Origin of the sequence: Paenibacillus sp. Soil724D2 (assembly GCF_001427935.1) — a bacterium.
GTDB lineage: Bacteria > Bacillota > Bacilli > Paenibacillales > NBRC-103111 > Paenibacillus_E.
On the sequence record NZ_LMRY01000058.1, the window covers coordinates 166,016 to 207,721 of the forward strand.

62 protein-coding genes, 1 tRNA gene and 1 pseudogene (1 of these 64 running past the window's edge) are annotated in these 41,706 nt (G+C 45.6%); 58 read left to right on the forward strand and 6 right to left on the reverse strand.

The features are described 5' to 3' along the window. The 35 genes from ASG85_RS33305 to ASG85_RS33460 all read left to right on the forward strand — a co-directional run. On the forward strand, positions 1-245 hold the 3' portion of the coding sequence (locus tag ASG85_RS33305) for a hypothetical protein (RefSeq protein ID WP_060649066.1). 28 nt of this gene lie to the left of the window's left edge; only the last 245 of its 273 coding nucleotides appear in the window; its start codon lies off the left edge, out of view; it ends in the stop codon at positions 243-245. Next, positions 242-553: a hypothetical protein gene (locus tag ASG85_RS33310; RefSeq protein WP_060649067.1), complete on the forward strand. Its 312-nt coding sequence runs from the start codon at positions 242-244 to the stop codon at positions 551-553. Before ASG85_RS33305 ends, ASG85_RS33310 begins: the two co-directional genes overlap by 4 nt. Then, positions 550-717, forward strand: coding sequence for a hypothetical protein (locus ASG85_RS38440; protein ID WP_156396998.1), 168 nt, complete (start codon positions 550-552; stop codon positions 715-717). Before ASG85_RS33310 ends, ASG85_RS38440 begins: the two co-directional genes overlap by 4 nt. A gap of 1,404 nt (positions 718-2,121) precedes the next feature. Further along, entirely contained in the window at positions 2,122-2,541 is a 420-nt protein-coding gene (locus ASG85_RS33315; RefSeq protein ID WP_162257305.1) for a hypothetical protein, read from the forward strand. Continuing rightward, on the forward strand, positions 2,538-3,284 hold the full coding sequence (locus ASG85_RS33320) for a GP88 family protein (RefSeq protein ID WP_060649069.1): 747 nt from the start codon (positions 2,538-2,540) through the stop codon (positions 3,282-3,284). Before ASG85_RS33315 ends, ASG85_RS33320 begins: the two co-directional genes overlap by 4 nt. Before the next feature lie 85 nt (positions 3,285-3,369). After that, complete coding sequence (locus tag ASG85_RS33325) at positions 3,370-3,552, forward strand: hypothetical protein (RefSeq protein ID WP_060649070.1); 183 nt, start codon at positions 3,370-3,372, stop codon at positions 3,550-3,552. Beyond that, a complete protein-coding gene (locus tag ASG85_RS38445) occupies positions 3,549-3,713 on the forward strand; it encodes a hypothetical protein (RefSeq protein WP_156397002.1) in 165 nt (54 codons plus the stop codon). The genes ASG85_RS33325 and ASG85_RS38445 overlap by 4 nt, the downstream gene beginning before the upstream one ends. A gap of 1,041 nt (positions 3,714-4,754) precedes the next feature. Continuing rightward, entirely contained in the window at positions 4,755-5,417 is a 663-nt protein-coding gene (locus ASG85_RS33330) for a sigma-70 family RNA polymerase sigma factor (RefSeq protein WP_156397004.1), read from the forward strand. A 187-nt stretch (positions 5,418-5,604) separates the two neighbouring features. Continuing rightward, positions 5,605-5,677 (forward strand) — tRNA-Met (locus ASG85_RS33335). A 106-nt stretch (positions 5,678-5,783) separates the two neighbouring features. Further along, positions 5,784-6,242, forward strand: a complete 459-nt coding sequence (locus ASG85_RS33340) for a phage terminase small subunit P27 family (RefSeq protein WP_060649072.1) — start codon at positions 5,784-5,786, stop codon at positions 6,240-6,242. Continuing rightward, positions 6,239-7,924 (forward strand): terminase large subunit, encoded by a 1,686-nt coding sequence (locus tag ASG85_RS33345; RefSeq protein WP_200961729.1) that lies wholly within the window; start codon positions 6,239-6,241, stop codon positions 7,922-7,924. Before ASG85_RS33340 ends, ASG85_RS33345 begins: the two co-directional genes overlap by 4 nt. Before the next feature lie 17 nt (positions 7,925-7,941). Next, positions 7,942-9,246, forward strand: coding sequence for a phage portal protein (locus tag ASG85_RS33350; protein WP_063860458.1), 1,305 nt, complete (start codon positions 7,942-7,944; stop codon positions 9,244-9,246). Then, positions 9,224-9,829, forward strand: a complete 606-nt coding sequence (locus ASG85_RS33355) for an HK97 family phage prohead protease (protein WP_060649073.1) — start codon at positions 9,224-9,226, stop codon at positions 9,827-9,829. Before ASG85_RS33350 ends, ASG85_RS33355 begins: the two co-directional genes overlap by 23 nt. A 4-nt stretch (positions 9,830-9,833) precedes the next feature. Continuing rightward, positions 9,834-10,982, forward strand: a complete 1,149-nt coding sequence (locus tag ASG85_RS33360; protein WP_060649074.1) for a phage major capsid protein — start codon at positions 9,834-9,836, stop codon at positions 10,980-10,982. Positions 10,983-11,050: 68 nt separating this feature from the next. Then, positions 11,051-11,209, forward strand: a complete 159-nt coding sequence (locus tag ASG85_RS38450; protein WP_156397006.1) for a hypothetical protein — start codon at positions 11,051-11,053, stop codon at positions 11,207-11,209. Then, positions 11,199-11,483, forward strand: a complete 285-nt coding sequence (locus tag ASG85_RS33365; RefSeq protein WP_060649075.1) for a head-tail connector protein — start codon at positions 11,199-11,201, stop codon at positions 11,481-11,483. The genes ASG85_RS38450 and ASG85_RS33365 overlap by 11 nt, the downstream gene beginning before the upstream one ends. A 7-nt stretch (positions 11,484-11,490) precedes the next feature. Further along, complete coding sequence (locus ASG85_RS33370; RefSeq protein WP_060649076.1) at positions 11,491-11,820, forward strand: phage head closure protein; 330 nt, start codon at positions 11,491-11,493, stop codon at positions 11,818-11,820. Continuing rightward, positions 11,820-12,317 carry an HK97 gp10 family phage protein gene (locus tag ASG85_RS33375; protein ID WP_060649077.1) on the forward strand — a complete coding sequence of 166 codons (498 nt, stop codon included), beginning with the start codon at positions 11,820-11,822 and terminating at the stop codon, positions 12,315-12,317. The genes ASG85_RS33370 and ASG85_RS33375 overlap by 1 nt, the downstream gene beginning before the upstream one ends. Positions 12,318-12,319: 2 nt before the next feature. Further along, positions 12,320-12,688, forward strand: coding sequence for a DUF3168 domain-containing protein (locus ASG85_RS33380; protein WP_060649078.1), 369 nt, complete (start codon positions 12,320-12,322; stop codon positions 12,686-12,688). A gap of 13 nt (positions 12,689-12,701) precedes the next feature. Continuing rightward, on the forward strand, positions 12,702-13,130 hold the full coding sequence (locus ASG85_RS33385; protein WP_060649079.1) for a phage tail tube protein: 429 nt from the start codon (positions 12,702-12,704) through the stop codon (positions 13,128-13,130). An 80-nt stretch (positions 13,131-13,210) separates the two neighbouring features. Next, a complete protein-coding gene (locus ASG85_RS33390) occupies positions 13,211-13,558 on the forward strand; it encodes a hypothetical protein (RefSeq protein WP_060649080.1) in 348 nt (115 codons plus the stop codon). Positions 13,559-13,599: 41 nt separating this feature from the next. Continuing rightward, a complete protein-coding gene (locus ASG85_RS33395; RefSeq protein ID WP_156397008.1) occupies positions 13,600-13,869 on the forward strand; it encodes a hypothetical protein in 270 nt (89 codons plus the stop codon). A gap of 3 nt (positions 13,870-13,872) precedes the next feature. Further along, positions 13,873-16,275 (forward strand): hypothetical protein, encoded by a 2,403-nt coding sequence (locus ASG85_RS33400; protein ID WP_060649082.1) that lies wholly within the window; start codon positions 13,873-13,875, stop codon positions 16,273-16,275. A 12-nt stretch (positions 16,276-16,287) separates the two neighbouring features. Beyond that, positions 16,288-16,641, forward strand: coding sequence for a DUF6711 family protein (locus ASG85_RS33405; RefSeq protein ID WP_060649083.1), 354 nt, complete (start codon positions 16,288-16,290; stop codon positions 16,639-16,641). 5 nt (positions 16,642-16,646) lie between these two features. Further along, the gene (locus tag ASG85_RS33410; protein ID WP_060649084.1) at positions 16,647-18,638 is read left to right on the forward strand and encodes a hypothetical protein; all 1,992 of its coding nucleotides are present in this window, start codon (positions 16,647-16,649) and stop codon (positions 18,636-18,638) included. Beyond that, a complete protein-coding gene (locus ASG85_RS33415) occupies positions 18,638-19,042 on the forward strand; it encodes a hypothetical protein (RefSeq protein WP_060649085.1) in 405 nt (134 codons plus the stop codon). The genes ASG85_RS33410 and ASG85_RS33415 overlap by 1 nt, the downstream gene beginning before the upstream one ends. After that, positions 19,043-19,525 (forward strand): hypothetical protein, encoded by a 483-nt coding sequence (locus tag ASG85_RS33420; protein WP_060649086.1) that lies wholly within the window; start codon positions 19,043-19,045, stop codon positions 19,523-19,525. 11 nt (positions 19,526-19,536) lie between these two features. Further along, positions 19,537-20,376, forward strand: a complete 840-nt coding sequence (locus ASG85_RS39670; protein WP_060649087.1) for a hypothetical protein — start codon at positions 19,537-19,539, stop codon at positions 20,374-20,376. 16 nt (positions 20,377-20,392) lie between these two features. After that, on the forward strand, positions 20,393-20,596 hold the full coding sequence (locus ASG85_RS33430) for a hypothetical protein (RefSeq protein ID WP_060649088.1): 204 nt from the start codon (positions 20,393-20,395) through the stop codon (positions 20,594-20,596). A gap of 26 nt (positions 20,597-20,622) precedes the next feature. Beyond that, positions 20,623-20,868 (forward strand): hypothetical protein, encoded by a 246-nt coding sequence (locus tag ASG85_RS33435; RefSeq protein ID WP_060649089.1) that lies wholly within the window; start codon positions 20,623-20,625, stop codon positions 20,866-20,868. Positions 20,869-20,896: 28 nt separating this feature from the next. Next, positions 20,897-21,166, forward strand: coding sequence for a hypothetical protein (locus ASG85_RS33440; protein WP_060649090.1), 270 nt, complete (start codon positions 20,897-20,899; stop codon positions 21,164-21,166). Next, entirely contained in the window at positions 21,132-21,329 is a 198-nt protein-coding gene (locus ASG85_RS33445) for a phage holin (protein ID WP_060649091.1), read from the forward strand. The genes ASG85_RS33440 and ASG85_RS33445 overlap by 35 nt, the downstream gene beginning before the upstream one ends. Before the next feature lie 70 nt (positions 21,330-21,399). Next, on the forward strand, positions 21,400-21,690 hold the full coding sequence (locus tag ASG85_RS33450) for a hypothetical protein (RefSeq protein WP_060649092.1): 291 nt from the start codon (positions 21,400-21,402) through the stop codon (positions 21,688-21,690). Then, a complete protein-coding gene (locus tag ASG85_RS33455) occupies positions 21,687-22,166 on the forward strand; it encodes a collagen-like protein (RefSeq protein WP_060649093.1) in 480 nt (159 codons plus the stop codon). Before ASG85_RS33450 ends, ASG85_RS33455 begins: the two co-directional genes overlap by 4 nt. Continuing rightward, positions 22,166-22,942 carry a LamG-like jellyroll fold domain-containing protein gene (locus ASG85_RS33460; protein WP_060649094.1) on the forward strand — a complete coding sequence of 259 codons (777 nt, stop codon included), beginning with the start codon at positions 22,166-22,168 and terminating at the stop codon, positions 22,940-22,942. The genes ASG85_RS33455 and ASG85_RS33460 overlap by 1 nt, the downstream gene beginning before the upstream one ends. Positions 22,943-23,072: 130 nt before the next feature. On the opposite strand, the gene ASG85_RS33465 is transcribed toward ASG85_RS33460, so the two are convergent. From ASG85_RS33465 to ASG85_RS33475, 6 genes are all read right to left on the reverse strand, one after another. After that, on the reverse strand, positions 23,073-23,732 hold the full coding sequence (locus tag ASG85_RS33465) for an N-acetylmuramoyl-L-alanine amidase family protein (RefSeq protein ID WP_060649095.1): 660 nt from the start codon (positions 23,730-23,732) through the stop codon (positions 23,073-23,075). Beyond that, a complete protein-coding gene (locus ASG85_RS33470) occupies positions 23,719-23,967 on the reverse strand; it encodes a hypothetical protein (protein WP_060649096.1) in 249 nt (82 codons plus the stop codon). The genes ASG85_RS33465 and ASG85_RS33470 overlap by 14 nt, the downstream gene beginning before the upstream one ends. Then, positions 23,964-24,119, reverse strand: coding sequence for a hypothetical protein (locus tag ASG85_RS38455; RefSeq protein ID WP_156397011.1), 156 nt, complete (start codon positions 24,117-24,119; stop codon positions 23,964-23,966). The genes ASG85_RS33470 and ASG85_RS38455 overlap by 4 nt, the downstream gene beginning before the upstream one ends. Before the next feature lie 11 nt (positions 24,120-24,130). Continuing rightward, positions 24,131-24,292 (reverse strand): hypothetical protein, encoded by a 162-nt coding sequence (locus ASG85_RS38460; RefSeq protein ID WP_156397013.1) that lies wholly within the window; start codon positions 24,290-24,292, stop codon positions 24,131-24,133. Positions 24,293-24,394: 102 nt separating this feature from the next. Further along, positions 24,395-24,550 carry a hypothetical protein gene (locus tag ASG85_RS38465; RefSeq protein ID WP_156397015.1) on the reverse strand — a complete coding sequence of 52 codons (156 nt, stop codon included), beginning with the start codon at positions 24,548-24,550 and terminating at the stop codon, positions 24,395-24,397. Positions 24,551-24,624: 74 nt separating this feature from the next. After that, the gene (locus ASG85_RS33475; protein ID WP_060649097.1) at positions 24,625-25,281 is read right to left on the reverse strand and encodes a LuxR C-terminal-related transcriptional regulator; all 657 of its coding nucleotides are present in this window, start codon (positions 25,279-25,281) and stop codon (positions 24,625-24,627) included. Between the two features lie 636 nt (positions 25,282-25,917). On the opposite strand from ASG85_RS33475, the gene ASG85_RS33480 reads away from it, so the two are divergent. The 23 genes and pseudogenes from ASG85_RS33480 to ASG85_RS33570 all read left to right on the forward strand — a co-directional run. After that, positions 25,918-26,544: an MBL fold metallo-hydrolase gene (locus tag ASG85_RS33480; protein ID WP_235550272.1), complete on the forward strand. Its 627-nt coding sequence runs from the start codon at positions 25,918-25,920 to the stop codon at positions 26,542-26,544. Between the two features lie 84 nt (positions 26,545-26,628). Continuing rightward, positions 26,629-27,339 carry a DUF1351 domain-containing protein gene (locus ASG85_RS33485; protein WP_060649099.1) on the forward strand — a complete coding sequence of 237 codons (711 nt, stop codon included), beginning with the start codon at positions 26,629-26,631 and terminating at the stop codon, positions 27,337-27,339. Between the two features lie 30 nt (positions 27,340-27,369). After that, positions 27,370-27,585, forward strand: coding sequence for a hypothetical protein (locus ASG85_RS33490; RefSeq protein WP_060649100.1), 216 nt, complete (start codon positions 27,370-27,372; stop codon positions 27,583-27,585). Between the two features lie 44 nt (positions 27,586-27,629). Further along, entirely contained in the window at positions 27,630-28,262 is a 633-nt protein-coding gene (locus tag ASG85_RS33495; protein ID WP_060649101.1) for a hypothetical protein, read from the forward strand. Between the two features lie 126 nt (positions 28,263-28,388). After that, entirely contained in the window at positions 28,389-28,670 is a 282-nt protein-coding gene (locus ASG85_RS33500; protein ID WP_060649102.1) for a hypothetical protein, read from the forward strand. Then, complete coding sequence (locus tag ASG85_RS33505) at positions 28,651-28,920, forward strand: hypothetical protein (protein ID WP_060649103.1); 270 nt, start codon at positions 28,651-28,653, stop codon at positions 28,918-28,920. Before ASG85_RS33500 ends, ASG85_RS33505 begins: the two co-directional genes overlap by 20 nt. 85 nt (positions 28,921-29,005) lie before the next feature. After that, positions 29,006-31,219: an adenosylcobalamin-dependent ribonucleoside-diphosphate reductase gene (locus tag ASG85_RS33510; protein ID WP_060649104.1), complete on the forward strand. Its 2,214-nt coding sequence runs from the start codon at positions 29,006-29,008 to the stop codon at positions 31,217-31,219. A 39-nt stretch (positions 31,220-31,258) separates the two neighbouring features. Further along, entirely contained in the window at positions 31,259-31,420 is a 162-nt protein-coding gene (locus tag ASG85_RS38470; protein ID WP_156397017.1) for a hypothetical protein, read from the forward strand. Positions 31,421-31,428: 8 nt separating this feature from the next. Further along, the gene (gene thyX / locus ASG85_RS33515) at positions 31,429-32,055 is read left to right on the forward strand and encodes an FAD-dependent thymidylate synthase (protein ID WP_060649105.1); all 627 of its coding nucleotides are present in this window, start codon (positions 31,429-31,431) and stop codon (positions 32,053-32,055) included. Between the two features lie 88 nt (positions 32,056-32,143). After that, positions 32,144-33,826 carry a DNA polymerase domain-containing protein gene (locus tag ASG85_RS33520; RefSeq protein ID WP_060649106.1) on the forward strand — a complete coding sequence of 561 codons (1,683 nt, stop codon included), beginning with the start codon at positions 32,144-32,146 and terminating at the stop codon, positions 33,824-33,826. Continuing rightward, the gene (locus ASG85_RS33525) at positions 33,817-34,140 is read left to right on the forward strand and encodes a DNA ligase LigA-related protein (protein ID WP_060649107.1); all 324 of its coding nucleotides are present in this window, start codon (positions 33,817-33,819) and stop codon (positions 34,138-34,140) included. The genes ASG85_RS33520 and ASG85_RS33525 overlap by 10 nt, the downstream gene beginning before the upstream one ends. Positions 34,141-34,234: 94 nt before the next feature. Then, positions 34,235-34,387, forward strand: coding sequence for a hypothetical protein (locus ASG85_RS38475; protein ID WP_156397020.1), 153 nt, complete (start codon positions 34,235-34,237; stop codon positions 34,385-34,387). Next, positions 34,384-34,554, forward strand: a complete 171-nt coding sequence (locus ASG85_RS38480; RefSeq protein WP_156397022.1) for a hypothetical protein — start codon at positions 34,384-34,386, stop codon at positions 34,552-34,554. The genes ASG85_RS38475 and ASG85_RS38480 overlap by 4 nt, the downstream gene beginning before the upstream one ends. After that, positions 34,547-34,753 carry a hypothetical protein gene (locus ASG85_RS33530; RefSeq protein ID WP_060649108.1) on the forward strand — a complete coding sequence of 69 codons (207 nt, stop codon included), beginning with the start codon at positions 34,547-34,549 and terminating at the stop codon, positions 34,751-34,753. Before ASG85_RS38480 ends, ASG85_RS33530 begins: the two co-directional genes overlap by 8 nt. Positions 34,754-34,900: 147 nt before the next feature. Beyond that, positions 34,901-36,706: a DUF5906 domain-containing protein gene (locus tag ASG85_RS33535; RefSeq protein ID WP_060649109.1), complete on the forward strand. Its 1,806-nt coding sequence runs from the start codon at positions 34,901-34,903 to the stop codon at positions 36,704-36,706. A 135-nt stretch (positions 36,707-36,841) separates the two neighbouring features. Beyond that, the gene (locus tag ASG85_RS33540) at positions 36,842-37,294 is read left to right on the forward strand and encodes a C40 family peptidase (protein ID WP_060649110.1); all 453 of its coding nucleotides are present in this window, start codon (positions 36,842-36,844) and stop codon (positions 37,292-37,294) included. Between the two features lie 129 nt (positions 37,295-37,423). Continuing rightward, positions 37,424-37,957: an AAA family ATPase gene (locus ASG85_RS33545; RefSeq protein ID WP_060649111.1), complete on the forward strand. Its 534-nt coding sequence runs from the start codon at positions 37,424-37,426 to the stop codon at positions 37,955-37,957. Beyond that, positions 37,954-38,541, forward strand: coding sequence for a thymidine kinase (locus ASG85_RS33550; RefSeq protein ID WP_060649112.1), 588 nt, complete (start codon positions 37,954-37,956; stop codon positions 38,539-38,541). The genes ASG85_RS33545 and ASG85_RS33550 overlap by 4 nt, the downstream gene beginning before the upstream one ends. A gap of 190 nt (positions 38,542-38,731) precedes the next feature. Continuing rightward, a complete protein-coding gene (locus ASG85_RS33555) occupies positions 38,732-39,043 on the forward strand; it encodes a 3D domain-containing protein (protein ID WP_060649113.1) in 312 nt (103 codons plus the stop codon). Further along, on the forward strand, positions 39,040-39,228 hold the full coding sequence (locus tag ASG85_RS33560) for a hypothetical protein (RefSeq protein ID WP_060649114.1): 189 nt from the start codon (positions 39,040-39,042) through the stop codon (positions 39,226-39,228). Before ASG85_RS33555 ends, ASG85_RS33560 begins: the two co-directional genes overlap by 4 nt. Then, positions 39,225-39,359, forward strand: a complete 135-nt coding sequence (locus ASG85_RS39675; protein WP_268796148.1) for a hypothetical protein — start codon at positions 39,225-39,227, stop codon at positions 39,357-39,359. Before ASG85_RS33560 ends, ASG85_RS39675 begins: the two co-directional genes overlap by 4 nt. A 116-nt stretch (positions 39,360-39,475) precedes the next feature. After that, positions 39,476-40,984, forward strand: a complete 1,509-nt coding sequence (locus ASG85_RS33565; RefSeq protein WP_060649115.1) for a recombinase family protein — start codon at positions 39,476-39,478, stop codon at positions 40,982-40,984. 35 nt (positions 40,985-41,019) lie between these two features. Next, positions 41,020-41,421 (forward strand): annotated as a pseudogene (locus ASG85_RS33570) (spore germination protein GerW family protein); the annotation flags it as partial. Positions 41,422-41,706: the final 285 nt, after the last annotated feature.

Here is a 41,706-nt window from a genome sequence, read left to right on the forward strand (position 1 = left end):
ATAAGGTCAAGATGGACAAGGAGTCTTATGACTGGGATCAGAAGAAGTGGGACGCACTACCACCCGAGCAGAAGACCAAGATCAAGCTGTACGATGATGACAATAACCTGTACTACGATGGTGTCACCTCTGACATTGATGAGGATGAGGACAAAGCCTTTGCCCCACTCAACTGGGCTGAACGGAACGCGGGTTGTACTTACATGAAATACAAAAACGAAAAGGGAGAGTGGGTCGTACTATGAAAATAACAGTGCAAAGCAAGAACACAGGATTGGTCAAGGAATTGAAGGTAGGTTTCTCATGGACGTTCTTATTCTTCGGATCATTCGTATACATCTTTCGCGGTAACTGGTCTGAGTTCTGGAAATGCTTCTTCCTGAGTGGTATCACGTTGGGTATCTACGCTCTGATCCAGTGTTGGACAGCTAACAAGAAAGAGATTGTCAGGTATATGGAGAAGGGGTACACGGCTGCGGATCCAGTAAGTGAAGATAAACTAGTGAGAATAGGTCTGATAGGTAGAGTAATCAATGGAGGTGTATCAGTATGAGTGAGTACTTGAAGATGGTATTGATCCAGACTAACGAAGCACTTGAGACTATTGCACATACGCTTGACACATTCGGTCATGACCCTGAGTTGGTAAAGCAGATGAAGAAGCTAGTCCAAGAACGGGACGAGTTGGTAGTCCTGATCAACAAGAACCCACAGTGATACCCCCCCTATCATCATTTCGATTAAAGGCACTCCCCCTCGATTTGAAAAATCAAATTGATAGAAATCCCAAAATCAAATTGAAGTCCTTGCCAAGTGCAGGGGCTTTTTTCTATAGGAAATGTGTGGTAGAATGTGTGGATGATGTTGACAAGGCACGGGGAAAATGTGTGCCAAAAGTCTGCCAAATATGCACAGAAATCGACCATGGATTACGTCACCAGACGCTCCAGAATCGATTCTAAGAGGTTGCTAGAATTAGTGGGGCAATGTCACGGAAAAGTCTGTGGAAAAGCTGTGGGAAAGTCCTGTGCGATGTGATGGTACATACGCGTGGAAACTAGATAGAGTTTGGTTCGAATTTGGTCGAGGATTTGCTAGATAACTGCTAGAATTTTTCGAAAAAAAAATAGCTAGGTGATTTTTGCTAGATGGGAAAATAGATAGGGTCGATTTGTACCTCAACTTTCCACCCCGTTGCACCAAAGCTGTAATGCTGTGATGCTGTAGCGAGGTAAAGCAATTGCAATCTTCTGAATTGTCTGACAATTTTCTAGATTAACACTGCAGTGCATTAAAGGAGTCGGATCATTGTGAATATTCTGACAATTTGGGTGACTTATCTGACGATTCAGAAAACTGTGAATTGTCGGAATTGTTTCAAGACTGCAAACTATTCACTTGTCAAGAGAACACTCGAAATTGTTGGATCTCTCCCACTAACAAAAGTATACCACGCTGAAAATCGCTTGACGTATGACTTGCTTTAACGCGTTGACGCGGTATCTTCAGATGAATTATTGACAAAAATAATGCTTGACATATTGACGTTCCCGTATGTTATAATCGCGCGCAGGTGACTCGCTTACTTTTGTATAGTTACTGTAGCCGGTTGGAAGTAACTCACTAAAAGTAAGTGAAAGACTATGCCAGGGATTCGTGCATTACCGCGCTAAAGTGCTGATGAGATCAAATGGATCCTCAGTTGTCAATAGACTTCACAATATTGTCACGCGATTTTTAATGATTTGCCATATACTGACAGCAAAAATCCAATGCATAGTTGGGTTTGTTTGTCAACCATATCTGAGACGCTCCAGAATCGATTCTGAGGGCTTTTTTTGCGTTGTGGGGTCTTAGTATGTCCAACTTTTTCTGATCGAAAGCATACGATCTGGGGGTGTGTCAAGGGGCTTGACAAAATAAATATGTGTGGTATATACGCGGGCGGGCATGCACACGGGCACATTTTAAATAGAAGCGATCCAGTATTTGAGGGCCGAATTGTCAGACTATTACAACTTTTAACTATATCGGCAAAGGGTATTGCGCAAAGTCTTTTGCCATGGTAAGATGGTTCTTGTCAGGACGCGGCGACGCGGTGACGGTGAAAGGATTGGTATTGTGTTCGAATCATACAAGGGGCGCGAGTTGCAAAACGGCAAAGTTGCGCGAGTATATTGGAATTTGCACCGCGATGTTTTCAGTATTCAGCAAAAAGTTGGCAAGTCATGGTTAGTCGTTGGACATGCATCGTCGATGATTTTGCTTGACGCGGTATTCACGGTGAATGAGAAAAAACGATTACAAGTTATTACCGAACAAAAGAAGAACGTGCATGCAATGGTAGTTGGTCGCGTTCCGCGGTTAATGTCTTGGATAATCGAAGTCGATTCTTATAAACAAGCTTATTACAACCCTTACAAGGTCTCACAATTCGTTGATAGTGAAACTAGGGAATCATTGCAATATAGTTGCGTAGACATTGTAAAGTTATTCAATAAATCAATCTACTATAAAAACATTCGGGGGCTAACATCATGAGATACAATACAAAAGTTAAAGCGATTCAAGCAGGGGTAGCAAAGTCAAAAGTTAAAATGGGTGATATTAACATAGGGGTTTCCATCAACAATGCAAAACTAGTTGAAACTGAATTTACTCGCTTTCTAATTTGGTCGATTACTTCCGTTAAAACTTGTCCACTAGCGACTCCAATGTGCATTAAGTCCTGCTATGCAACGAAGGCGGAACGGATTTATCCAAGCGTTCGAACACGTCGTGAAACGAATTATGAAGCGTCTCAGCAGGAATCATTCATACCTGACATGATCGAATTGATCCAGTATGAACTAGACCAAACTGACAAAAACATCAATTTTCGGATCCATGAAAGCGGCGACTTCTATACATACGAATACGCTAAAAAATGGAATTTCATAGCACTTCACTTTATCGGTAATAGTCGTATAACTTTTATGGCATATACAAAAAGCTTGCCATTCGTACAACGCTTATATGCTGAATTCGGGAAACATTGGGTTAACATTAAATTCATGGCAAGCGTATGGGAAGACACAACTCCAGCTATGATTAAACTGGGCAATAAACTGGGGTTAAACACTTTCACAGCGTTAACCACAGATCAATTCCAATTGAAAGATTACTCCAGTTACTTTAAATGCCCGTCAACCGCGTCAATCGATGCATACGGTTGTGGAACATGTTCTGAAAAGCATGGTAGTTGCTACCGCGGCAAAGTTAACATTGCAATCGAGATCCATTAACATGTATATCCTTTCCAGTATGTTTTTACTGTCGCTTATCATCCTACCGTTAACAATAGTCTACAAATCGAGAGGGGTTTATTAAATGGAAAAAGAATATTATATTATTGAATGTTTAGTGCATGGGGGAACGTGGATCTATACAATGGATGCACACGGCAAAAAAACGATGATGGATTTTATCACTGAGTACGTTACTGGTGACGCTGAGTTTTCAATCAAATGTGAAACCGCGACAATGTGCAGGGAAAGAGGGTTTAACGTATGAAGAAGGTAAAAACGTATAAGGGGTATATTATCGCGGAATGTAAGAACGGGAATTACAAGTACCATATTTTCACCAAGGAAGAGTATTCAATGGGTGAGGGGTTCCGCTATTCGGAATGGTCATGTGATTCACTGGGGGAGTGTGTGGAATGGATTGGATAAAACAGGCAATATTTTGCACACGAATGTTATTAAAGAACCTTCTATAACTAGGGGGTTCTTTTTTTTGCGTTCTGGGGGTTCTGGCAGGGATCTTATAGGCATCTATTCCAGTACCGGATAGGGGGCTTTATTTGGCGTTCTCAGGCACGTTTATAGATTGGGTAATACCTAGGTATGGGGTATATAGTAGAGGGGCTGAGAGGGGTTATTATGGGGCTTATATGGCATGTGTTATAAGGGGTCTGGCAGGGGCATAGAGAGACGTTCTTTATTCAAGGCATAAGGGTATGGGGGTATGTGCTAGGGTGGCATAGGGGGCATACTGAGGGGCTACTATATAGGGGTATTATATATAGGGTATATAGGGTAGGGGTATGTGCTAGGGTATGCATGCTATGGGGTAGAGTGCTGCTCATATAGTGTTCGTATATTTATAGTGCATGGGGGTGGGCATGCTAGACTCTATTTACTTACGTTTAGTACGTACTAATATATGTCAACTATTGTTTAGATATTTACTTACTTTTTGTGCATAACTATATATGTCTTGTTTACTCACTTTATGTGCGTGACTATTTATTTGTACCTTACTTACTATAAGTACCCCCCGGCATCCTTACTTTAAGTAAGTGACTTTTGCCCGCCACCGCACTCTGTGAATCATTCAAAAAGAACTCCCTAAATTGTACTTGGCTGAGACCCATTCTCAATAGAAAGGGGTCAAAAAGGGGCATTACCATTTTCAAAAGGTAATAATTTCGCTTCGGTAATGGCTGTATCCCGCACTGGGCAAGGGTTTGACCGATTCTACCAAAATTACCTGTTCATGACCCAAAGCTTTTGCTATAGGGACTCTCCCGTTTCAGCGTTCTCTTAATATATATACTTTATAAAAAAAGAGTAAGAAAGGTAATAAAGTAATATCCCTTGCCCTGTCTGGGTTTGCGGGCTTACCTTTGCATTACCTTTTGAAAATAAAGGTAAGGATTGTGAAAATGGGTCGTTCTCTGGGATTAGATCAGTGTAAGCCAAATCGAGAGGATGATCCCAATGAACGTATCCATTAAACAACTAACCACTGAAATCAAAAATGCCAAAGCACAAGCCCTTCGTGACCCGTACCAGTTCGAGCGTAGTGACATGGTCATTGGTCTTGGTGAGGAAGCAAATACATTGACTGACACTGTCCTGACAAAGAATAGAATGAACATCTCTGGTACACGTAACTTCCCTGCTGAAGTCCGAGAGAAGGTTGACGCAATCTTTGAAAAGTTCCCTGACCAATTGAAGATCCTTGGACTGTACTATGATGCAGGGTTCACTGCTGAAGAGATCGCTGATACGCAGGGCAGCCAAGAGGATAGTGTCACACGTTCCTTGAGACGAGCCAAAGCCCGCTTGAAGAAGTACCTGACTGCCGTGGAATACGATTCCATTCGTTGGGCAATCGGTGATGCCAAATCCCTTGATGCCACGCAGCCAAGATTTGTCAATCCCTTCCATAGCGAGTTCGTTGCACCGCAGCCTGTACGTACTGGAAAGCTAACTGCCCACGGTATGGTCATAGAGTGGGAAGATGGGTTCAAATCATTCCTGACATTGGTCACCCCTGTGAGAAGAAAGATCAAAGGACTACACCCTGAACCAAAGGATTTACCACTGCCACGGTGGATGCAACAAGAACTTCCAGACGCTGTCTCCTAACGGGGGCAGTTTTTTTTATTTTCCATAAAATAACCCTTGACTTTTGCCAAAAGTGGTAGTGCTAGAGCCATAAGTATGAGGGGGTCAAGCCTTTATCTCACCCTTGAATGGTTTAGCTGACCTAGGAAGACTTCCTCACACAAATACGTTGGACACAGTCGGACAGGGCACAAAGACGTATTGTCACAGCGATGTAACTCAGTAGGTAGAGTGTGTGGCTCATAACCACAAAGTCAGGGGTTCAAGTCCCTTCGTCGCTATTTAACATGGGTGGTTCTAGTACACGAAAGTGAGACTCGTAGGGGTGTTCAAAGCACAACCGCCCGCCAAATCCCAACTCGATTAAATAATAAGGTGGTGTAAACATTGGGTAGACCCAACATGGCATTGTCAGTGACTTCCAAGCATTTGACCAAAGCCGAAATAGCAGAACGAACTGAACAAGAAACTCTATTGAAAGGTGATGCCAATGACATTAGACCCTCTCATTATTTAACCGAGAGACAGGTCGATATGTTCGACAATCTCGTAAGCGAACTGGAAGCATCGGGTATCCTTAGTAATCTTGATTCCGATAACCTTTCTCAGTACGTATTCGCACTGGATCAGTTGCAGACATTGAACGACATGATCAACAGGAACCCTGAGAACATGTTTGACAAGGGTATGCTCACTGCTCGTAGTCAATTGGTCAAGGAATGCCAAGCTTATTCTACTGCATTCAACCTGACCCCACAAGCACGGGCTAAGATGGGCAGCAACACGATCAAAGCGAAGGAGAAGAAGGAAGATCCGCTATTGGCAGCATTGAAGGTGGTTAAGTGAGTATCCTGCTTGATAATGCACTCCGATATGCAAAAAACGTCATTTCTGGGGTCGAAATCGCTCCACCAGAGGTCAAAACGCAGTGTATTTGGTTCTTAAATGACTATTACATTCGTGAATTTGACGATGAATTTAAGTACGAATTTCGCCAAGACAAGATCGACATCATTGAAAATATCCTTGAGGTAATTACATTTGCCACTGGGTTCTCGGCAGGACAATCCCTTTTATCGGGACTTGCTGACTTCCAGTGTTTTTTTGTTGCCAACGTGTTCGGGTGGAGATTCAAGGATGACACAGATCGGTTCAGATACCGTGACAATACCCTTTGGATACCCCGCAAGAATGGTAAAACTTTTCTCTGCGCTGTGATCATACTTTTGCTGATGTTGACAGAACCCAAATTTTCTGAGTTCTATTCCATCTCAAAGGATCGGGAACTAGCGGGAGAAACAAAGAAAGCCTTAACACAGCTTATCACGGGATCGGAAGTCCTGTCCAAGCATTTCACCACACCCACTACGCTACACGGGAAGATGAAGTCGCTTATTACTGAGTCCTTCTATCAAGCCAGAACAGCGGAAGCCAATTCCAACAATGGCATACGTCCTAGCTGCATCGTGTGTGATGAAATGGGTGCTTTTACCAGTTATGACAATTATGCGGCAATGATCTCAGGTCAATTGTCCGTGCGTAACCCTTTGAGATTCCGACTCACAACGGCATACGCGGTTGATGGATCGATCTTCTTGGAGGAGATTGCCTACATCAGAAAGGTGTACGCGGGCTTCATCGAGGACGAGAGAATGTTCGCCTTGCTCTATTACGCTGACGAAGAGAACCTCTGGACAGATCACGGTCTGTACATGTCCAATCCGTTACGCATCGAACAGAACTATGAAGAGATCAGAGACTCCAGAGCCAAGGCGATAGAATTGCCGTTACAGCGGGTGGAGTTTTTGACCAAGCACGTTAACCATTTCATGTCTGAGCAATCTGGTGAAGCTTACGTGGATATCAACGATGTCCGTAAGGGCAAGATCGAGGAATTCGACTGGACAGGTAGACAGGTTTGGCTAGGGATCGACTTAGCCTTGACCACAGATAACTGTGCCGTTGCCATGGTGACAGAGGAGGACATGCACATCTATGCAGATGTCTTTGCCTTTGTGCCAACACAACGAATCCCTGAGAAGAACAGGATGGAGAAAATCAACTACAACGATTTCATTAAAGAGGGCAAGGTGTTCTCTTGCGGAGAGGTAACGGTGGACTATGGCTTTATTGAGGATATGGTTTTGGGGCTTGAGAATAAGTACGGCGTTTCAGTTGTGGGCATTGCATATGACCGTTATAACGCATTGTCTTCTTGCCAACGGTTCGAGCGTTCTGGATACACATGTGTCGAGACGAAGCAGCACTCCTCGGTACTGCATCCACCCACCAAGCTTCTTCAAGAAAAAATCGTGAGTCATGAGTTCCATTACACGCACAACACGCTCTTGGAGATCAACTTCCAGAACTGTCGTGTGGTGTATGACAACAACTTGAACATGTATGTAAACAAGAAGAAAAGTAATGGTCGCGTAGATATGGCGGTGGCATTGATTAACGGTGTGTACCTACTCCAACAGGACGTTGTCTTCAACTCCGAAAGTGGTTGGGGAGCAGACGTTTTCTAAGGAGGGAGGTGAAATAAATGGCATGGTACAACTTTAGAAAAGAAGCACAAGTCGAAGTTCGTCAGTCCCTTGAAGACATCCTCTTGGCTGCGGGAATTGGTACGAACACGATCACATATGAACAGGCAATGACGATCCCTGCATTCTCTGCTTCTGTACATCTAATCTCCAATACTGTCGCATCTCTTCCTATTAAATTGTACAAGACGGAAGGTGATCGCATCGAGGAGGTCTACGATGATCTGCGGGTTGCCCTGCTTAACAAAGAGACAGGTGACACACTGGACGGTTTCCAGTTTAAGAAGAGTATGGTTGCTGACTTCTTGGTCTACGGCGGTGGCTATACTTACATTTCCAAATCTCGTAACAAGGTCAAATCCTTGCACTACGTTAGTAGAGGATCGGTATCGGTAGTATCATCCCCAGATCCAATTGTGAAGCGTAATGACATTCTGGTCAACGGTGTGTCTTACCGCGACTACGAGTTCATCAAGTTGCTTCGTAACACGGCAAACGGTGGTACAGGTTTCGGGCTATTGGTTGAGAACAACAAGATGCTTTCACTGGCATACAACACATTGGTCTTCCAAGAGATGTTGGTAAAAACTGGGGGAAACAAGAAGGGATTTTTGAAAGCCCAGAGTCGTTTGAGCAAGGAAGCGATGACCGAACTGAAGACAGCGTGGGCTAATCTCCACCAGAACAACAGTGAGAACATTATCGTTTTGAACAACGGATTGGAGTTCCAAGAGAGCAATAACTCAGCCGTGGAAATGCAGATCAACCAGAACAAAATCTCGAACAACCAAGACGTTTACAACATGTTTGGGATCCCTGTCGAACTGATGAATGGTAAGGCTACGGGTGGCAACGAGGAGATGTACAGTTCATTCGTGAAGTTGGCGATCCTTCCGCTACTAGAAGCATTTGAAGCTGCGGTAAACGCAACGATGCTCCTGACCGCTGAGAAAGAGAAACTTGTCTTCAAGTTTGACACTACTGCGATCCTGATGGCTGACATCGAGAAGCGATACAAGGCTTATGAGATTGCGATCAAGAACGGGCTGCTGCAGATCGATGAGATTCGCAAGATCGAGAAATATGAACCGATCGGTTTGGACTTCATCAAATTGTCCCTTGCAGACGCACTGTACAATCCGAAGACCAAGGACTTGTTCGTACTTAACACTAACTCGGCTGTCAAGTTGGGTGAAGGTGGTATTGAGCAGACTAACGATCCTTCTGCCAAAGGTGATAGTCCCAAGGCAGACACTTCCGACCCGAAGGAGGTGAAGAAAGATGAAAGTGGAGATCCGAAATAACAGCGTTCTACTTGACGGTTATGTCAATGTGCATACGCGAGATTCGAAAGAGTTACCATCCCCGCGTGGAAAATTCGTGGAACAGATCATGCCAAAGGCATTTGCTGATTCCCTACACAAACGTGCTGAAGTCGATCTTCTGTTTAATCACAGATCAGATCGCAAGCTTGGCAGCACTGGCGATAACCTTCAACTGTTCGAGGACACGATTGGTCTTCGGGCTATTTGTACTGTCACGGACGAAGAAGTTGTCAACAAAGCTAGAGCAGGGGAATTACGAGGTTGGTCGTTTGGCTTCATTGCTACCGAACAACGATGGGCAGAAGCTGACAATGGGCTACAACGTAGATTCGTAGACGGTCTCGATCTATTGGAAGTTTCGATCCTAGATTGTTCTCCCGCATATGTGTCCACAACGATTGAAGCCCGCGGTGAAGTAGCGGAACAACGGTTTGAAGAGGTTGCCCTAGAGGTGACAGTTATTGAGGAACGCATGGACGAAGTGGTTAATGAGACCCCTGTTCCAGATTACACAGTAGTAGAAACACAAATTCTGATTGACAAATTAAAAGGAGGATTTTAAACGAATGAAACATCTTATCGAAAAACGCAACGACCTCATCACTGAGATGGAAGGTCTAGTTTCCGTTGCAAAAACAGAGACTCGCTCTCTAGCAACTGAAGAAGTAACTCGCGTAGAAGAGATTCGCGCAGAAATCAAAAACATCGATGTGACACTTAAATTAGAGGAGGAAACACGCGCAATGGAAAAGCCAGTAGTAGTAGCACCGACAGAAGTTGAGGTTCGTCAAGCAGAGTTGGATAAAGAGTCCCGCGCATTTGTTGCGTACATTCGTGGAGATCAATCCGCTGAAACTCGCGCAGCTTTGTCCGTAGGTGGTCAAGGTGTAGTAATCCCGAAAGCAATCGCTGCTCAAATCGTTGACAAAGTAGTTAACTTGTCCCCGATCTTGTCCAAGGTAACAATGTATAACTTCAAAGGTGACCTTGTAATCCCGACTTACGATTACACTGCACACATCCCTGCGGGTTACTACACGGAACTTGCTACAATCACTGGTACGAACGCGGACTTCGGTTCTGTGACACTGACTAACAACATCGTTGTGGCAATGTCTTTGATCTCAAAGTCTTTAATCAACCGTTCTGATGTAGACGTAGTTCCTTTCATTGTGAATGCTATCGCAAAAGCTTTAGCCCACTTCATGGAAAAAGAGTTAGTCGCAACTGGTGTAGGCGCGGGTCGTGTGAACGGTCTTGCTACTTTGGCAGCGGGTCAACAAACTCTTGGTGCTACTACTTTGGTAATCACTCCACAAGAGTTGATCAACCTTCAATTGAAAGTGCCACAAGCGTTCCAAGGTGGTTGCTCTTGGTTGATGCATCCAACGACTTACGGCTACCTTGCAGGACTAACTGCGGGTGCGGGTAACAACACGTTGCTGCTTGGTAACACATTGGCTGACGGCTCTGGTTTCAGCTTGCTTGGTAAGCCAGTAATGCTTTCCGACAACATGCCTGTAATCGCTGTGAATGCTTTGGAAATCTTCTACGGTGACTTCTCCGCTGTTGCTATGAAGATTGTTAAAGACGTTGAGATTCAAGTTCTTCAAGAGCGTTATGCCGATCAGTACGCGGTAGGTGTTCTTGCTTCCCTTGAGTGCGATGCAAAAATCGTAGAGCCACAGAAGTTTGTAGCTTACAAAGGTAAGTAATCAAGCGGGGGTGTAAAAGCCCCCTCTTTTTTATTCACCTTTACCATCACGGTGAAGGAGGTAGTCCAATGCAAGTCAAGTTTCTACGTACTATCGTAACCAACTTCGGCAAATTCGACGCGGGCACTGTCCACGATCTTACCGATGAGCAAGCCAATCACCTTGTCAATCTCAACCCAAATGACATTGAGTTGGTTAAGAAGTCGGTGAAGTCCGATGTTAATTAGTCAAGTCACAGTCGCTGATCTCAAAGGTTATTCCAATGTGTATCACGATATGGACGATAGTCTGTTCCAAGCTATCTTGATGGGTGCTAAGGCATTCCTCAGTAACTACACAGGTAAGGCAGTCTATGAACTGGATCAGCATGAGGATCTTACCATTGCATTGTTCATACTCTCAAACGAGATGTACGACAACCGCATGGTTCACGTCGAATACCACAAGGTTGGGTTTGTGATTAAGCAACTGCTTGACTCACATGCTACCAACTTACTGTAGGTGACCAATGAAATTCACATCCAATGCAGGATCGTACCGTCACCCAATCACGTTCCAAAAGCAATCCACAACCACTAATGACTACGGTGAGAAGATCGTCCAATGGGATGACATCATCACAGTCAAGGCGGGGGTCTACCCCATCTCTGGTAAGGATTACATTTCTGCAGTCCAAGTCAATTCCGAAATCACACACAAGATCAGTCTTCGCTTCGTTCCCAATATCACTGCCGACATGCGTGTCAAGTTTGGCTCGAGACTCTTCACGATCATTGCAATCTTGAACTTCCAAGAGAAGGACAGAGAACTGCAATTGGTTTGTAAGGAGTTTTTGTAATGCCTAGACCACGGGTCATTAACTTTGAAGTCTTGAATGCTAGAGAGATCTCCGAGTACTTTGTTGAACTTGGACGTGTACCTCAAAAGTCAGTCAAGAAAGCAGCACGGGCGGGCGCGACATTGGTCAAACGAAGGGTTAGTTCTTCTGCTCAACTCCCTGTCAAGTATGGCTTCCTTCGGTCGTCGCTTGTGGCAGTTCAAGAGAAGAGAAGTGGTCGGAACACGGGATTGTCTGTATTCCAAGTTACGTTCAATGAGAGGTATAACAGCATCTTCCAGAAGGAGTACAAAGGTACACCAAGACGAGGATCAGCGAATCCCAAGAGTCAGTACTACTACCCCGCATCTATGGAGTACGGCTTTGCCAATCTCAAGGGCGGTGTGGGCGGGCATTACTTCTTGAAGTCATCTGCTATTGCCGAACAATCGAACGCGCAGGACAAGATGCTCGAAGTCATTTCCAAGGATATTGACGCAATTAAGAAGGGGAGGTAATCATGGCTAACTTCGAAAAGGCACTGACACAGGAACTCAAAAAGGTTCTTCCTGCTGTGTTCCCACTCATTGCTCCAGAAGGTACAGCTACACCCTACATTGTGTACATGTCATCCTATGGGCAACGAGACCACATGTTAGAAGGTTACACGGAACAAAGAGATATCGAGGTTACAGTTCACGTTGTCGGTGGTTCGTATTCTGACATGAAAGAGTACACCAACACAATGATAGATTCGATGATCATCCTGTCCACCATGGGCACAGATCTTATCCCAGTGCAGTCCGTATCTTACGAAGCACCTGACGAGATGATCGATCCAATCACGAAAGAGAATCACAGTTTTACAGAATTCAAATTCAGAATCTAACGGAGGTAACAAAATGCCAATCGTATCAGCAGCCGTATCGTCCCAAGGTGTGACGTTCAAGAAAAGTGCAGGGACAGCAGTAGCATTCCTAAATTCTATCGATGGTCTTTCCATTAAGGCAAATACGATGGACACGACAGCATTGGACGCAACAGGCGGATTTAAGACATTCATCAGCGGTTTCAAGGAAGTAGATGACGTTTCTCTAGGTGGGTTCTACTCTTCCAAGGATCATGACACATTCGTGACTGATCTATTGGCGGGTACATCTGCGACTTACGAAATCGTATTCCCGTTAGCGGGTGGAGCAACAACTGGTGCTAAATGGGCTTTCACAGCAATCGTGACAGGCTTCAAGCACAAGGCATCTGTAGACAATGTTGTATCGTTTGACGCAACACTCAAAGTAGTAGGCGCACCTACGTTCACTCCTGCTGCTTAATCTAATCGCACTTATCTGGAGGGGCTAAATACCCCTTCTTTTTTATTCCCAAAAACTCAAATCAAAAGGAGCAATTTCGAATGGTTAACAACAATGATGTAGTAGTAATCGACCTTGACAGACCGCGTGAATTACGTTTTGGACATAAAGCTTTAAAGACATATCAAGCAATCACCGGACAGTCCCTTGAGGATCTTGGTCAGGGTGGTTTCAGCTTTGATGACATTGAGAAATTGGTATACGCAGGACTACTGTCCGATGCCCGTGCCAATGGAGAAACGCTGACATTGGAAATCGTTGAGGATCTACTCGATGCCCACGATATCCAAGATACGATCACAAAGATGTCCCAAGCACTGGAAGCAGCATTCGGTAAAGCTGACCCAAACGCAGTAGCAGCGGCTCAGAAGAAACTGGGTCGCAAGTAACACCATGGGATTGGAACGAGTCATTCAAGCTGTCAAGGCAGATGGCTATACCATTGGTTGAGTATCACGAATTGACTCCCGCTGAATTGAGTGTTTGTGCTGCGGTCTTTACCGAGACACTCAAGAACGATCAAGAGACAGAAATGTTCTACTCATACATCAATGCCTACTGGCAGCGGGTTGAGACTCTCAAATCGTTCGATGAAATGCTTGGTAAACCGAAGCAAGAGAAAGTCATGTCAGCGGAAGAAATGCTTTCCAAGGTTATGGGCATCCATGCTGACATGGGTGGTGCGACAGAAGGGAGGTAAGAAATGGGTGTAGTCAAAAATATCGTGGTGCGGGCAATCGCGGACTTCTCTGGACTGATCACAGGATCACAAAGGGCATCGGACGCGATCCGTAACATGGGTAATCGTATAAACGGTTCTAGTACTATCATGGGCAATGCCCTAAACGGTATCGGTGGGAAACTCGCTGCACTGGCGGGTATCTATGTCAGCTTCGACTTCCTCAAGACTGCAACAAACGATGCCATCAAATTCGACGCTCAGATGGAAACATTGAACAATCGTATGGGTGCTTCGGCAGTCATGTTCAACAACTGGGCAGATACGATGGGCAGATCACTTGGCTTGTCCAAGATGCAGATTGCCGAGTACGGTAACACGTATTCCAATATGCTTTACGATGCTGCCAAGGATCAAGAAGATCTTGCCAACAAGACATCTAAGTTCTTGGAATTATCGGCAATCGTGCGATCCAAAACTGGTCTCTCTCAAGAAGAGGTTTCCAAACGTATGCGTTCAGCAATGAACATGGAAGCAGACGGAGCGGATGAATTGGGGATAAATGTCAGGGCTACCGCAGTTGAACAGTCCAAAGCGTTCAAAGCGTTAGCGGGTGGAGTAGAAGCTTTCTCGGATCTCAACTCTGGTACGCAGAAGGCAATCATGTACACCTACATTCTGGACGAGGTAACCAGACGTTATGGTACTTCCGTTTCAATGAATGCCAATACACAGACAGCGCAGTTTATAGCATCCTTGAAGGATCTAGCACTCCACTTGGGACAAGCTTTTCTCCCGATCTGGACAACGGTACTTCCCGCGCTGACCACATTGGTTAGTTGGTTAGACAGTGCTGCCAAAAAAGCAGCGGTATTCATGCGTGTCATGTTTGGTTACTCGGCAACGGATACCACAAAGTCTGCTCAAGATTCGACACAAGCATTCAAGGGACAGCAAAGTGCGGTCAACGGTCTTACCGATGCTCATAAGAAGCTTGCCAAAGCAAAAGCAGGGGTTGCAGGATTTGACCAAGTCAATGTACTTCCTGACAAAGCCGATGCAGATGCAGCCGCAGCCGCGGTAGGAGCAGGAGCAGAAAAACCAAGTAAAGGTGGAGGTAGCGCAGACGGTAATCACAGCGCGGGTGGTAACCAACCTGTCATGGACGATGTCGATTCTGAGATCGGTGCTGAAGGTTTGGCGAACAAATTCAAGAAGGCTGTCCAAGACATGAAGGATGCTTGGCAAGGTTTCAAGGATAGCATCAAGGCTAACAGCGACATTATCTTGATGGTACTTGGTGGGGTGGCTGCTGTAATCCTTGCACTGTCATTGGGTGCTATTGCAAACGCGGTAATAATGTCAGTTTCGTGGGTAGCATCAATGATCCCAGTTATTGCAAGTACTTTGGCATGGGCTGCTGCGATGATTATAGCAAACCTTCCAATCATATTGATCATGCTTGCCATCTTCCTATTGGGTGCTGCAATCGTGTGGCTCGTTCTCCACTGGAAAGAAGTCAAAGAGTGGACGCTCAAAGTGTGGGACGCATGTTGGGAAAAGATCAAGGAAGTCGGAAAAGGCATTGCCAAAGTATTCGATGATATGATCACGGCTGTGTCCGATTGGGGCATGGGTGTTGCCAAGCATGCTGCTGCTGCGTTCGACTCTGTTGCCGAAGCTTTCAAAGGTGCTGCAAGTTGGTTCTACGACAATGTCATCAAGCCAATCGTTGATTTCTTTGTGCAGTTTGCGCTCGATATTGGAGCAGGGGCTGTCAAGGTTTATAACGCTCTTTGTGAGGCTTTCAAGACAGCGGGCACATGGTTCAAGACCAACGTTATTGACCCAATCGTTACCAAGTTTGGTCTTCTCAAAGAAGAAGCTAAGACAGCAGCCAGCAATGCGTGGACTGAGATCAAGAACGTGTTCTCCGTAGTAGGATCGTGGTTTGGTACAAACATCGTTAATCCGATCAAGACAGCATTCAGTGGTATCGCAGATGGTCTTGGAGACGGTGTGGTAATAGCTTTCAAAGCTGTGTACAGAACTGTTGCAGGATACTTGAACGGTATGCTCGACATCTGGAATTCACTCACTGGAAGTAACCCATTGACATCATCTTTACAGATTGGATTCAGACTTCCTGCCCTCGCAAAGGGAGGAATTACCAATGGTCCGATGGCTGCTCTTATCGGAGACAACAGCGGTGGTCGTGAGGTAGTATCTCCACTTTCCGATCTGACTGGACACATCAGTACAGCCGTTATTCAAGCTTTGGCATTCTCTAACACAGGTGGTAACAGCAAGAATAACGACAACCGTGACATCATCTTGAACATCGACGGTAGACAGTTTGCCCGAATCGTTAAGCCATACATGGACGATCAAAACGGCAGCACAACCGTAATGTTGAATAGAATCTAAGGAGGTAGGAACATGGCAACTCTGTATTCAATTGGAGGGACGGCAATGCCTACCCCTTCAGATTTTCAAGTCGGTATCATGGACATTTCCAAGGCAGAACGTAACGCAAGCGGGTACCTGATCATCGAGAGAATTACAACAAAACGCAAATTAGCGATCAATTATGCAAACCTGACATCGGCTCAATTGGCAACGTTGTTACAAGCTATTTCCAGTACTAGCTTTTCGGTGAATTACCTTGATCCGCAGACAGGTGGGTTTAGAACATCCACTTTCTACAGCGGTGACAGGAACTTGGGCATGGTCAGTTTTATCGGCGGGATTCCAGTATACAAAGACATTAAATTCGATCTGATAGAGAGGTGACGTAGGTGTATCCAGTAACTCAGAAGTATAAAGATAATATCTATGCCACCTCTCGCTTGAACAAAGGGCGGGTCACTTTTGACCTCTCCGATGTTTCTGCTTCGAGTGACGTGTCAAGCATTACGACAACGTCAGAATCGGCACTGAGTTTGAAAGCACAGATGAACAACAACTTCCGTAGTTCGACATACCGACTTGCAACGAATGAAAAGGACAGGTTCGCACTGGACGGTTCGTGGTCATTCGCGGACGATACGCTTACCAACAATGGTGAGATCGGTTGGGTGAGTGATCTCATTGGTGACGGAACAGGTACTTTCACAACACCGCAACAAGTTACGATTAACTTCAATGCCAATCATACGTCCATCGGCTTGACGGTCACTTTTGATCCGTTAAACAATGAGTACGCAACTGACTTCACCATAATTGCCTATGATGCGGGTAATGCTGTGATCGCTACGTATCCGTACACGGGCAACACCCTAGTACAGGTCGCAGCATATGGGAACTTGGTCAACTACCGTAAAGTCGCGGTGATCATCAATAAGTGGTCTGTACCAAATCGTAGGGCGCGAGTTTCCGAGATTGACTTCGGGATCGTCAAGCAATACACGGGCGAACTCGGTCTGGTCAGCATGCAGTTGACAGAAGAGATGGATTTGACATCTGGAGAACTACCTTCACCTGAGTTTAAATTCACGGTGGACAATAGTTCGAGGGAGTTCAACATTTTGAATCCCACAGGTTTTTACAAATCGCTCCAACAGAAGCAGCAAGTCGTGGGCGAGATCGGACTTACCTACGATGACGGTACAATCGAGTGGATTCCTGTGGGTAACTATCTTCTCTGGGAATGGCAATCCGATGAAGGAAGCTTGACAGCTACGTTCTTTGCTCGGACACAACTGGATGTAATGGCGAGTGTCAACTACGAGAACCTCACAGCAACGACCAAGTCCCTGTATCAATTCGCGGTGGACATCTTTGCTCTGTGCGGAATCACGAACTACAGCATTGACACAGCGTTGCAAAGTATCAACACGAACTCTCTGGTCAAGAAGACGAACTGTAAGAATGTCCTACAAATGATCGCACTTGCTGCTTGTGCCAATGTCTATGTGACGAGAAGCAATGTCATCACGATCAAGGCTAACAAGACACGGAAGGTTCGGTATGTTCGTGACTGGCTGAACGGTAGTACTGCTAACACGGGAAATCACTGGATTGAAATACAGGCATCGGATGCGAGTGGAGTAAACAAAGCATTGGGTAAGACGGTAACGAGTGGTCAAGCAGGGAATCTTGGAGTGGTCACGGACGGTGACGTTACATCGAACAACTACGCGACTGCTCCTACGGGACTATCATCGGTGACGTTGGATCTGGGTGCGGTTTTTGACATCGCCAGTGTAAATGTTTGGCATTACTGGGCTGACCTTAGAACGTACCACAACACTAAGACAGAGATTTCATCTGACGGTGTCAACTGGACAACGATCTTTGACAGCAGTGTGTCAGGTGAGTACGCAGAATCTGCAGCAGGGCGGTCTTACCCTATGGAAACGGTCATCGAAACCAAACCCGCTGTGGACACGATCAGCATGAATGACCAGTATGCTGAACCACGGATCAACTTGGACACGATCACCAAACAGGTAGATGTCACGTACTGGACAAACCTTAGTACATCTGCTGTAACGAGTGCTGTGGCTGCGGGTGTGACACTGGGTGATACGTTCAAACTGGACGGCAATACATTGATCAACGATTCGACACGGGCTTCTGCCGTTGCCAACTGGCTACTTGCAAAGAAGAACAACAATCGTGCGATCTACAATGCCAACTGGAGGGGCAATCAGGCTCATGAGGTGGGCGATGTTGTTGCAATCGGGAACAGTTATGGTGCGAACATGAACGCTTATGTCACACGAACTGAACTGACGTACCAAGGTTATGTACAAGCATCAACAGAAGCGAGAGGAGTGGCGAACTAATGGCAACTTATAAAACGGATTGGTCGAGTTCGGACTTCATCAACTTCGGTGATTGGAACAGGATCGAATCAAACGTATTGGACTTGGCAACGTACTTGCAAGGTATTCAATACTCTGTTCCAACTCCTTCTGTTGTGATAAACCGAACGGTAGCGAGTATTGACTTCTTGTCAAGCATTAACCGTATAGAGAATGGATTAGGTGCTATACAATCAGCGTTCGGTATGACTCCCCCTAACTACCTGTCAAAGAAGACGTGGACGATCGGTATGGGATTCAGCTTCGATGATGTCAATCGCTTGGAGAATAACACACAGATTCTCAAGACGTATGGCGATCTGATTGTAAAGAGTTATAAGTATAGCGGGGCACTCACATGCGGAGATCAAGGAGGTCTTTATTAAATGGCAGATTATACACCAAGGGTTTGGCAAGACAGGGCAGTCTCGACTCCCAACACGTACACGAAATCGGCAGAGACATCTGGTTCGGTAACGCTAGTGGCAAATCCTGGCACTATCACTCAAGCGGGTACTCCAGTGAATGCAGCCAACTTAAACGCACTGGAACAAGGTGTGGCAGGATCATTGCAAAAGAGTGGTGGTACAGTGACAGGTGCGACATCCTTCACTGGCTACCAGAATGTTCTCAAGATTGCTCAACTAGAACTAGCTACGGACACACGTTCACTGACACTGTCATATACGAATGGTGACTTGACACAGGTTCTGGAAAAAGATGGTGCGACTATTGTGAGAACTACCAATCTCGCATACACAAACGGTACCCTAACAACAGTGACCGAGATCGCGGGTGGCAATACCGTGACCACGACTTTGGCTTACACAAACGGTGATTTAACAAGCGTAACCAAAACAATAGCGTAGGAGGAGATTACATGTTAGGAGCAATTTTAGGATTCGCAGCAAAGGCAGCAAATAAGAAAGCAACACCTAGTTGGTTGGCTGAATTCGATTTATTGAACGACGGTTCAGATGGGGCTTATAGCCCTGTAAGTAACCAAACTCTCGGCTCGGGAATGTACAGATTTTCTAGCTTAAACATACCCGTAGGGGTGACGATAACACCAAGCAATAGTTATCTTATTTTTCTTGTTAATGGCGTAGCTAATATAGACGGTTTAATTTCCGCTTCTGGTAAAGGTTCCGTTGGGTCTGTGGCGGGTCAAGGGAATATAGGATCAGGAGCAGGAGCAGGGGGAGGCGGTTGCGGTGCTGGTTCTTCTGGTTATGGCTTTGCTGGCGGTGGTGCGGGTGGAGCAGGTAACCAACAAACAGGAGGCGCAGCAGGGTCAGGTGGAGCAGGAGGTAGCGGTGGTGGTACAAGTTCCGTTACAGGAGGCGCGGGAGGTGTGAGTACGGCTGATTTTGCGTTAGCTTTCGGTGTGGAACAGTTCCGAAAAACATATGGTGCTTCAGGCGGTGCTCCACAAAGTTCATCTTTCGTCGGCGGTACTGGCGGTGGTTGTGTCGTGGTAATTGCTAAGTCGATAACGGGTAGTGGAGCGATTCGCGCAGATGGAACCGCGGGGTCTAACGGTACGATTGGCGGAGGTACTAGTTATGGGGGTTCTGGGGGTGGCGGTGGCGGTTGTGTGATTGTCTCAGCTAGTTCTATCCCTGTAACCGTATCGGCTAATGGCGGTGCAGGTGGCGCTGCTACACTTTATAACGGCGGTGCGGGTGGTAATGGCCCAGTAATCAAAATCTTAAAATAAAGGGGGAGTTTGTCAAATGGCTAGACTTATTGAACGCGATGGTAAAACTTTTTGCGTAGAAGTAGATGGTGTGGAATGGGAGTACACTCCTTCTGATATTGAGTCGCAACCAGAACCGAAACCGACAGAGGAACAACTCAAAATCGCTCAACTAGAGCAACAACTGGCACAGACCAACGCAGATTTAGCTGCTGTGCTTGAACTGATATTAACAGCTTGAACAACACAAGAGGAGGAATTTAATCAATGGCAACTCCAAACATCACGTTAGTAAGAACTTACGCAAGAAATGTTTATCTGTATGGTACGTATGAACTGCACAACAACAAGGGTGCTGCTGTACCAGATGTGAGACCTGACTACGTAGACGCTGTAATGCAGAATGCCCGTGACCTTATGACCGTGGATCAAATCACCAACGCACTGGCATCCAACTACATCACGCAAGCAGAGTTTGACGCGACAATGTTACTCACACCTGTATCGGCTTAATCAAACCATCTACTGGGAGGGGATAGTCTTGGAAGTGTACCTTGGAATCATCAGTACAGTCACTGCATCTGTGGTGACTTTTTTAATTGCACGGGGCAAGCAGCACACAAGTCGGGACATGTTCTACGAAGGCAAGATCACTGCCCTTATGGAAGCCCAAGAGAAGAAGATCACATTGCTTCAACAAGAGGTAGCTCGATTGACTACCATTAACCTTCAGTTGCTTGAGAAGGTAATCCACTTAGAAGGGGAGTTGTCCAAATATGATGCAAAAGCTAATCGTTCGATTGCAGAATAAGAAAGTCCTATTGTCGCTGTTCGCAGGAGTTATCCTTATCTTAACCAATACTGGTGTAATTGATGTATCCGCGTCACACCAAGCTGAAGTTATTTTCAACACGGTGCTGTCCATCCTTGTTGGTTTGGGTGTAATCAGTGATCCAGAAAGTCACGTAGAATAATTGACAGTCCCCTGCCATAAACGGTGGGGGTTTTTTCTTAGATTCGATGACATCTTAGGAGGAAAATAAAATGAACATTAACCCATTGAAACAAGGCGACACACTGGTATTGACCGTGAACCTCGACACATCCGTACAGGCTTCTGAATTGAAGTCCCAAGTCCGTAGCAGCACGGGAATCCTTCTGGGAGATTTCGTGATCGAACCAACGTCCAACGAGGGTCAATTCACTTTCACGATTCTTGACACAGAAGAATGGGACATAGGCAATGCTTTCATGGACATTCGGAGAACTTTCGGTGGAGTGGTCGCAACGTCTGACACGATTACCATTCCTGTGACAAAGGGTGTGACACAATGAGCCACAGCGAGATCACTGTAAAAATCTCCAAAGAAGTCCATCCCATTGAAGTGAACGTCACCAAGCATATGCCTATAACGATTGCTATAGGAGGTACTGTAAATGTTGGCGGCGGGGGTGGCAAGGGCGACAAGGGTGACCAAGGCGAACAGGGCGAACAAGGTATTCAAGGGATTCAAGGTATCCAAGGCGAGAAGGGCGACAAGGGTGACCAAGGCGATATTGGTTTGACTGGAGCAACTGGGACACAAGGTATTCAAGGTGCTACTGGGGCTACGGGAAGTCAGGGGATCAAAGGTGACCAAGGCATTCAAGGTCTCAAAGGTGATAAAGGTGACCAAGGCATTCAAGGGACACAGGGTACTCAAGGGACACAGGGTATTCAAGGTGTCGCGGGAACTCCTGCTTCTAGCTATTTTCACGTAGGCACAACCGCTCCGACAGATACTACTAAGATTTGGTTTGACACGAACTGATGGGAATTGTAACTGATGGATTAGTCGCCTATTACCACTATAAGCAAGGTGTCAACGGTGCTACGTGGAATAACATCGCCCCTGCAAATGTCGGCAAACTGAACGGTGCTATCGCGGGTGCTGTTTTACAGGCAAACGGCATGTACTTTGATGGATTGTCAGGAACGAAAGTCACCGTACTGAATGATCCACTTCTACAAATCACAAACAATATCACCATTGAAGTAATTTTCTCAAGTGACACATTGGCTCCCCGTACAAGCCTACTGCACAAGAACTATAACGGTGAATATTCCCTAGTTTGGGAGACCACGGGGGGACTTAATGCTTACTGGGGGACAACAGCTACACTCTACAATGTACACGGGATGGCGGGAGTGAATGCAGCTACCCTGACCACGGGTACATTCAGAAGGAATCTAGCAGCAACTACGGCAGGATGGGTGAAAAACGGAATACCCTATTCTTCTATCGCAGATACCAAGCCAACAGCAAGAACGACTACAGGAGACCTACTCATTGGTAACGGATATGTAGCGGGATTCAAAGGAATCATTGTCGCTGTCCGTATCTACAACCGCGCACTATCTGACGCAGAAGTTGCTCAGAACTACGCTGTAGGTAACGAGGTCGGTCTAGTAGCAAGTAAGATCGTTCGAGCCTATGACGGTGGTATCTGGAAGCCCGCTGTTGTCAGGAAATATGACGTTGGATCATCGACTTGGAAAGCAATCAAGATGGGTGCTTACGTCAATGGTTCATGGATTGAAAGCTAACAGAATAAAAAAAAAGACCCCGATCCATAATAGGAAAGGGGTCTTTTTTTGTTTGCGTTTAAATCGATCAACGTGGGCAAGTGGTTCACTCATAATATTTTGATCGATCTGAGGGCATCTGACAGAGGGTTTATTGCTTCGGTCTTCCTGACTCTTCGCGCACTCTGTTAGCAACGAAGTGGGTGTAGTCTTGGATTTCCTTGCTGCCGTCCATGTCGTGCCAGTACTTGCCCAGTACGGACAAGATGTAGTCAACCTCTTGCACACTGAGTTTCATTTCGCCTTCCTCCTCGTTCACTTTGTTTAAGAAGTCTTGCCATCCATTGGGACGAGCGCGGATCGTGTGTGGACAATCTTTGCCTGACCAATCATGGTGCTGCTTGACCACGTTCGGGATTCCCTTGGCGATCAAGTACTTGACCAGAGCAGCTGCATTGTCTTCAGCCAGTGCCTGACGGACAGGATCAGCGAACTCACATATCTCGATAGCAATGGTCGTAGCGTTACCCGCCTTGCCCGCGAGTGTGTTCCACGTTTCAAAGGCTGTGTCAATGTGTTGCACAATGTAGCGATCATCTACCGTGAAATGCCAAGATGCTTCCCGACCTGTGCCATTGTTGTTCTGAGTGATAGCACCGATGTGACCCTTGGCTGTAGCTTCTGGGTTACCAGTGTTGTGGATCGTGATTGACTGTTGGGTGTTCGGTGTCATCGGATTGACAACACCCTTGGGCAGGATTGCCAAGATCACGAAAGCTTGACCGAGTCTTGATCCATCACGGAGTAGCATCTGGATCCTCCTCTTCTTCAACTTCCTTTGGCTCGATCTGGGACAGGACTTTCACAAGTTCGACCAGTTCTGCTTTCATTTCTTCGAGGTCTTTACCTTCAATGGCATCCCTAAAGTGTGCGTCGATTACCGCGAACTGTTCAACAGTAAGTCCTGCTTCATCGATATCAATATCGATACCAGTTACGTGCAGGGTGTAGGCAAGGATCATGAACCTTTCTAATAGAAGTTTCATCGTTGTACCGCTCCGTTCAATGCGTTCTCAAGTACCGCAAGAGTTAACTCCAACGCAACATCCTCTGGAACACCGTTCTCGATCAGAGCATTATAGAAAGCTGCAATTGCTTCTGCACATGAATACATACCTAATGCCATTTCGAATTTCATATTGTTTCCTCCTATTTTTTAATTAGATTTACTAGCCAAACTGCTGCTCCCAACAAGAACCATACAAGGTAATACTGTTGAGTCGTGAAGCCCAATGCGTTGTCGAACAATGTGTCCAGTCCTACTAGACCTAATAAGAACCCTGCCAACAGTGCGAATAAAATGTTTAACATGTCGTTTCCTCCTAATCTGCGATTAAATTTACAAACGCTACTACTGCCAATACCACTACTGTGATGATTCCGATAACCGTGAATACAATCATGGGCAACCTCCTATCTCAATTCGTTTTCTTCGATTGGAGTCATCTCTGTCCAATCCTCTGGTGCGTATCTGATCAAGCCACTTTCCAACTTCTCGCGGAAATAACTATCTGTGATGTAACTGAAATCATACTGAGCATTCCACTCCTTATCTGTTTGATTTACCACCTCATCCTGCTCCTCTCTGGGATTATGTCTTTCTACTTATCTAATCCCAGAAAGAGTGGATGATTCACAATGGCTTACAAACCAAATTGGATGGCTAACTCTTTTATCTTCTTCATAGTATTTTTCGGTGTGTTTATGCTGCAGCCTACCATATCGCAAATTTCATTGTTACCATAACCTTGCGTTACTAGGTCAAGTATTTTGCGTTGTTGGGCAGACAAAGACGCTTGGAAGTCTGTCAAAGTGTTTGACAGTTCCATGTCAGCGCGGTCAGGGATTGTTTCTTCGTATGTAGATCCATCTTCATTAACTGTGAAGCCTAGGGTCTGGTTCGGCATAACATCACGGGCAATGTGGTTCATGGTACGTTGCTTGATCACACGTCTGATGAAACACATAGTGTGGAACTTCTCTTCCTTCGCTGAAACGATTCTCCAAGTGTTAGCGATCAAGAACCCTTCAAGGTCTTCCATGTTACCCGCGCCATACTTACGAGCAGCACGTTTGGTAGCTGCCTTGCATTCGGACATGATTGCTGCAACCAATTCGTCAGTGGAAAGAACTTTTGTGTCAGGGTTGCAAGACTTTGTGTCTAAGTTAAGAACCTTTGCGTCAAATGTTTTGCTGTTGATGGCAGAGGAAAGGGATGTTGCGTCAAGGTTGCAAGACTTTGTGTCTAAGTTAAGAACCTTTGCGTCAAATGTTTTGCTGTTATAAGTAGAGTTAGTCATGATAATTTTGCTCCCTATGTATATATGTATTTCGTGTCGAACATTGGTACAAAATGGTTCAACCCGATAACAAAGGATACCATGCAAAAGACTTTGCTGTATACTGGTTTCTTATTCCTGCGTTCCCATGTTTTAGGTGATGTATAAAGCTTACAAACCGCATGGTTGTGCGATTGTTACCAGTTGGTCATAATTGGAAATGCGAACAGCAGATATAGCAAAGTCTTTGTCATAAAACGCTAGATATAGGTCAATATATGGCAAAGAAGTTGCGCAATTCCGACAATTGGTGTCCACAATTTGGACAAACCTTACCTTTTCAAAAATAAGGTAAGCAAAAGGTAATGGATCAAAGCCTTGCCCAGTAAGGGTTCTTACTCTATTACCTTTCTTACTCTTTTTTTTAAAAGTATATATATTAAGAGAACGCTGAAACGGTAGAGAGACAGAGGGGAGATTCTTTGGGTCGGAATCGGGTAATTTGGGAAGGTTCTCTGAAACGTAGGCGGGGTAAGGGTTTGCGGACTTACCTAAACATTTTGCTTACCTTTCGAAAAAGGTAATGGACTGCTCTGAATAAATCGCTTCATCTATATGTGATTCATCCACTTTTCTTGGGATTAGATTACCGAGGGGGTGAATCTATTGGATCACAAAATTATATCAACAGGATCGAAAGGCAACTGTGTCATCATCGATAACGTCATGATCGACTGCGGAGTGCCGTTTGCAAAAATCAAAGAGCATCTTTATTCGGTGTCCACGCTGCTGCTAACACATATACACTCTGACCACATCAAGGAATCTACTTTGAAGAACATCGTAATCTTGTTTCCTCATATAAAGATCTTTGGCAACTACGAAGTGTGTCAGGTGTTCAGTGAGTATCCGATCAACTGCATTAATGAGGGTGTCCCATTTGAGGACGATGGTATTGATTTCACACCGTTCAAAGCAATCCACGATGTACTTACCTACGGGTATACATGGGTCAATGCTGAAGGTGAATCTATCATCTATGTGACAGACACTGCCGATCTTAGGAACGCACCTGTCCAAACGTATGACCATTTCTTTATTGAATCCAACCACGATGAGAAGAAGATCGATGGTATGAAGTTCGATACTAGATTTGGCTACAACGTATATGCGGGGGCAAAGCGACATCTGAGTACGCAAAAATGTAAGCTGTTCTTCTATCTAAATAGGAGATCGTCTGACAGCACGTTAACAGAGTTGCACATGTCATCGAGATTCTATTAAAAACTTTCACCCCTTGTTGTGAAAGATCCAGTTATTTTGGGATTAGATAAGTGTAAGGCACGAAGCACAACAAGGTGGTGAAACATGAGCGAACTGGTAGTAAAGCAACCGTTCCTAGATTGTCAAGTTGGGCAAGTGAACTTCTACAACTATGAAGAGATGCTTGAACAAGCCACTCACCTAGCTGAACTGATCCGCACTGTCGAGGTAGATGAAGAATCTATCAAGGGTACGAAGAAGCTTCTGGCAGAAGTGAACAAGCGAGTTGACGCATTGGAAGCAGAACGTATCCGAATCAAGAAGGAACTGCTCGAACCCTACATGGCATTCGAAGCAAAAATCAAAACGATCACAGGAGTGGTCAAGGAGAGTGATAACGAACTACGAGGTAAGGTAAGAGCCTTGGAAGAGTTGGAACGTGAAGAGAAACGCAAGGTCATTGAGAACATCTTCCATAAGAGGTTGGACAAGTACCCGCGGTTATTCTTCCTGACACCATCACACTTCATCAATCCATCTCACCTAAACAAGACTACGGTGTTGAACAAGGTCGAGACAGCAATGGCTCAGTTTTTTGAACAAGTCAGTCGAGAGTTTGAAATGCTGTTGGAACAAGATGGCGATCTCAAGCACTACGCTGACACACTTGACTTCATTGGGTCTATGCCTAAGAAGGTCGAGCCTATGGTGGACACACCTAAAAACGAGTGGGTTGCAATCTCAGTTCCTGAGAGCGAACTTCCACAAGTACATTTATTTTTGAAGATGAACCGTATCCCGTACAAACAAAACTAATCGCCCAGAGTGGCACAGAGGAGAGCGAATATGAAAATCGTTAACAACATGCCGAAAGCACCAAAAGAGAGACCAATAGCAGAGGGTGATATCGTCATAGGTGCTAATTCTGGTGACTACTATTTGATACTTGAGAATGACAAGGCTCTGAATCTCAATGACATGCGGTTAACTGGTGGTACAGTCCACTTGTCGTTAATACGTACAAACATCACTAAAGAAAACATCACAATCACTTTCGAATAAACCAAAAACTAATCGCCCAGAGTGGCACAGAGGAGAATATTAAAATGACAAAATTAGAACAGCTTGAATTGGTAGAAGTAGGATACAACGATGCTAAGGTAACATTGACTTTCTTGGATGTCGCTGCAGGAGAGATTCGTGAGGTTAACTTCAATAAGAAAGTGTTCGACAAAGACACGCAGAAGTTCGTTGCTGACGATGAGAAAGCTGTAAAGGTTGAAGCTGCACTACAGGAACACTTCGGTCTAAGCTTTGACGCTATGGAGCAAGCCGTGGGGGTGAAGAAGGACATCTATTGTTACGAGAAGTTCAACTCGCTGACAGAATCGACTCAACGTGACATTGCAAAGTTCACTGCTGATGATGTAGGACAGATCCTCTCTGGTGAGATCGTTGAAGTCGCTCTTGAAGACGAAGGAATCCGAATCTTTGTTGAGTACGAAGGTCTAACGTACCGCAGTAATATGGGGTTCAGCAAGAAGGTTGGGGATGTGTACTTCATCGATCCTTTGAAGAAGCCGAAGCAGATTGCCAAGTTCGAAGAGAAGTTTGGTGTCAAAGCCGAGGATGGGGAGTCGTTGGTTGGTAAGACGGTAATGTTTGAGGTCAAGAAGATGGGTGGCAGTAACGCTATCTATATCGAGATCAAGCCGTTCCCTAAGAAGAAGGTGAAATAACATGGTCATCTTCACAGTGATCGGAGTCATCGTGGTGGTTGTGCTGCTCTTGGCTGTAATTTCAAATTAATCAAGCGAGGGGTGTAGCAGCCCCTCTTTTTTATACCCATTTTGAGGAGGATCACTATGCAACTAACTAACAAATTCATTGTCAAGGCAATACACAAGAAGACGAAATCACGATTGTTCCAAGATGTCAAGGTAGGGGACGTACTGGACATGAGCATGACCATCCAGAACACAACCAACTATGGTCGCGGGAGTTATGCCACCACCATTTACATTGAGCGAACCTCAGATGGACAAGGTTCTCACTATTCACAATCCGAACTGAACGGCTTGATCAATCGATGCTTCACACTCGAACTATACAAGGAGGAACTACCCAATGAAACTATTCAAAACTAACCCATTCAAAATCAAACGTCCATTGACACACGCTGAACAGCTACAGTCAGCACGAGTAAAAGGTGATTCTGCTTTGACCCTGTTCAAGACTGCTCATGCCCAACTGGACGCAGCCAATCAAGACCTGAGTGCTTTGGTCGCTGACGCACAGAACAAGGTGGCTGAACTTAACAAACACGCTGAAGCTGCCCTTTCTGAGATCTCTATGAACCTTGCAGTTCAGAACAGGTTAAAAGATTTTATCAACTGATTGTGAAAATGATTCACCATCGGGGATTAGATACATGAGAGGGGTAGCCAATCCCCTCTAACACAAACAACATGGAGGTAACACAATGACAACAATACTTACAGGATTCCACAGAAAGTTGTACCAAACACGGTACGCACGGAAAGCGAAGAACAAACTCGCTGAGTTAAAAATTGGTTCGAACGTAATCACCTTGGTCAAAGACGGTAAGTACCCTGTCCGCGAGACTGCAACGGTGACTAACATAAATGGCAATCAGATCGAGATGACCTTGACCTCTGGTATGGATGCGGGAACGACATTCACACAACGTATTGAACTGGTCGATATCCTGCTCGAGAACGAGTACTCAGAAACGGCACAGCGGGTTGCTAACTTCGTTGCTTCTGTTGAGAAAGAAGAAGTACGCACGAAGGTCGCAGGAGATTTCCACAGCATCATCTCAACCTTTGACTTTGTACCATCTGGACGAATCCTTGCAGGAGCAGGGGACGATGCACTGGTCACACTGTTCAACTGCTATGTAACAACGATCAACCCATCACCTGTAGCACCTCACAAGGGTAGCGATTCACGGGATGCAATCTTCAATCATATGAGTCGCCTTTCAAATATCATGGCACACGGTGGTGGTAATGGAACATGCCTTTCAACTTTGAGACCACGCTTTGGTCGCCTGTCAACTACGAAAGGTGAATCAGCAGGGTCGGTATACACTGGCAACATGTTCTCATCACTTACGAGTTGGGTCAACCAAGGGAACAGACGTGGGGCACAAATGTTGACAATACATGACTGGCATCCTGACGTTTACTACACGAACGATCGTAACGATCCAGACTACGGTCAAGACTTCATCGGTGCTAAGACGCAAGCGGGATTCATGGAAGGTAACAACAGTTCGGTTCTGATCTCGGATGATTTCATGCATGCAGTTGACAACGATCTTCTCTGGGACTTGGTATTCCCTGACACAAGCCACCCTGCTTACAACAGCGAGTGGAACGGTGACCTTCAGCCTTGGAGAGACAAAGGGTATCCAGTGGTCGTACACAGCACGGTCAGAGCCGTTGACATGTGGAACAAGCTTGTCAAGTGTAATTGGTTGTCAGCAGAGCCGGGAATTATCTTCATTGATGAAGTGAACCGTATGCACCCTCTCTGGTATCTGGGGATCATCAAGACAACAAATCCATGTGGTGAGCAGCCTTTGCTCGACAAATCTACGTGCAACTTGGGAGCAGTTAACTGGGGTCACATGATCAAAGCTGTTGGCAAAGATGAACACGGTACGGTCTACGAGATTGACTGGGACAAATTCCAAAGAACTATCATTATTGCCCAACGCTTCCTTGATAACGTGATCGATGCTACACACTACTTTGAACCTGACCTTAAAGAATGGCAACAAGGTGAACGTCGAGTTGGTCTTGGTCTCCTAGGTCTAGCTGATCTGTTGATTGCCATGAGACTTCCTTATGGTAGCAAAGAGTCCATTGATCTTGTTGAGAAGCTGATCGAATTCCAACGCAACATTGGCTACATGGCTTCCGTTGAACTGGCAATCGAGAAAGGTAGCTTCCCATTCTATGACAAAGAGAAGTACATGCAAGGTGGTTTCTTCAAGACTCTTCCTGACTACATCCAGTACGCAATCGAAGAATATGGTATCCGTAACGGCACTAGCATGACAATCGCACCAACTGGTACAACGGGTTCAATCACTCCAAGTCTTCTTGATCCTGCGGGTTCAGTGTCCACTGGTTGTGAGCCACATTTCGCGATGAAGTATCACCGTATGTCACGTATCGGTAACACGATCCAATATGCGGGTGTCGCAGCAGCCTACATGGAACAGTTCCCTGACAGAGAACTTCCGAACTGGTACGTAGGTGCAATGGACTTGAGTCCTGCTGATCACATTGCGATGCAAGCTGTCCTGCAGAAGTACATCGATACATCAATCTCCAAGACGGTTAACTGTCCTGCAAGCTACACAGAGGAAGATGTTGCCGAAGTTTACTTCCTTGCACACCGCATGGGATTGAAGGGAACAACGATCTACCGCGATGGTTCACGGGATGAGCAAATCCTGTCCAACATTGACACTGAGAACGAAGCACCAGAAGCCCAAGAGATCGATGTGACCACGCTGTCCGACACTGAGCCGAAGACGATCAAGGTCAAAGGCAAGTATGACGATTGGGTATGTGAGTCATGTGGATCCAAGAAGTTCACCATGGTAGAGAATTGCCCACAATGTAACGACTGCGGGATGCAAGCTTGTTCAATCGGTTAATCGAGGGGGTCACTCCCCTCTTCTTTTTAGGAGGACGTTATGACAAAAGAGAACTTCATTGAACTACTGAAAGACCTGTACTGGGACATTGCAGATATCTCAGATGAGGATAGTTTGAAGGCTGTGTTAAAACGATTGAACCACGACATTGAACAGTTGGAAGAGAGTGAGCCGTTGCGTTCCCACTGTAATGACAAATAGGAGGACTTATGAAAATCATCGAACCATCAGTAGAGTTTATAGCAGCCACCCCTAACATCGGGCAAGTGATCGAACTGGGTGCAAGGAACTGTTACAAGTCTGAGGACAAGATAGGGGAAGGTACGGATGAAAAACTTTTTAACCAGATTGTCAAACAACATCACCACGATTCTGTTGTGGAACACGGAAGTATTACTTTACGTGTGGTTACTGATCGCGCAATGCTTGCACAAATTACTAGACATCGTCACTTCTCGTTCTCTGTAGAGAGCCAACGGTACTGTTCCTACGCCAAGAACAAGTTCGGATCTCAGATCACAGTCATCAAACCACATGGACTGACCAAGGGTTTTCCAGTATGGCAGTCAGCTATGAGACAAGCTGAACACCATTACTTTGCAATGATTGAAGAAGGTTGTAAGCCCGAAGTCGCCCGTTCTGTTCTCCCGAACTCGACCAAGACTGAAATCATTATGACAGGGAATGTCCGATGTTGGAGACAGTTCTTGTCCCTTCGACTGGCAGGACACGCTCAGAAGGATGTCCAACATCTTGCCCGACTCATGCACGAAGCTATCATTGACAATGGTGTCCCAGAGTACCTGTTCGATGACGTTGTGAACCCTGCCAAATAGGTGGGGTTTTTTCTTTTTGTGGTCGTTGTGAAAATGGATTGGTTTCTGGGATTAGATCTATGTAAGCCAAACATAAGGAGTGACCTACATGGAAAATCAAGACCTATTATTTTACGACATCGAGTGCTACCCACACAACGCTTTTGTAGTGTTTAAAGATATTGACAAGAACTTTCTCGCAATCTTCAAGGACGATGACGGCTTCGAAGGGTTACGTGCTTTCGTTGGATCCCGCACAGTCGTTGGGTTCAATAACTACTGGTACGATGACCACATGCTGAACGCAATGATGAAGGGGTGGAAAGCACACCAGTTAAAAGAACTGAATGATCTGATCATCGGTGGAGCAAAGCAGTACCCGCAAAAGGGTTTCAATTCCCTAGACTGCTTTCAGCAGATCGATGTCGGGTTTCCCAGTCTGAAAAAAATTTCAGCGAACATGTCTAAAAACATTTTCGAAACTCCAATCGACTTCAATCACCCGACTCCATTGACTGACGAGGAGTACGAAGAGGTCATCAGTTATTGTAGTTACGATATTGACCGAACCATTGACGTATACAAGATGCGAGTGAACAGTTACTTCCAACCAAAGGCAAGTCTTGTTGAAATGAACGGACAAGGGCAGCGTTGGAACACGACAACTCTTTCCGCGAATGCATTGCTTGGTAACTTGACCTTGCAGAAGTGGAGCCAGATCCGACTGAATGCTGATGACTTCTCCGACCTATCGATGCTCGACCTAGTCCCTTCCGAGGTACGTGACCTGTGGCTCAACAGCAAAGATGACAAGGGCAAGGTGACCATCACTGAGTTCGACAACGACATCGAGTTTGGATTCGGCGGGCTACATAGTGTTCACAAGACTGAGAAACGATTCGAGAACGTGGTTCTGCTTGACGTAGCTTCCATGTATCCGAACATCATTCTCAACATCAATGCACTGGGTAAGGCTACCGAGAAGTACAAAGCCATCTTGGAAGAACGGATTGCCATCAAGCACAAAGATAAGGTGAAGTCAGATGCTTTGAAGCTTATACTCAACAGCGTTTATGGGCTTTTAAAAAATCAGTACAGCCCCTTGTTCAATCCTAAAGCGGCATTGTCCGTCTGTGTGTTCGGTCAGATCGCACTGTACGAACTGGGCAAGCGATTGTCCAAGGTTGCTAAGATTGTTCAACTGAATACCGACGGTGTTGCGTTCATTCCATTCGGTGACTACAAAGGGATCTGGGAGCAATGGGAAGAGGACTTCAACATGAAACTGGAAGCCGATACTTTCAAGCTACTGGTTCAACGTGATGTCAATAACTACATCGGTGTGTCAGAGGATGGCAAGATCAAATGCAAAGGCGGGGACACATCCCGTTACGCTTATGACGCATTCTTCAAGAACAACAGTGCGAGAATCCTTGACATCTGCTTGGTCAACAAAGTCGTTTACGGTCACTCAGTGATAGATACGCTGATTGAGAATCTTGATAAGCCACAATTATACATGTACGTACTCCAAGCGGGTCACACGTACAAGGGCACGTTTGATGACACGGGCAAGAAGTATCAGAAGGTCAATCGAATCTTCCCTACTCGCAAGGGTGAAGTCAGACTCTACAAAAAGAGAGAAGACGATGGGCTTGTATCGTTCCCTGACAGTCCTGAGAAGATGTTCGTCTGGAACGACGATGTCTCCAAGCTTGAACGCTTTGAACGGATCGTAGACTTGAATCACTATGTGCAAGTTGTGGAAAAGAGGTTGGAGAAATGGATGTAAGCTGCTACTGTGCTGCCAAGTTCAATGTCCACACTGCCAACTGCTTGAAAGATCGGTGCAACACATACCTCATCAACAGCTTGCGTAAGTCATTCCTAATCAATTCATACCTGTACTATCATCTGGACAAGTCGTTGATCTCTGACAACTTGTTCAATGCACGGGCAAAGCAACTGGCTGCACTACACAAGCAATACCCAGAGATTGTCGGTGTCTATCAAGAGTACTTCGACAACTTTGACCCATCGACTGGCTACGACATTCCCGTTGATGACTGGATCATGGCAGAAGCTGAGAGGAGGTTGTCCAAATGATAGCAGGACTATTTGTAGCTTTGGTAGTGGGAGTTGTCTTCGGTGGACTCCCCATTTACTTGATGTTGGACTATTTTGAAAAGGAGAAGAAGAAATGAAAAAGATACTTCCTTGGATTTGCTCAAACTGCGGTAACAAATGGGTGGATAGTTTGTTCGTCACTTGGGAGGAATGTCCTGAGTGTGGGGGATTTGCACAACATGAATCGGTAAGGGAATGGAAAAAAGGGGATGAGTGGTACGAATGATAGCCAAGCGAGTTTGCCCACTATTTGAAAGCCATCCCAAAGCATGGGACGAAAGCGAGAACTGCGGGTCATGTCTGCACTACAAAATGGTCAATACCGTGACCGATGCTTGCAAGATCAAACCAACACTAATTCAATGGATGGAGGAGAATGAGACAAATGATTAAACAAACAGTTAGATTAGAGGACAATGTTGTTGCCAAGATTGTGGATGGATTGCGAACAGGTGCTTACGATATCACCGAGGTTAATAGATCGGGAGAAAGTCATGGACACATGGTATTCATAGAGACCACCACAGTGAGGTTGGTTGTGGGCGGGTTCAAGATAGAAATCGAAGGAGAGAAGGTCAGACCATCTAAATAGGGTGGTCTTTTTTTCGTCTCGTTTCAAACGGTTTTTGCCCAATTCAAAAAAGCTTCATAAAAATTTTTCAGCCGATTGTGAAAACGGAAGGGTATCTGGGATTAGATCTATGTAAGGCACAAATCGACTCGAAGGTGGTAACCAACTATGTACGTAGAATTTAAACCAGACCAGAAATTTGCTTCCGTGATCGCTGACAAATCCCCAATGCACGAATCTTTCAGAGACGCGGGCTACTGCCTGACTAACGATGACCTGATCGTTGACATCGATTCCCTTCCTAAGACAGCAATTGAAAAGATGATCCAAGCTTTTGACATTACAACTCAGATCGTATGGACAGATCGTGGAGCGCACTTGTACTTCCAGAAGCCAAAAGGTTTCCGCGGCACACGCAATGTGAACCCACTAGGATTTGACTGCGAATACAAACATATCAGCAATACCAAGGCAATCACGATCAAACGTGGTGGAATACTTCGCCAGATCGATAACATGGGTAACCGTCAAGAACTACCTGACTTCCTCTATAGTAGAACGAAGCTAGAGTCCCTTGAAGGATTGGACAGCGGCGATGGTCGTAACCAGAAGCTATATGCCCACAAATTCAAGATCATGGCAGTCCAGAACTGGAAGAAGTGTCTCAGCTTCATCAACAACTACGTGTTCGCTAATCCAATGGATACAGAAGAGTTCACAACGGTCTGCCGCGAGGAACAGATCCGTGCAGAGAAGGACAACGAGTATGAAGTATCGGTACAACTCAAGAACAAGCTGAAGGTTGTCAAATACTCCAATCGCTTGTACAACTACGATGGCAAACGGTATGTATCTGGGGATGACTTCACAACGGTTGTTGCCAAGCATTTACAAGGTCAGAAAATTCGCTATATAGATGAAGTAATAAATCAGATGGAGTACCACATCGAGAATGTACGCGAACCCGCGACAGGCTTTGACATCAAGTTCAAGAATGGCATTTTGAGAGATGGTCGTTGGATCGAAGTCGAATCAACTGAGTTCACACCGTTCTACATTGACTTGGAATATAACGAGGATGCTCCCGCTGTACAAGCTGTTGATGACTATCTCGATTTCCTGACAGACGGTGACGCTACATACCGCAAGCTAATCCTTGAGACGATGGCACACACTTTGATCGTCAGTCCTGAGTTCAAACGTCAACTGGCAAAGTTCTTCGTGTTCGTGGGTAACGGTGGTAACGGCAAGGGCACGATGCTGACAATCATGAGACGCATCCTTGGTCGTGAGAATTGTAGTTCACTTTCACCAGAAGAGATGACGAAGGAACAGTACTTCACATCCCTGCAAGGTAAACTCGCAAACCTAGGTGATGACATCGAGGACAAGGCAATCAATGAGAAGCAAATGAAAGCCCTCAAGAACATCAGCACATGTGACTACATCTCTTCCCGTGAACTGTACAAGCAGTCCAAAGAGGTTGTCGTGACCACATCATTGATCTTCGCCAGTAACCATCTGCTCAAGTCATTTGAGAAGGGCGAAAGTTACAAGAGACGTGTCATCTGGTGTCCAATGTTCGGGACAATCGCCAAGAAAGATCCACGTTTCATTACCAAGCTGACCACCGAGGATGCGTTGGAATATTGGGTCAAGCTGATGGTCGATGCTTACTACGATCTGTACGAGAATGCAGGATTCACTGAGTCCGAGAAGGTAGCTGCTTATAACTTCGCTTACCACGAAGAGAACAATGGAACGCTCATCTTCGTCCGTGACCACAAGCCAGAGGACTTCATTGGTCTGAGACCACCAGAGGTTTACGATCAGTACGAGATCTGGGCAGAAGAGAACGGTGTCAATGTACAGTCCAAGAAGATCCTGCGTGAGACTCTTGAGATCGAATTGGGGTTGGTAGTAGGTGTCAAGTTCGTTGCGGGTAAGACTGCAAAAGTCTATCAACTCAAGTAATGACATTGTCGGTATCTGCAAGTCATGTGGCGAGGTTTTGACATGGGAAATCTGTGTTGACCTCGCTACCTACACGGTATGTCTCGAATGTTACAAAATCATCATGGAAGACTTCATTGAAAGGGGGTGAAAAAAATGAAAAAGTTATTTATCCTATTGATGCTAGTGATGTCCCTTGCGTTTGCAGGAGTGGCTCAAGCTGCATCATCTGACGAGATTGTCTCTTATGGCAAGCAGTACATGGGATTACCCTATGCGTTCAATGCTACCAAGATCGTGGACGGTCAATTGATCCAAGCTGACTGCTCTGGCTATATACGCTTCGTCTATGGACACTTTGGTATCAAGCTGCCATATGGTAGCAAGAACATTGCCAAAGCAGGACAGTACGTTCCCCGTTCTGAGTTACGTGCAGGAGACTTGGTCTTCACTGACACGAACAAGGACGGAGTGATCAACCATATCTCGATCTACATCGGGAATGACCAGTTGCTGCACACGTACAAGAAAGGCATTGGAGTTACGATCACCAAGTTCAGTGGCTCTGTCTATTCCCGCACTTATGTTACCGCAAGACGAGTACTTTAGTTCGTAACCTTTTAAACTCCTTGAATTGTCCCTCACATTGCGTGGGGGATCTTTTTTTTGTCCTCGTTGTGAAAATGGATCACCGTTTGGGATTAGATCTATGTAATGCAAAAACGAGGAGGACGAACAATGAAAATAGCTTTGATGGGTTACGCAAGATCGGGTAAGGACACGGTTGCTGAGTTGATCGGACGCAAGGTGTCAAAAATCAATCCACTGGCATTCGGCACAGCGTTGAAAATGATGTACCACGAGACGTTCCCACTCATTCCATTCCTGCCCAAACCGAGAAAAGGGTATGAACGATTTGGTGAAGCAATGCGATCATTCGATGAAAACGTCTGGGTCAGGAAGTTGGAGAATCGGTACAAGCTGCTGCAATACCTGTCCGAAAACAATGGCAATTTCATCATCACAGACCTACGACAACCGAACGAAGCAGCATGGTGTAAGGCTAACGGATTCACAATCGTGTATGTCCATGCCCATGAAGAAGACAGAAAAGCAAGAGCAGCAGAGGACAGCGAGTTCATGTACGTCAACCCATCTGAGGAACAAATCTGGATGATTAACCGTGACTACACCATCTACAACATCGGTACAGAAGCCGAACTGGAACATGAAGTCAAGCTGCTACTACAGCAAATGGAGGAAGCACAATGATCAAGTTCTTTACAGGCACAATGAGGTCGGGTAAATCGTATGAGTTGATTCAAGAGATCAAGAAAGCCACGGGAAAGGCTCTGATCATCAAGCCATCACTGGACACGCGGGATGGAGACCATGTCAGATCACGGGCAACAGCGGACACGTATCCTGCCAACTTGATTGACGATACTGACCTACACGATATCTGGTGGGTGCTGAGTTCGCTCAAAGGGGTTGATTACCTGTTCATAGACGAGGTTCAGTTCTTCTCCAAAGAGTTCATAGAAGCTCTAATATGGCACTGCAAGTCCTTGAACATACAGGTCGTAGCGAGTGGTCTGATCAAGGATTTCAGAGACGTTAAATTCCCCGCGTCAGAGTATTTACAGTTGGAAGCCGACTATGTCAGGTTCATGCACGGCGACTGTGACAACTGTGGTAAACCATCGTCCGATCATAACATTCGTGTGGACGCTAACGGCAGGATGGTGACAGAGGGTGAGTCAATTGGTATCGAGGGTGAGTTCAAGTATCTGACGGTGTGTAGGCAGTGTAAGAAACATTTCGAGAGACCGCAGTTTGATCAGTTTCCGTTGTAGCATCTTGTTGGGAGTGGCACTGGTCTGCTCCCTTCTCTACCACGGTATTGCCACAGCACCCGAACTACCACCGTTAGTCACTGTCATACACATTCCCACCACTGAGACATCACCAGAACGCACTGTAGCAACACCAGAACACACTGAGACAACATCCCGTGCCACCACTGTTCCAAAGAAGAACGTGGGAGTGGCAACAGCCTATTGTAACTGTAAAGACACTATGAACGGTGAGACAGGTATCACAGAAGCAGGATACGATCTGGACAAGGGGATTACCTACAAGGGCTATCGTATCTTAGCGAGTGACGAGAAGTACAAGTTTGGAACATTGGTTGACATTCACTTGGGAAGCGGAGAGACCATTCACGGCATAGTACTTGACCGTGGCGGGACAGTCAAGGGTAACCACTTTGACATCGTGTACGAGAATCGAGACAAAGCGTATGACTTTGGAATACAAGACGTTACATTCGAAATCAAAGGGAGACTTGACATATGAGCATCGTAAATTTTATCCAGAATCACGCATTGGAATTGAATGCCAAGGGTATACTATCCCGCACACGGTTGATGTACGAGGTCATGAATGAGATGACGGACGAGGAAATGTACTCACTGGACACGGATCTCGTTGACATTGCCGAGAAGATCGAACACATCTTAGAGAAGGAGTTTGCGCTATGAGCCAACCTGTGACATTCGTTGCCACAAGCGGGGTCAAGGTCACCATTCCACACGATCCATCACCCGCAGCTTGTGAAAGATTCCTGAGAACGATCATGGATATATCAGCCAAATATCCCAAGCAAAAATAGTTGACGAATAGGGCAGGGTGGGTATTCCCATCTTGTCCTTTTCTGTGTTATATTAGTAGTGAAGTTGATAAACGATACCACGTTATCGGTAAATGATACCGCAGGAGGTAGCACCCATGGCAAGAAGTTCTGATTACGACATTAGACATGTTGCTTTATACCTACGGAAATCACGGGGAAGCAACGATGAAGAGATTGATGATTTGGCTCAACACCGTGGGCAACTGATCGGACTCTGTGAAGAGAACGGTTGGTCTTACACCGAGTATGCCGAGATCGGAACGGGTGATAAGATCGATGCCCGTGACAAGATGATCGAATTGCTTGAAGATGTTGCGATGGAAATGTTCGATGCAGTCGTTGCTGTCCACTTAGATAGGATGAGTCGTGGTGACGAAGCTGACCAAGCACGGATCAAGAAGACACTGGCTCGAGCAGAATGCTTATTCGTGACACCGTATAAGACATACGACTTCAATGATGAGTCCGACATCCTGACAGCCGAGATCGAGGGTCTGGGAGCGAGACTTGAGTACAAGCAGATTGCTCGTCGTTTCCGTCAAGGTAAGGCACGGAGAGCGAAAGCGGGCTTCTGGTCGAATGGCACACCACCGTTCCCGTATGTGTACAACAACGAGATAGGTAAGGCAGATCCTTCTGACGAACACAGGCTATCGGTATACAGACGGATGATCGATATGGCACTCAGCGGGTACGTAGCTGACGATATCGCATGGGAACTGAACAAGGATGGCATTCCAAGTCCACGGGGTCAACTGTGGCAACCCGCTGTTGTGAGAAGACTTCTATTAGATGAAGTACACTTGGGCAAGATCGTGGTCGGCAAGAAGAGGAAGCTAGTCGGGGCAGATGCCATTATACGTAAGAAGAAGGAAGAATGGATCACGTACAACAACTGTCACAAAGCGGTCAAGACTCAGCTAGAACATGAGAAACTCACGTACATCATTCAACGGGACAAAGAGATCCCAACTGCGGCAAGGGCAGGGGCAAACACTTTCTCAGGTCTGATCAGATGTGCCAAGTGCGGAAGCACGATGCAGATCCAGAAGAGAACGAACCGACCGTCCGATCTATTGAAGTCCTGTGTACATAAGGATCTGTATGGGACACGCTGTGATAATCTCGGTGGTTCAATGGTTGACATAGCTGTTGCAGTGAAGGAGTCCATCCTGCTCAAGGTATCTCAATTAGAAGATGCGATCAGAAACGGTGTTCAACTGGAAGACATCCGACACATGTTGGAAATGGCTGAACACAAGCTGACCGAGATCAAACTCATTGAGAAACGATTGGGCAACTTGAACCTCAGATACCTTGACGGTGACTACACCAGAGATGAGTTCATGCCAATGAAAGAGGGCTTCACAAATCAGATCGCAGAGTTGGAAAGCGAGTATCAAGTGATCCAGAATCAGGCTGACAACTCCAAGAACGCACGTAACGAGGATATGCTAGAGACTGTCAAAAGGGTGTTACACATCGTTGACAAGGAAGCTGATCCAAAGGATATCAATAGAGCATACAAGTCCATCATTCATTCAGTCGTATGGGAACGGGATTCACTTGATAATACAGGCAGCGTAATCGTAAATTTTCTTTAGGGGTCTAGTGCTATACACGGTATCGTTTACGAATTCCTCATGGTAGTGTTATCATGCCGATTTCCAAAGTAGGTTTCGGTTTTGCCGCAGGCGGCAGCGAATTCGTGACAGATTCAGAAATTGAAATCGAAGGCGGCACTGTAGGTAGAAGCGATGCGCTGAATGCGAAGGTTGCTCTTCCTTTCGGCGGCGGTAGCGGCGGCGGGGTATCTATAACACCTATTGCTTTCCTCGTCGTAGGCAAGAATGGCGTGAAGGTTGTTCCGCTGGACAACCAAACACATATTCTTGAACGCCTCATTGACTCGGCACCGCAAGTGGTAGACAAAATCCAAAGCATGATTAAAGGTTTTGGCGCCAAGACACCACCTGCTGGTACTGTAGGTGCGACCGGGACAAATGTAACTAATATCGAAAATCAAAATTTCATTGTTTAGCTGATTGGCCTTCGTTTGAGCTGTCCTTTGGGGACAGCTTTTTTTAATTTTGAAATTTTATGTTTTGGATTAGGCGATGTTGCATTTTCTACAACAATCCACAAGCCAAAGGGCTATTTCGCAACTTGAAGTTGCAGTTTGTACAACATTTTGAACCCATTTGTTACGAAATGGCCTATATAGGACCAAATTCGGTCTAACCCCCTAATACTGGACACTAGTCGACTAAAGCAACAGATTACTTATTAAATTGCGAGTTTAAACGGCTTTACTTCATTTTTCTTT

Excerpts from the sequence above, each read along its gene's own strand:
- ASG85_RS33310 (WP_060649067.1), top strand. The coding sequence starts at position 242 with ATGAAAATAACAGTGCAAAGCAAGAACACAGGATTGGTCAAGGAATTG.
- ASG85_RS38440 (WP_156396998.1), top strand. The coding sequence starts at position 550 with ATGAGTGAGTACTTGAAGATGGTATTGATCCAGACTAACGAAGCACTT.
- ASG85_RS33320 (WP_060649069.1), top strand. The coding sequence starts at position 2,538 with ATGAGATACAATACAAAAGTTAAAGCGATTCAAGCAGGGGTAGCAAAG.
- ASG85_RS33325 (WP_060649070.1), top strand. The coding sequence starts at position 3,370 with ATGGAAAAAGAATATTATATTATTGAATGTTTAGTGCATGGGGGAACG.
- ASG85_RS38445 (WP_156397002.1), top strand. The coding sequence starts at position 3,549 with ATGAAGAAGGTAAAAACGTATAAGGGGTATATTATCGCGGAATGTAAG.
- ASG85_RS33330 (WP_156397004.1), top strand. The coding sequence starts at position 4,755 with ATGATCCCAATGAACGTATCCATTAAACAACTAACCACTGAAATCAAA.
- ASG85_RS33350 (WP_063860458.1), top strand. The coding sequence starts at position 7,942 with ATGGCATGGTACAACTTTAGAAAAGAAGCACAAGTCGAAGTTCGTCAG.
- ASG85_RS33355 (WP_060649073.1), top strand. The coding sequence starts at position 9,224 with ATGAAAGTGGAGATCCGAAATAACAGCGTTCTACTTGACGGTTATGTC.
- ASG85_RS33360 (WP_060649074.1), top strand. The coding sequence starts at position 9,834 with ATGAAACATCTTATCGAAAAACGCAACGACCTCATCACTGAGATGGAA.
- ASG85_RS38450 (WP_156397006.1), top strand. The coding sequence starts at position 11,051 with ATGCAAGTCAAGTTTCTACGTACTATCGTAACCAACTTCGGCAAATTC.
- ASG85_RS33365 (WP_060649075.1), top strand. The coding sequence starts at position 11,199 with ATGTTAATTAGTCAAGTCACAGTCGCTGATCTCAAAGGTTATTCCAAT.
- ASG85_RS33370 (WP_060649076.1), top strand. The coding sequence starts at position 11,491 with ATGAAATTCACATCCAATGCAGGATCGTACCGTCACCCAATCACGTTC.
- ASG85_RS33375 (WP_060649077.1), top strand. The coding sequence starts at position 11,820 with ATGCCTAGACCACGGGTCATTAACTTTGAAGTCTTGAATGCTAGAGAG.
- ASG85_RS33380 (WP_060649078.1), top strand. The coding sequence starts at position 12,320 with ATGGCTAACTTCGAAAAGGCACTGACACAGGAACTCAAAAAGGTTCTT.
- ASG85_RS33385 (WP_060649079.1), top strand. The coding sequence starts at position 12,702 with ATGCCAATCGTATCAGCAGCCGTATCGTCCCAAGGTGTGACGTTCAAG.
- ASG85_RS33390 (WP_060649080.1), top strand. The coding sequence starts at position 13,211 with ATGGTTAACAACAATGATGTAGTAGTAATCGACCTTGACAGACCGCGT.
- ASG85_RS33395 (WP_156397008.1), top strand. The coding sequence starts at position 13,600 with ATGGCTATACCATTGGTTGAGTATCACGAATTGACTCCCGCTGAATTG.
- ASG85_RS33400 (WP_060649082.1), top strand. The coding sequence starts at position 13,873 with ATGGGTGTAGTCAAAAATATCGTGGTGCGGGCAATCGCGGACTTCTCT.
- ASG85_RS33405 (WP_060649083.1), top strand. The coding sequence starts at position 16,288 with ATGGCAACTCTGTATTCAATTGGAGGGACGGCAATGCCTACCCCTTCA.
- ASG85_RS33415 (WP_060649085.1), top strand. The coding sequence starts at position 18,638 with ATGGCAACTTATAAAACGGATTGGTCGAGTTCGGACTTCATCAACTTC.
- ASG85_RS33420 (WP_060649086.1), top strand. The coding sequence starts at position 19,043 with ATGGCAGATTATACACCAAGGGTTTGGCAAGACAGGGCAGTCTCGACT.
- ASG85_RS39670 (WP_060649087.1), top strand. The coding sequence starts at position 19,537 with ATGTTAGGAGCAATTTTAGGATTCGCAGCAAAGGCAGCAAATAAGAAA.
- ASG85_RS33430 (WP_060649088.1), top strand. The coding sequence starts at position 20,393 with ATGGCTAGACTTATTGAACGCGATGGTAAAACTTTTTGCGTAGAAGTA.
- ASG85_RS33435 (WP_060649089.1), top strand. The coding sequence starts at position 20,623 with ATGGCAACTCCAAACATCACGTTAGTAAGAACTTACGCAAGAAATGTT.
- ASG85_RS33445 (WP_060649091.1), top strand. The coding sequence starts at position 21,132 with ATGATGCAAAAGCTAATCGTTCGATTGCAGAATAAGAAAGTCCTATTG.
- ASG85_RS33450 (WP_060649092.1), top strand. The coding sequence starts at position 21,400 with ATGAACATTAACCCATTGAAACAAGGCGACACACTGGTATTGACCGTG.
- ASG85_RS33455 (WP_060649093.1), top strand. The coding sequence starts at position 21,687 with ATGAGCCACAGCGAGATCACTGTAAAAATCTCCAAAGAAGTCCATCCC.
- ASG85_RS33460 (WP_060649094.1), top strand. The coding sequence starts at position 22,166 with ATGGGAATTGTAACTGATGGATTAGTCGCCTATTACCACTATAAGCAA.
- ASG85_RS33465 (WP_060649095.1), bottom strand. The coding sequence starts at position 23,732 with ATGCTACTCCGTGATGGATCAAGACTCGGTCAAGCTTTCGTGATCTTG.
- ASG85_RS33470 (WP_060649096.1), bottom strand. The coding sequence starts at position 23,967 with ATGAAACTTCTATTAGAAAGGTTCATGATCCTTGCCTACACCCTGCAC.
- ASG85_RS38455 (WP_156397011.1), bottom strand. The coding sequence starts at position 24,119 with ATGAAATTCGAAATGGCATTAGGTATGTATTCATGTGCAGAAGCAATT.
- ASG85_RS38460 (WP_156397013.1), bottom strand. The coding sequence starts at position 24,292 with ATGTTAAACATTTTATTCGCACTGTTGGCAGGGTTCTTATTAGGTCTA.
- ASG85_RS33475 (WP_060649097.1), bottom strand. The coding sequence starts at position 25,281 with ATGACTAACTCTACTTATAACAGCAAAACATTTGACGCAAAGGTTCTT.
- ASG85_RS33485 (WP_060649099.1), top strand. The coding sequence starts at position 26,629 with ATGAGCGAACTGGTAGTAAAGCAACCGTTCCTAGATTGTCAAGTTGGG.
- ASG85_RS33490 (WP_060649100.1), top strand. The coding sequence starts at position 27,370 with ATGAAAATCGTTAACAACATGCCGAAAGCACCAAAAGAGAGACCAATA.
- ASG85_RS33495 (WP_060649101.1), top strand. The coding sequence starts at position 27,630 with ATGACAAAATTAGAACAGCTTGAATTGGTAGAAGTAGGATACAACGAT.
- ASG85_RS33500 (WP_060649102.1), top strand. The coding sequence starts at position 28,389 with ATGCAACTAACTAACAAATTCATTGTCAAGGCAATACACAAGAAGACG.
- ASG85_RS33505 (WP_060649103.1), top strand. The coding sequence starts at position 28,651 with ATGAAACTATTCAAAACTAACCCATTCAAAATCAAACGTCCATTGACA.
- ASG85_RS33510 (WP_060649104.1), top strand. The coding sequence starts at position 29,006 with ATGACAACAATACTTACAGGATTCCACAGAAAGTTGTACCAAACACGG.
- ASG85_RS38470 (WP_156397017.1), top strand. The coding sequence starts at position 31,259 with ATGACAAAAGAGAACTTCATTGAACTACTGAAAGACCTGTACTGGGAC.
- thyX (WP_060649105.1), top strand. The coding sequence starts at position 31,429 with ATGAAAATCATCGAACCATCAGTAGAGTTTATAGCAGCCACCCCTAAC.
- ASG85_RS33520 (WP_060649106.1), top strand. The coding sequence starts at position 32,144 with ATGGAAAATCAAGACCTATTATTTTACGACATCGAGTGCTACCCACAC.
- ASG85_RS33525 (WP_060649107.1), top strand. The coding sequence starts at position 33,817 with ATGGATGTAAGCTGCTACTGTGCTGCCAAGTTCAATGTCCACACTGCC.
- ASG85_RS38475 (WP_156397020.1), top strand. The coding sequence starts at position 34,235 with ATGAAAAAGATACTTCCTTGGATTTGCTCAAACTGCGGTAACAAATGG.
- ASG85_RS38480 (WP_156397022.1), top strand. The coding sequence starts at position 34,384 with ATGATAGCCAAGCGAGTTTGCCCACTATTTGAAAGCCATCCCAAAGCA.
- ASG85_RS33530 (WP_060649108.1), top strand. The coding sequence starts at position 34,547 with ATGATTAAACAAACAGTTAGATTAGAGGACAATGTTGTTGCCAAGATT.
- ASG85_RS33535 (WP_060649109.1), top strand. The coding sequence starts at position 34,901 with ATGTACGTAGAATTTAAACCAGACCAGAAATTTGCTTCCGTGATCGCT.
- ASG85_RS33540 (WP_060649110.1), top strand. The coding sequence starts at position 36,842 with ATGAAAAAGTTATTTATCCTATTGATGCTAGTGATGTCCCTTGCGTTT.
- ASG85_RS33545 (WP_060649111.1), top strand. The coding sequence starts at position 37,424 with ATGAAAATAGCTTTGATGGGTTACGCAAGATCGGGTAAGGACACGGTT.
- ASG85_RS33550 (WP_060649112.1), top strand. The coding sequence starts at position 37,954 with ATGATCAAGTTCTTTACAGGCACAATGAGGTCGGGTAAATCGTATGAG.
- ASG85_RS33560 (WP_060649114.1), top strand. The coding sequence starts at position 39,040 with ATGAGCATCGTAAATTTTATCCAGAATCACGCATTGGAATTGAATGCC.
- ASG85_RS39675 (WP_268796148.1), top strand. The coding sequence starts at position 39,225 with ATGAGCCAACCTGTGACATTCGTTGCCACAAGCGGGGTCAAGGTCACC.
- ASG85_RS33565 (WP_060649115.1), top strand. The coding sequence starts at position 39,476 with ATGGCAAGAAGTTCTGATTACGACATTAGACATGTTGCTTTATACCTA.